This is a genomic window from Aquabacter sp. (assembly GCF_965279295.1).
Lineage (GTDB): Bacteria > Pseudomonadota > Alphaproteobacteria > Rhizobiales > Xanthobacteraceae > Aquabacter.
Map to the genome: position 1 here is coordinate 1 of NZ_CBDIHQ010000015.1, position 56,918 is coordinate 56,918.

The 56,918-nt window shown below is 64.8% G+C and carries 50 protein-coding genes (1 of these 50 running past the window's edge); 26 read left to right on the forward strand and 24 right to left on the reverse strand.

Annotated elements, in window-relative coordinates; translation table 11 throughout:
* The first annotated feature begins 172 nt into the window (after positions 1–172).
* A complete protein-coding gene (locus ADADO0_RS10500; protein WP_511305089.1) occupies positions 173–658 on the forward strand; it encodes a cytochrome c-type biogenesis protein in 486 nt (161 codons plus the stop codon).
* A gap of 24 nt (positions 659–682) precedes the next feature.
* The gene (locus tag ADADO0_RS10505; protein ID WP_511305090.1) at positions 683–1,108 is read left to right on the forward strand and encodes a hypothetical protein; all 426 of its coding nucleotides are present in this window, start codon (positions 683–685) and stop codon (positions 1,106–1,108) included.
* Positions 1,109–1,137: 29 nt separating this feature from the next.
* Here ADADO0_RS10505 and ADADO0_RS10510 read toward each other — a convergent pair whose 3' ends face one another.
* Entirely contained in the window at positions 1,138–2,181 is a 1,044-nt protein-coding gene (locus ADADO0_RS10510) for a LacI family DNA-binding transcriptional regulator (protein WP_511305467.1), read from the reverse strand.
* A gap of 163 nt (positions 2,182–2,344) precedes the next feature.
* Here ADADO0_RS10510 and ADADO0_RS10515 point away from each other — a divergent pair, with 163 nt between their 5' ends.
* The 6 genes from ADADO0_RS10515 (at position 2,345) to ADADO0_RS10540 (ending at position 11,707) form a co-directional block, all read left to right on the forward strand.
* On the forward strand, positions 2,345–3,277 hold the full coding sequence (locus ADADO0_RS10515; RefSeq protein ID WP_511305091.1) for a dihydrodipicolinate synthase family protein: 933 nt from the start codon (positions 2,345–2,347) through the stop codon (positions 3,275–3,277).
* A gap of 186 nt (positions 3,278–3,463) precedes the next feature.
* The gene (locus ADADO0_RS10520) at positions 3,464–4,447 is read left to right on the forward strand and encodes a Bug family tripartite tricarboxylate transporter substrate binding protein (protein ID WP_511305092.1); all 984 of its coding nucleotides are present in this window, start codon (positions 3,464–3,466) and stop codon (positions 4,445–4,447) included.
* Positions 4,448–4,669: 222 nt separating this feature from the next.
* Positions 4,670–6,223, forward strand: coding sequence for a Do family serine endopeptidase (locus tag ADADO0_RS10525; RefSeq protein WP_511305093.1), 1,554 nt, complete (start codon positions 4,670–4,672; stop codon positions 6,221–6,223).
* Positions 6,224–6,430: 207 nt separating this feature from the next.
* On the forward strand, positions 6,431–7,147 hold the full coding sequence (locus ADADO0_RS10530; protein ID WP_511305094.1) for a response regulator transcription factor: 717 nt from the start codon (positions 6,431–6,433) through the stop codon (positions 7,145–7,147).
* 151 nt (positions 7,148–7,298) lie between these two features.
* Positions 7,299–8,711, forward strand: a complete 1,413-nt coding sequence (locus ADADO0_RS10535; protein ID WP_511305095.1) for a sensor histidine kinase — start codon at positions 7,299–7,301, stop codon at positions 8,709–8,711.
* Positions 8,712–8,737: 26 nt separating this feature from the next.
* Positions 8,738–11,707, forward strand: coding sequence for a bifunctional [glutamine synthetase] adenylyltransferase/[glutamine synthetase]-adenylyl-L-tyrosine phosphorylase (locus tag ADADO0_RS10540; RefSeq protein WP_511305096.1), 2,970 nt, complete (start codon positions 8,738–8,740; stop codon positions 11,705–11,707).
* A gap of 7 nt (positions 11,708–11,714) precedes the next feature.
* On the opposite strand, the gene ADADO0_RS10545 is transcribed toward ADADO0_RS10540, so the two are convergent.
* Positions 11,715–13,127 carry an 8-oxoguanine deaminase gene (locus ADADO0_RS10545; protein WP_511305097.1) on the reverse strand — a complete coding sequence of 471 codons (1,413 nt, stop codon included), beginning with the start codon at positions 13,125–13,127 and terminating at the stop codon, positions 11,715–11,717.
* Between the two features lie 511 nt (positions 13,128–13,638).
* Between ADADO0_RS10545 and ADADO0_RS10550 the strand changes: the two genes are divergently transcribed.
* Positions 13,639–13,977: a hypothetical protein gene (locus ADADO0_RS10550; RefSeq protein ID WP_511305098.1), complete on the forward strand. Its 339-nt coding sequence runs from the start codon at positions 13,639–13,641 to the stop codon at positions 13,975–13,977.
* A 6-nt stretch (positions 13,978–13,983) separates the two neighbouring features.
* Here the strand turns inward: ADADO0_RS10550 and ADADO0_RS10555 are convergent, their stop codons facing one another.
* The 4 genes from ADADO0_RS10555 to pepN form a co-directional block, all read right to left on the reverse strand.
* Entirely contained in the window at positions 13,984–16,299 is a 2,316-nt protein-coding gene (locus ADADO0_RS10555; protein ID WP_511305099.1) for an ATP-binding protein, read from the reverse strand.
* 172 nt (positions 16,300–16,471) lie between these two features.
* Complete coding sequence (locus ADADO0_RS10560; protein ID WP_511305100.1) at positions 16,472–17,431, reverse strand: LysR family transcriptional regulator; 960 nt, start codon at positions 17,429–17,431, stop codon at positions 16,472–16,474.
* Between the two features lie 84 nt (positions 17,432–17,515).
* The gene (locus ADADO0_RS10565; protein ID WP_511305101.1) at positions 17,516–17,791 is read right to left on the reverse strand and encodes a hypothetical protein; all 276 of its coding nucleotides are present in this window, start codon (positions 17,789–17,791) and stop codon (positions 17,516–17,518) included.
* Positions 17,792–17,942: 151 nt separating this feature from the next.
* Positions 17,943–20,576: an aminopeptidase N gene (gene pepN / locus ADADO0_RS10570; protein ID WP_511305102.1), complete on the reverse strand. Its 2,634-nt coding sequence runs from the start codon at positions 20,574–20,576 to the stop codon at positions 17,943–17,945.
* Positions 20,577–20,760: 184 nt separating this feature from the next.
* On the opposite strand from pepN, the gene ADADO0_RS10575 reads away from it, so the two are divergent.
* Entirely contained in the window at positions 20,761–21,939 is a 1,179-nt protein-coding gene (locus ADADO0_RS10575) for an acyltransferase family protein (RefSeq protein WP_511305103.1), read from the forward strand.
* Between the two features lie 42 nt (positions 21,940–21,981).
* On the opposite strand, the gene ADADO0_RS10580 is transcribed toward ADADO0_RS10575, so the two are convergent.
* The 3 genes from ADADO0_RS10580 to ADADO0_RS10590 form a co-directional block, all read right to left on the reverse strand.
* Positions 21,982–22,956: a malate dehydrogenase gene (locus tag ADADO0_RS10580; protein WP_511305104.1), complete on the reverse strand. Its 975-nt coding sequence runs from the start codon at positions 22,954–22,956 to the stop codon at positions 21,982–21,984.
* Between the two features lie 108 nt (positions 22,957–23,064).
* Positions 23,065–24,045, reverse strand: coding sequence for an ATP phosphoribosyltransferase (hisG, locus tag ADADO0_RS10585; protein WP_511305105.1), 981 nt, complete (start codon positions 24,043–24,045; stop codon positions 23,065–23,067).
* A complete protein-coding gene (locus tag ADADO0_RS10590) occupies positions 24,042–25,193 on the reverse strand; it encodes an ATP phosphoribosyltransferase regulatory subunit (protein ID WP_511305106.1) in 1,152 nt (383 codons plus the stop codon). Before ADADO0_RS10590 ends, hisG begins: the two co-directional genes overlap by 4 nt.
* A 151-nt stretch (positions 25,194–25,344) precedes the next feature.
* Between ADADO0_RS10590 and ADADO0_RS10595 the strand changes: the two genes are divergently transcribed.
* Positions 25,345–25,644, forward strand: coding sequence for an exodeoxyribonuclease VII small subunit (locus ADADO0_RS10595; protein WP_511305107.1), 300 nt, complete (start codon positions 25,345–25,347; stop codon positions 25,642–25,644).
* A gap of 47 nt (positions 25,645–25,691) precedes the next feature.
* Here ADADO0_RS10595 and ADADO0_RS10600 read toward each other — a convergent pair whose 3' ends face one another.
* Positions 25,692–26,303: an LOG family protein gene (locus ADADO0_RS10600; RefSeq protein WP_511305108.1), complete on the reverse strand. Its 612-nt coding sequence runs from the start codon at positions 26,301–26,303 to the stop codon at positions 25,692–25,694.
* 179 nt (positions 26,304–26,482) lie between these two features.
* On the opposite strand from ADADO0_RS10600, the gene ADADO0_RS10605 reads away from it, so the two are divergent.
* From ADADO0_RS10605 to ADADO0_RS10635, 7 genes are all read left to right on the forward strand, one after another.
* Positions 26,483–26,824, forward strand: a complete 342-nt coding sequence (locus ADADO0_RS10605; RefSeq protein WP_511305109.1) for an ArsR/SmtB family transcription factor — start codon at positions 26,483–26,485, stop codon at positions 26,822–26,824.
* 6 nt (positions 26,825–26,830) lie between these two features.
* Positions 26,831–28,774, forward strand: a complete 1,944-nt coding sequence (locus ADADO0_RS10610; protein ID WP_511305110.1) for an ABCB family ABC transporter ATP-binding protein/permease — start codon at positions 26,831–26,833, stop codon at positions 28,772–28,774.
* A 41-nt stretch (positions 28,775–28,815) separates the two neighbouring features.
* Complete coding sequence (locus ADADO0_RS10615) at positions 28,816–30,555, forward strand: glucosamine inositolphosphorylceramide transferase family protein (protein ID WP_511305111.1); 1,740 nt, start codon at positions 28,816–28,818, stop codon at positions 30,553–30,555.
* 76 nt (positions 30,556–30,631) lie between these two features.
* A complete protein-coding gene (locus tag ADADO0_RS10620; RefSeq protein ID WP_511305112.1) occupies positions 30,632–31,336 on the forward strand; it encodes a phosphatidylserine decarboxylase in 705 nt (234 codons plus the stop codon).
* Between the two features lie 5 nt (positions 31,337–31,341).
* Complete coding sequence (pssA, locus tag ADADO0_RS10625) at positions 31,342–32,163, forward strand: CDP-diacylglycerol--serine O-phosphatidyltransferase (RefSeq protein ID WP_511305113.1); 822 nt, start codon at positions 31,342–31,344, stop codon at positions 32,161–32,163.
* A 60-nt stretch (positions 32,164–32,223) separates the two neighbouring features.
* Positions 32,224–33,348 carry a DNA topoisomerase IB gene (locus tag ADADO0_RS10630; RefSeq protein ID WP_511305114.1) on the forward strand — a complete coding sequence of 375 codons (1,125 nt, stop codon included), beginning with the start codon at positions 32,224–32,226 and terminating at the stop codon, positions 33,346–33,348.
* A gap of 138 nt (positions 33,349–33,486) precedes the next feature.
* Complete coding sequence (locus ADADO0_RS10635) at positions 33,487–34,257, forward strand: VOC family protein (RefSeq protein ID WP_511305468.1); 771 nt, start codon at positions 33,487–33,489, stop codon at positions 34,255–34,257.
* A gap of 48 nt (positions 34,258–34,305) precedes the next feature.
* Here ADADO0_RS10635 and ADADO0_RS10640 read toward each other — a convergent pair whose 3' ends face one another.
* The 12 genes from ADADO0_RS10640 to ADADO0_RS10695 all read right to left on the reverse strand — a co-directional run bounded on the left by ADADO0_RS10640 (position 34,306) and on the right by ADADO0_RS10695 (position 48,299).
* Positions 34,306–35,604, reverse strand: coding sequence for an NCS2 family permease (locus tag ADADO0_RS10640; RefSeq protein ID WP_511305469.1), 1,299 nt, complete (start codon positions 35,602–35,604; stop codon positions 34,306–34,308).
* A 30-nt stretch (positions 35,605–35,634) separates the two neighbouring features.
* Complete coding sequence (locus ADADO0_RS10645) at positions 35,635–38,346, reverse strand: molybdopterin-dependent oxidoreductase (RefSeq protein ID WP_511305115.1); 2,712 nt, start codon at positions 38,344–38,346, stop codon at positions 35,635–35,637.
* Entirely contained in the window at positions 38,343–39,173 is an 831-nt protein-coding gene (locus tag ADADO0_RS10650; RefSeq protein ID WP_511305116.1) for an FAD binding domain-containing protein, read from the reverse strand. The genes ADADO0_RS10645 and ADADO0_RS10650 overlap by 4 nt, the downstream gene beginning before the upstream one ends.
* A gap of 124 nt (positions 39,174–39,297) precedes the next feature.
* Positions 39,298–40,893 (reverse strand): acyl-CoA synthetase, encoded by a 1,596-nt coding sequence (locus ADADO0_RS10655; protein WP_511305117.1) that lies wholly within the window; start codon positions 40,891–40,893, stop codon positions 39,298–39,300.
* A gap of 77 nt (positions 40,894–40,970) precedes the next feature.
* Positions 40,971–41,651, reverse strand: coding sequence for a ribulose-phosphate 3-epimerase (gene rpe, locus ADADO0_RS10660; RefSeq protein ID WP_511305118.1), 681 nt, complete (start codon positions 41,649–41,651; stop codon positions 40,971–40,973).
* Between the two features lie 50 nt (positions 41,652–41,701).
* Entirely contained in the window at positions 41,702–42,685 is a 984-nt protein-coding gene (locus ADADO0_RS10665; protein WP_511305119.1) for a class 1 fructose-bisphosphatase, read from the reverse strand.
* 131 nt (positions 42,686–42,816) lie between these two features.
* Positions 42,817–43,242 carry a dihydroneopterin aldolase gene (gene folB, locus ADADO0_RS10670; RefSeq protein WP_511305120.1) on the reverse strand — a complete coding sequence of 142 codons (426 nt, stop codon included), beginning with the start codon at positions 43,240–43,242 and terminating at the stop codon, positions 42,817–42,819.
* A 125-nt stretch (positions 43,243–43,367) separates the two neighbouring features.
* On the reverse strand, positions 43,368–44,483 hold the full coding sequence (locus ADADO0_RS10675; RefSeq protein ID WP_511305121.1) for an ATP-grasp domain-containing protein: 1,116 nt from the start codon (positions 44,481–44,483) through the stop codon (positions 43,368–43,370).
* 29 nt (positions 44,484–44,512) lie between these two features.
* Complete coding sequence (locus ADADO0_RS10680; RefSeq protein ID WP_511305122.1) at positions 44,513–44,947, reverse strand: HIT family protein; 435 nt, start codon at positions 44,945–44,947, stop codon at positions 44,513–44,515.
* A 64-nt stretch (positions 44,948–45,011) separates the two neighbouring features.
* On the reverse strand, positions 45,012–45,842 hold the full coding sequence (locus tag ADADO0_RS10685) for a transglutaminase family protein (RefSeq protein ID WP_511305123.1): 831 nt from the start codon (positions 45,840–45,842) through the stop codon (positions 45,012–45,014).
* A 38-nt stretch (positions 45,843–45,880) separates the two neighbouring features.
* On the reverse strand, positions 45,881–46,831 hold the full coding sequence (locus ADADO0_RS10690) for an alpha-E domain-containing protein (RefSeq protein ID WP_511305124.1): 951 nt from the start codon (positions 46,829–46,831) through the stop codon (positions 45,881–45,883).
* A gap of 52 nt (positions 46,832–46,883) precedes the next feature.
* A complete protein-coding gene (locus ADADO0_RS10695) occupies positions 46,884–48,299 on the reverse strand; it encodes a circularly permuted type 2 ATP-grasp protein (protein ID WP_511305125.1) in 1,416 nt (471 codons plus the stop codon).
* Positions 48,300–48,459: 160 nt separating this feature from the next.
* On the opposite strand from ADADO0_RS10695, the gene ADADO0_RS10700 reads away from it, so the two are divergent.
* The 3 genes from ADADO0_RS10700 (at position 48,460) to ADADO0_RS10710 (ending at position 52,163) form a co-directional block, all read left to right on the forward strand.
* A complete protein-coding gene (locus ADADO0_RS10700; RefSeq protein ID WP_511305126.1) occupies positions 48,460–49,197 on the forward strand; it encodes a competence/damage-inducible protein A in 738 nt (245 codons plus the stop codon).
* A gap of 135 nt (positions 49,198–49,332) precedes the next feature.
* Positions 49,333–51,642 carry a xanthine dehydrogenase family protein molybdopterin-binding subunit gene (locus tag ADADO0_RS10705; protein ID WP_511305127.1) on the forward strand — a complete coding sequence of 770 codons (2,310 nt, stop codon included), beginning with the start codon at positions 49,333–49,335 and terminating at the stop codon, positions 51,640–51,642.
* Between the two features lie 92 nt (positions 51,643–51,734).
* Entirely contained in the window at positions 51,735–52,163 is a 429-nt protein-coding gene (locus tag ADADO0_RS10710) for a c-type cytochrome (RefSeq protein ID WP_511305128.1), read from the forward strand.
* 51 nt (positions 52,164–52,214) lie between these two features.
* On the opposite strand, the gene ADADO0_RS10715 is transcribed toward ADADO0_RS10710, so the two are convergent.
* Entirely contained in the window at positions 52,215–52,874 is a 660-nt protein-coding gene (locus ADADO0_RS10715; protein ID WP_511305129.1) for a cytochrome b/b6 domain-containing protein, read from the reverse strand.
* 197 nt (positions 52,875–53,071) lie between these two features.
* On the opposite strand from ADADO0_RS10715, the gene ADADO0_RS10720 reads away from it, so the two are divergent.
* The 3 genes from ADADO0_RS10720 to ADADO0_RS10730 are packed head-to-tail and all read left to right on the forward strand — an operon-like array spanning position 53,072 to position 55,067.
* Positions 53,072–53,971, forward strand: a complete 900-nt coding sequence (locus ADADO0_RS10720; RefSeq protein WP_511305130.1) for a DMT family transporter — start codon at positions 53,072–53,074, stop codon at positions 53,969–53,971.
* On the forward strand, positions 53,968–54,543 hold the full coding sequence (locus tag ADADO0_RS10725; protein WP_511305131.1) for a chromate transporter: 576 nt from the start codon (positions 53,968–53,970) through the stop codon (positions 54,541–54,543). The genes ADADO0_RS10720 and ADADO0_RS10725 overlap by 4 nt, the downstream gene beginning before the upstream one ends.
* On the forward strand, positions 54,540–55,067 hold the full coding sequence (locus tag ADADO0_RS10730; protein ID WP_511305132.1) for a chromate transporter: 528 nt from the start codon (positions 54,540–54,542) through the stop codon (positions 55,065–55,067). The genes ADADO0_RS10725 and ADADO0_RS10730 overlap by 4 nt, the downstream gene beginning before the upstream one ends.
* A gap of 6 nt (positions 55,068–55,073) precedes the next feature.
* Here ADADO0_RS10730 and ADADO0_RS10735 read toward each other — a convergent pair whose 3' ends face one another.
* The gene (locus ADADO0_RS10735) at positions 55,074–55,310 is read right to left on the reverse strand and encodes an Lrp/AsnC ligand binding domain-containing protein (RefSeq protein ID WP_511305133.1); all 237 of its coding nucleotides are present in this window, start codon (positions 55,308–55,310) and stop codon (positions 55,074–55,076) included.
* A 193-nt stretch (positions 55,311–55,503) separates the two neighbouring features.
* Here ADADO0_RS10735 and thiD point away from each other — a divergent pair, with 193 nt between their 5' ends.
* Together thiD and ADADO0_RS10745 are read left to right on the forward strand one after the other, a co-directional pair.
* Complete coding sequence (gene thiD / locus ADADO0_RS10740) at positions 55,504–56,319, forward strand: bifunctional hydroxymethylpyrimidine kinase/phosphomethylpyrimidine kinase (protein WP_511305134.1); 816 nt, start codon at positions 55,504–55,506, stop codon at positions 56,317–56,319.
* A gap of 107 nt (positions 56,320–56,426) precedes the next feature.
* On the forward strand, positions 56,427–56,918 hold the 5' portion of the coding sequence (locus tag ADADO0_RS10745; RefSeq protein WP_511305135.1) for a helix-turn-helix domain-containing protein. The gene runs 129 nt beyond the window's last position; only the first 492 of its 621 coding nucleotides appear in the window; the start codon lies at positions 56,427–56,429; its stop codon lies off the right edge, out of view.

Below are 56,918 nucleotides of genomic sequence, written 5' to 3' on the forward strand. Positions count from 1 at the left end.
CGCCGGACGGCCATGTCTCGGTGCGCGCCACCTGGAAGCCGCTGGTGACGCTGATCTGGCTCGGCGCCTTGGTGATGGCAGTCGGCGGCACGCTGTCGCTTGCCGACCGCCGCCTGCGCGTCGGCGCCCCCAAGCCCGCCCGCAAGCGCGCACCCGCAGCGGTGCCGGCGGAATGAAATCGGCACGCGCCCTTTTTCCCGCCCTTCTCGCGGCCTGTCTGCTCGTGACGGCGTTGCCCGTCTTTGCGGTGCAGCCGGACGAGGTGCTGCCTGATGTGGCGCTGGAGGCGCGGGCGCGGGTGCTGTCGCAGGAACTGCGCTGCATGGTGTGCCAGAACCAGTCGATCGACGATAGCGACGCCCCGCTGGCCCGCGATCTGCGCATCCTGGTGCGCGACCGACTGAAGGCGGGCGATAGCGACACCCAGGTGCTGGATTTCCTAGTTGCGCGCTATGGCGAGTTCGTGCTGATGCGCCCGGTGTTTTCCTGGCGCAATGCCCTGCTCTGGGGCGCGCCGGTTCTGGTGCTGATCCTGGGCGGCGTGCTCGCCTGGATGGGGGTGCGGCGGCGCAGGGACGTCGTGGCGCTCGAACCGCTGACGAAGCTGGAGGAGGCGCGGGTCGCCGCGCTCCTCTCCGGCAAGCCGCGGGAAGATTAAAACCAAGTTGGGGGGCAAGGCCTGATGAAACGGACGGTTGGAATCGGATTGTGCTGCGGCGTGGCGGGTTTTCTGGCCTCCACCGTTGCCTGGGCTCAGACCGACATGGACAAGTGCGTCGCCTGGGGCGCATCGCCGGGCACGCAAGCCTATTTCAACTGCCTCGCCGCCTTGGACGCCCAGCGCAATGGTCCCGCGCCCGCAGCCCAGGCGCCGGTCAAGCCGCCCCCGAACGTGGCGGACGGTCTCGCCAGCCAATTGTGCATCGAACGGGCCAAGGCGAGCCCCCCTTACCCCATCGAGCGGCTGGCGACGAACAACGTATCGGGCAGCGATCCGAAATCCGTCAGCCTGTCCTTCAAGATTCAGAAGCCGGGAAGCGCGCTGGCCTTCTGGAATGTCACCTGCATCTTCCGCGAGGGGCGGATGGTCGACTTCAAGGCGTCCTGACGCCCTGTATCTGCATCCGACGCGATGCCTCATCCGCGAGGGGGGCTGTGTTGGGGCGGGGCGGTCGATTTGCGCGGAATCAAGGTGGGCATGGCCATGCGGAATCGCGAATTTTCGGTGGTCGCCCCCTGCATCAGCAGGTCGAGAGCGGCGGCGGCGATCTGATCGAACGGCACCCGCACGGTGGTGAGAGCGATCGGCAGGCGGCTGACGATCGGAATGTCATTATAGCCCACCAGCGAGACGTCCGACGGCACCCGCAGTCCCATGCGCGTCAGCGCCGAAAGCGCTCCGATGGCGGTGTTGTCGTTGACCGCGAAGATGGCTGTGGGCGGCGCGGCGAGTTGCATCAGCCGTTCCGCGGCATCCGCCCCGGAATCGATGCCGAAGGTGGATTCGACCACCAGTTCCGCATCGGTGGCGCCGGTGCTTTCAGCCAGCGCCTTTCGGTAGCCCTCCAGCCGTGTCCGGCTGCTGGAGGCATAGCTGGGGCCGGCAATGATGCCGATGCGGCGATGCCCAAGATCGAGCAGATGGCGCGTGGCGAGATAGCCGCCAAGCGCGTCATCTCCCACTGAGGACAGGCTCTTTCCGTCGCTGCGCAGCGCCAGCACGAACGGCACGCCCCGATCGGTGAGTTCCTGAGCGAAATCGTCCCCGTCGCGCGCGGTGCAAAGGACCAGGCCGTCCACCCCCCTTTGCAGCAGCGTCTTGGCGGCGATGCGGTCGGCCCTTGGCTCATCGTCAGTCGTGGCAACGATGGCAAAGCGACCTGAGCAGGCACAAGCGCGGGCCAGTGCTTCATAGAGCATGGCCATCACGGTGTCGGTGAGGCGCGGGACAATGACGCCGATCGTGTTGGTCTGTCCCCGCCGCAGGCTTGCTGCCGAGACGTCGCGGACATAGCCCAGGTTGACGGCAACCTGCCGGACGCGCCGCGCGGTTTCGTTCTCGGAGCGCGGAAGGCGCTCATCAAGAATCCGCGACACGGTGGATTTGGAAACCCCTGCTGCTGCGGCAACATCGTGAATCGTAATGCGCCCTTGCCGCTCGGGTGTCTCGTCATCCTTCAACACGCTTTGCTCTCTCTAATTCCCGCCTCTCACACTTAAACGGTTGACAGAGGGAATGCACAAGGACAATTATGGGAACGTTCCCGCTAACGATCCATATCAAGGATCACTGGAGGCGGGGCCGGCCACCAACGGCCGGACCGATCCCAAGGAAGGAAGAGACATGGCCATCGACTGGAAGGGACTGAATCCCGCCCCCGTTACGCTGTTCAAGGACAACGGCGACGTTGATTTCACCGGCAATGCGCGGCTCGCCAAATGGCTTGCGGCGATCCCCGGCGTGAAGAGCCTGGTCATCCTGGGCCATGCGGGTGAGGGCACGTTCCTGACCCATGACGAGCAGCTTGAACTCATCCGCGTCTACAAGGACGCAACGCCCCTGCCGGTGGTTGCCGGCATCACGGGCGAGGGCACGCGGGTGGCCGAGATCGAAGCACGGGAGAAGATCGATGCCGGCGCGAGCGCCGCGCTGGTCTATCCGAACCACGGCTGGCTTCGCTTCGGCTATCAGAAGGGCGCCCCGCAGGATCGCTACAAGGCGGTCGCACAGTCCGGCCTCGAGTGCATCCTGTTCCAGTATCCGGCTGTGACCAAGGCGAACTACGACCTCGCCACCCAGCTCGATATCGCCGCGATCCCTGGCGTCACCGCCACCAAGAACGGCGTGCGCGACATGAAGCGCTGGTATGACGAAATTCCCGCTCTCAAGAACGCCTTCCCGAACCTCGCGATCATGTCCTGCCACGACGAGTGGCTGCTGCCCACCATGTTCGATGTGGACGGCCTGCTGGTTGGCTATGGCAACATGGCGCCCGAGCTTCTGATCGAGTTCCTCAAGGCAGGCAAGGCGCAGGACTATACGCTCGCCCGCAAGTATCATGACCAATTGCTGCCCCTGACACGCGCCGTCTATCATCGCGGCTCGCACATGGAGGGCACCGTTGCTCTCAAGCACGCCCTGCGCGCCCGTGGCCTCATCGACAACGTCAACATCCGCGAGCCGCTGAAGCCGCTTGGTGATGCCGCCGACGTGGAAATTCGCGCCGCCGTGAAGGCGTCGGGCCTTTTGGGCCTCGCCGAGTCGCTCGCGGCCTGATCGGATACCAATAATCTTTCCGTTCAGGCGGCGATGCCGTCTGAACGGATCGGTGTGGACATTTCAAATTCGCCGGCCGCTGAAACGGTCCGGCATCGGCGCGGACACACAGGTCAGCGCACAGATGATGATGCAATAACAAAATGAACCGCCATCCGGAAGAATTCGGGGCGAATGGAGGAAGCGATGTTCAAGCGGCGAGATTTGCTGATCTCTTCGGCATTGTTTATTGGCGCGGCCTTTGCCCCATCTGCGCTGTGGGCTGGCCCGAACGACTATCCCAACCGCCCCATCAAACTTGTGGTGCCGTTCGCGCCCGGTGGCGGCGTCGATGTCTTCGCCCGGCTGATTGGGCAGAAGCTGAGGGATCTCAAGGGCTATACGATCGTCGTGGACAACCGCAGCGGTGCCAATGGGACGCTCGGGGGCAATGCGGTCAAAAAGTCCGATCCGGACGGATATAGCATCCTGTTCTCGGCGGGGACGCAGGTGATGGCCGCCCGCATGATGAAGAGCGCGCCCTATGATCCCATCGCAGATTTCACGCCGATTGTCCGGGCCGGTGAAGCGCCCATGATGCTGGTGATGTCGCCGAAACGGCCGCAAACCACGATCACCGAGATCATCGCCAGTGCCCGCAAGAAGCCGGAGGACTGGAACTTCGCGGCCTCCGCGATGGGCTCTCCGGGACACCTCGCAACGCTTGAGTTCAACCGGCTCGCGAAACTCGATCTCGATGTCATTCCCTATCGCGGAACAGCGCCGGGCTTGACCGACGTGGCCGGTGGGAATGTGCAGCTCATGATCGATCCCGTGCTCGCTCTGCTTCCCTACGTTCAGTCCGGGAATGTCAAAGGCATCGCGCTCACCACACAGAAGCGCAGCAGTCTCGCGCCCGACGTGCCGACCGCCGCCGAAAGCGGAATGCCCGGCCTCGACATGTCCTCGTGGTATGGGGTCTGGGGACCACCCAACATGCCGCCTGCGTTGGTAAAGACGCTGAATGCGGACATCAACGAGGCGGTGCGGGCGCTGGCGGAAAGTGGTCAACTGGCAAAGATCGGTATCGAGCCCGTGACCGAAACTCCCGAGCAGTTCGACGCCTTTCAGCGGAGCTACCTGAGCAAGGGAAGCGAACTTCTGGAAGCGGTGAAGTTCGAGCCGACCTAAACTTCACGCGGGCAAAAGATATGTCTCAGGCGCTCCCGCCCGTCGCTGCGGGGGTGCGTTCTGAGCCATTGTTACCGTTGTTTTTACACTTCTCACGCAGGCGTGACGCGCCTTACAGATCGGTAATCTTGCAGCCAGCCGGCTGTAACAAAGTGGTCTCTAGGATCGTTTCTCAAGGCAGCCCCGCAGTGGGGCGATAAAACCAGAGAGACGAAGATCCTCATGACCGGCTTCACCTCCCCCTCGACCAATGTCCGCCGTCGCCGCGCCGCCCTGCTTGCTGGCGTGGTGGGTCTCGCCATGACCGGCATCGTCGCCGGCCAGTTCATCCCCCCCTATTCCACCTCCGCCAACGCGCAGATCACCACCAACCAGTCGGCGAGCCAGAATTCGTTCGCGGACGTGGTGGAGAAGGTGTCCCCGGCGGTGGTGTCGGTGAAGATCAAGAAGGACATGGACGCCAAGGGCATGGCGATGAACGAGGACGGCCCGCTCGGTGGTGGCGACGTCCCGCCCCAGATCGAGAAGTTCCTCAAGCGTTTCGGCTTTGAAGGCGGGCAGGGCGGCCAGATGCAGCGCCCGCAGCAGCGTGGCGGTGAGCAGGGCGGCCGCCGCGTGGTGGGCCAGGGCTCCGGCTTCATCATTTCCGCCGACGGCTATGTCGTGACCAACAACCATGTGGTCGACGGCGCCAGCGAGGTGGATGTCACCACCACCGACGGCAAGGAATACACCGCCAAGGTCATCGGCACCGACCCGCGCACCGACGTGGCGCTGCTGAAGATCGAGGGCAAGACCAATCTGCCGTGGGTCAAGCTCTCGGACGCCACGCCGCGTGTCGGCGACTGGGTGATCGCGGTCGGCAACCCGTTCGGCCTCGGCGGCACCGTGACCGCCGGCATCGTCTCGGCCCGCGGCCGCGACATCGGCGCCGGCCCCTATGACGATTTCCTCCAGATCGATGCCGCGGTGAACCGGGGCAATTCCGGCGGCCCGACCTTTGGCCTCAATGGCGAAGTCATCGGCATGAACACCGCCATCGTCTCTCCCTCGGGCGGCAACGTGGGCATCGCCTTCGCCATTCCGTCCGAGACCGTGAAGACGGTGGTCAACCAGCTCCGCGAGACCGGCAAGGTGGCGCGCGGCTACATCGGCGTGCAGATCCAGCCGGTGACCGACGATCTCGCCTCGGGCCTCGGCCTCACCGATGCCCAGGGCGCTCTGATCGCCCAGGTCCAGGCCGATACCCCGGCCTCCAAGGCTGGTCTCAAGAGCGGCGACGTGGTGTCGAAGCTCAACGGCGAGACCGTCAAGGACGCCCGCGACCTGTCGCGCCGCATCGGCATGATGAAGCCCGGCTCCAGCGTTGCCCTGGTGGTGATTCGCGACGGCAAGCCGATGAATGTCGACGTGAAGCTCGAGCAGCTTCCCACCGATCAGCAGGCGAGCCTTGAAGACAAGGCCGGTGGGCAGAAGCCCGGCACCGACGTGCCGCGCCTCGGCCTCCAGCTTGCTCCGGCCAAATCGGTGCAGGGCGCCGGTTCCGAGGGCGTGGTGGTGACCGAGGTCGATCCGAACGGCGCGGCTGCCCAGCGCGGCATCCGCTCCGGCGACGTCATCCTCGACGTGGGCGGCAAGGCGGTCTCCAATGCCAACGACGTGCGCGACGGCCTCGCCGCCGCCAAGGCTGAGAACCGCAAGGCGGTGCTGATGCGGATCAAGGGTGAGCAGGGCGTGCGCTTCGTCGCCGTCTCGCTGGCCGACAAGGCGGGCTGAGCACAGTCCCGGCCGCCCGCTCCGGCGGGATGGCTGGGGGACAGCCCGCTTCTTCCCGGCGACCTCCCCTCGGAGGCGCCGGGCTCAATAGAGCCCTGGCGATGATCGCCCAATGCAAAGCCAAGGTGTTTCCGGCGCGGAGGGCGCAAAGCCTTCCGCGCCGCGTTTCTTTTCCCAAAGGGCTGTAAAGGTTTGGGATATACAAGCATGAGCGACCTTCTCAGCACGGGTGACGAATTCGCCATGCGCCTTCTCCTGATCGAAGATGACCGGGACGCGGCCGATTATCTGCGAAAGGCCTTCCGCGAGGCCGGCCATGTAGTGGACCACGCCGCCGATGGGGAGGAGGGCCTCGCCCTCGCCCTGGACGGTCGCTACGACGTGCTGGTCGTGGACCGCATGCTGCCGCGTCGCGACGGGCTCTCCGTGGTCTCGGAATTGCGCAAGCGCGGTGAGGCGACCCCGGTGCTGATCCTCTCCGCGCTCGGCCAGGTGGACGACCGGGTGGTGGGCCTGCGGGCCGGCGGCGACGATTATCTCCCCAAGCCCTATGCCTTCACCGAGCTACTCGCGCGGGTCGAAGCCCTCTCGCGCCGTGCCGCGCCTCAGTCGGCCGACACGCTTTACAAGGTCGGCGACCTGGAACTCGACCGGCTCGCCCATCGCGTCAGCCGCGGCGGCAAGGATGTTCCGCTCCAGCCGCGCGAGTTTCGGCTGCTGGAATATCTCATGCGCCACGCCGGGCAGGTGGTGACACGCACCATGCTGCTGGAAAACGTGTGGGACTATCATTTCGACCCGCAGACCAATGTGATCGACGTCCACGTCTCCCGCCTGCGCTCGAAGATCGACAAGGGCTTCGACGTGCCTCTGCTGCACACCGTGCGCGGCGCCGGCTACATGGTGCGTGAAGGTCTGCGGTGAGGGGCACTGCGCATAATTCCCTCTCCCGCTTGCGGGGGAGGGATAGGGAGGGGGAAAGCGCGACCGCCATGGATTGCGCCGATCTCCTCTTCTGCGCCTGCCCCCTCCCCAACCCTCCCCCGCAAGCGGGAGAGGGAGCGGCAACTCTGCGATGAAACTCCTCCCCTCCAATATCTCCCGCCTGATCCGCACCACCGCGTTCAAGCTGCTTGCGGCGTATCTGCTGGTGTTTGCGTTCTTCGCGCTTTTCATGATCGGCTATGTCGCGTGGCATACGCGGCAGCTGATCGAGGTGCAGGTGGCGGAGAACGTGGCCGGGGAGGTGCGCTTTCTCTCCGACCAGTACCGCATGGGCGGCATCCAGCGGCTCGTGCTCGCCATCGACCGGCGCACGCGGCGGCCAGGATCGTCCATCTACCTCCTGGTCAATTTCGGCGGTGAGGTTCTGGCCTCGAACGTCTCGGACCTGCCGCTCGGCTTGCTGGACAGTTCGGGCACACGCCTCACGCCCTATCGCCGGTCCGACGAGCCTGGGGCTAAGGAAAATCTGGCGTTCGTGCAGGTGTTCCTGCTGCCGGGGGGATACCGGCTGCTGGTGGGGCGCGATATCGAGGAGCGCGATACGGTTCGCCAACTCGTGGTGCGCCCGGCGCAGGGCGCGCTGGTGCTGATCCTGGTGCTGGGTGTGGTCGGCGGCGTGTTCGTTACGCGGCGCGTGCTGAAGCGTATCGATTCCATGACCGCAACGTCGGAGACCATCATGGCCGGCGATCTCTCCGGCCGGCTTGCGGTGAATGGCACCGATGACGAGTTCGATCGTCTTGCCCACTCCCTCAACACCATGCTGGACCGCATCGAGGGGCTCATGGTCGGGCTGAAGGAAGTCTCCGACAACATTGCCCACGATCTCAAGACGCCGCTGACGCGGCTGCGCAACCGCGCTGAGGAAGCCTTGCGCGGGGCCTCGAGCGAGACCCAATGGCGCGCCGCGCTGGAGACCACGATCGAGGAAAGCGACGGCTTGATCCGCACCTTCGATGCGCTGCTGATGATCGCGCGGGCCGAAGCGGGCCACGCGCGCGACACCATGGTGGACCTCGACCTGAAGGACATCGCGGAGAATGTCGCGGAGCTGTACGAGCCGCTGGCCGACGAGCAGGGCCTTGACCTGACCGTGGAGGCCGAAGCGATAAGCGTGCACGGCGTGCGCGAACTGCTGGCGCAGGCACTGTCCAATCTGGTGGACAACGCCATTAAATACGGCCTGCCGCCCGATGGCGGGCGCGGCCGCATCACGGTTTCCCTGCGCCGCGAGGGCGATACGGCGGTGCTCGCGGTGGCGGACGCCGGAGCGGGAATCCCCGCCGGGGATCGCGAGCGGGTGGTGGAGCGTTTCGTGCGCCTGGATGCCAGCCGCTCCCGGCCCGGGTCCGGCCTCGGCCTGTCGCTGGTGGCCGCCGTCGCGCGGCTGCATGGCGGCAGCCTGGACATTTCGGACGCCGCGCCGGGCCTTCGGGTTTCGCTCCGGCTGCCCGCGCGCGGCCCGGAAGGGCTTGCGCAATAGTGCGGCCTTGTGCCTTTAGGGGAGCAATGCCTGTTTCAACTCCACCGGACTCATTCGCGCGTGACGGCCTCGCATCCCTGATGCGGGAAGCGCCCGTTATTGCCGATGCCGATGCGGCTGCACTGAAACTCTCTCAGGTGTTGGAACGGCTTGATCCGGCAAGCCGCGAGGCGGTCGAGGCGAGCCTTTCCGCCTTTCCTCTCGCCCGCCAGGGGTTGCTTGGGGTGGCGGAGGGGTCTCCCTTCCTGCTGGAGCTGATCCGCGTCGATCCCTCGCGCCTGTTGCGTGCGCTGTCGGATCCCCCTGCGGATCGGGTTGCCGCGCTGGTGGCGCAGGGGCGCGCCGAGGTGCGCGCCGCGCCGGATGAGGCTGCGGCCATGACGGCCTTGCGGCGCATGCGTGCTGAAGCGGCTCTGGTGATCGCGCTTGCCGATATCGGCGGCGCTTTCGATCTGACGCAGGTGACGGCGGCCCTGACCGATTTGGCCGACGCCGCGATCTCAGCCGCGCTTGATTTCCTGCTGGCAGAGGCGGCGAGGGCGGGCCGCCTGCTGACGCTGGACGCCGCCGACCCCGCAAAGGGCTGTGGCCTCGCCGTGATCGCCATGGGCAAACATGGCGCGCGGGAACTGAACTATTCCTCCGATGTGGATCTGATCCTGGTCTACGACCGCGATGTGGCGCCACTCGCCGCGGACGTTGAACCCTCCCCCTTCTTCGTGAAGATCGCGCGCGCGCTCGTGCGCATGCTCCAGGAGCGCACCGGGGACGGCTATGTGCTGCGCGTTGACCTGCGCCTGCGGCCCGATCCCGGCTCCACCCAGGTCGCGCTCTCCACCGCCGCCGCGCTCGCTTATTATGAGCGCGAGGGCGCCACCTGGGAGCGCGCCGCCTATATCAAGGCGCGCCCGGTGGCCGGCGACATGGACGTGGGCAGAGATTTCCTGGCCGACCTTCTGCCGTTCGTCTGGCGCCGGGTCATGGACTATCAGGCGATCGCCGATGTCCATGCCATGAAGCGCGAGATCCATGCCTTCCGGGGTCACGACGTGGTGGCGGTGGAAGGCCACAATGTGAAGCTCGGGCGCGGCGGCATCCGCGAGGTGGAGTTCTTCGTCCAGACCCAGCAACTCATCGCTGGGGGGCGCGACCCGAACCTGCGTTCGCCGCGCACGCTCAGCGCGCTGGACGCGCTGGTGCGCGATGGCTGGATCGCCTCGCCTGTGCGGGATGAGCTTGCGGAAGCCTATCTGTTCTTGCGCCGGGTCGAGCATCGCATCCAGATGGTGGCGGACGCGCAGACCCATACTCTGCCGGAGCCCAGGGCGGCGCTGGAGCCGTTTGCCCGTTTCATGGGCTATGCGAACCGCGATGCCTTCGCGGCCGCCCTGGTGGAGCGCCTGACGCGGGTGCAGCACCATTACGCCCAGTTGTTCGAGGATGCCCCGCGGCCCGCCGCGCTCGAATGCCAGCTGCTTTTCCCGCCCGCCAACGACGACAAGGCGACGCTCGCGGAATTGGCCCGGCTGGGCTTTCGTGAGCCGCCCGGCGCCAGCGCCATCGTGCGCGGCTGGCTCTCCGGCAATCATCGCGTGCTGCGTTTCAGCCCGGCGTGCGAAAATCTCGCGGCCCTGGTTCCATTGATCCTTGAGCAGGTGGCCCGCGGCGGCGATCCTGACGGCGCGATGATCGCCATGGACAAGTTCATGGCGGAACTGTCCGGGCCGCAGCTTCTCATCGCGCTGCATCGCCATCCCGACCTGTTGCGGCTGCTGACGACCCTGCTCACCGCAGCGCCGCGCCTGGGCGAGACGTTGGCGCGCCGCCCCTCGCTCATGGACGCACTGCTCGACCCCGCGTTCTTCGACACGCTGCCTGATCGCCCTACCCTGGAGCGCCGCCTGGAGGCGCTGCTGGATGAGGCCGCCAGCGACGAGGACCAGCTCGATGCTGCCCGCCGCTTCCGCCAAGAGCAGCATGTGCTGATCGGCGTGCGCATCGTCTCTGGCACACTGCCGGCGGAGCGTGCGGGCGAGGCCTATGCGGCGCTTGCGGAGGTCATCATCCGCGCGCTCCACCGCCGGGTGTGGGCGCGGTTCCGCGAGCAGCACGGCACGATCGCTGGTGCCGAAACGGCGGTCATCGCCATGGGCAAGCTGGGCGGCCGCGAGATGACGGCGGGCTCCGACCTCGACCTCATCGTGCTCTATGATTTCGACCCGGATGCCGACCCATCTTCTGACGGGCCTCGCCCGCTGCATGGGGCGCAATATTTCGCGCGGCTGACCCAGCGTCTCGTCACCGCGCTCACCAGCCTGACCAATGCGGGCAAGCTCTATGACGTGGACCTGCGGCTGCGTCCCTCGGGTCGTTCGGGGCCGGTGGCGACCCGCCTGACGTCGTTCGAGACATATCAGCTCAACGAGGCCTGGACCTGGGAGCACATGGCGCTCACCCGTGCCCGCGTGGTCGCGGCCGGGGAGGCGTTCGGCGCGCGCGTAGAACTGGCAATCGCTCAGGTTCTGGCCCGCCCGCGCGATCAGCGTCGCATCGCGGGCGACATCCTCGACATGCGCCATGCCATCGCCGCCGAGAAGGGCGACGACAAGCGTTGGAACCTGAAGCACGCGGCCGGCGGGCAGGTGGATGTGGAGTTCCTGGCGCAATATCTCGTGCTGGTGTGCGGCGCGCAGTATCCCGAACTGGTGGACACCTCCACCGCCCGCGTCCTGGCTGTGGCCGGCTGGCTAAACCTGCTGCCGGCGGAGGACATCGAAGTGCTGAGTGCGGCGTGCCAGCTCTATCAGGATCTCACCCAAGTCCTGCGCCTCTCGCTGGACGCTCACGCGTTATCCGGCGAGGTGAGCGCCGCGCTGAAAGCTCTGCTTGCACGGGCCGGTCAGCTTCCCGATTTTCCCACGCTGGATGCGCACCTTGCCGAGACCCAGGCCAAGGTGCGGGAAATCTTCATCCGCATTCTCGAAGGGGCGTGGTAGGGCCGCTTCAGCCTCCCGCCAGCGCCATCCGCGCCGCGTGGAGATTATGCTCGGCGATCACCGGCCGCATGTCCAAGGTGACGATCTGCCCGTCGCGCACGATCACGCGGCCGTTCACCACCGTGACACGCGATGACTGGGGCGCGCAGAACAGGGCGGCGGCGACCGGATCGCTCAACCCACCGGCAAAGCCCAGTGCGTTGAGGTCCAGGGCGAAGAAATCGCACATTTTTCCCACCGCCAGAGACCCGATGTCGTCGCGCCCCAGCAGAGACGCGCTGCCGAGCGTCGCCAGTTCCAGCGCCTGCCGGGCGGTCATCCATTCCGCGTCGCGGGATGGGTCGGAGGTGGAGAGATCGGTGTCGGGCCCCTCAGGCGGGCGCAGCCCCATTTTAAGACGCGCCAGCAGCATGGCCTGGCGCACTTCGCCCAGCATGTGGTTGCCGTCGTTGGAGGCGGACCCGTCCACGCCGATGCCGACTTTCACCCCGGCCTTGCGATATTTCATGACCGGAGCGATGCCCGAGGCGAGGCGCATGTTGGAGCAGGGGCAATGGCAGGCGCCGGCACCGGCGCGGGCAAAGGCGGATATCTCAGCATCGTTCACATGGATGGCGTGGGCATACCAGACATCGTCCGCCAGCCAGTCGAGGCTCGCCATGTAGTCCACCGGCCGCTTGCCGAAGCACTCCAGAGTGAAGCGTTCCTCGTCCAGCGTTTCGCAGAGGTGGGTGTGGAGGCGCACCTTGCGCCTGCGGGCCAGCGCCGCGCTCTCGCGCATCAGCTCCGCCGTCACCGAAAAGGGCGAGCAGGGCGCAAGCACGATCTGCGTCATCGAGCCGGGCCTGGCGTCGTGATAGCGCGAGATGACGCGCTCGCAATCCGCGAGGATGGCATCCTCGTCCTCGACGCAATCGTCCGGTGGCAGTCCGCCCTTGGACTGGCCGAGCGACATGGACCCGCGCGAGACTGCAAAGCGCACGCCGATCTCGGCGGCGGCTGCGATCTGGTCGTCCACCCGGCATCCGTTCTGGAAGACATAGGCGTGGTCGAACACGGTGGTGCAGCCGGAAAGCGCAAGCTCGGCGCAGCCCACCAAGGTCGATGTGCGGCTCGCCTCCGGCGTGCGCGCCGCCCAGATTCTGTAATGCGCCGTCAGCCAGCGGAACAGATTTGTGTTCTGCGCGGCGGGCAGGTTGCGGGTGAGGGTCTGGTCAAGGTGATGGTGCCCGTTGATGAGGCCGGGCAGGACGATGTGATCCTTAAGGTCCAGCACCGTATCGGCGGTGGCGGGCAGCGTATCGCTCGGCCCCACCGCCCGGATCACGCCATCGACGGCATAAAGCCCGGCGTCCTCCAGCTCCCGCCGCTCGGGGTCCATGGTGACGACGAGCGCATTCTTCAGCAGGAGGGTCGGCATGGGATCGGTTTTCCGTGGCCGGAGCAGGTAGATATTGATTTAGGAAAAAAATCCTATATCTTGGTGTTCGTGAATTTGGAGGTGCCGATGTCATTCAGCCGGTCAGAACGGACCATGTTCTTGCGGATGGCAAGCAATTTGGCCGCGTGGCAGTTTGAGATCAAGCTGCTGAAGTACATTCACAATCTTAAATATAGCCGGGATCAGCCGAGGGCTCCTGCCGGAACAAGCGGGGGCGGGCAATGGGTTGGCGTAGGCGGCTCGGAAACCAGGGTGCCGGGCGTGGGGCCTAGTACGAGAGAAGCGGAACCACAGCACTGGATTTCGCAATTGGATATTGGGAGACTCGTGTCTGAAATTGGTAGTAACGGAAACAGGAGGTGCGTTTATAGATTTAGGTTTGGATTAGTTATTGTCCCAGGCCCAAACAAAGCGCGCTGCCAGAACGTCGTATTTCCTTCGGGTGTTTCTCACGGGCAATTGTTGAACGACAACTAAATCGGAGACGATGATGTCGGATGATATCCTTCCAATTAATTTTAGATTTTCCAATGAAGCCAAACGCGGGATCAGCATTCTGCGAGATATATGGATTGCGAATGTCAACGATCCGCCGGGCGTGCTTTCGGTCGCCTGGGCTCAATATGTCCCTGATTCCGGCCGGCCCTTCGAGCAGCTTATGCTTGGTTTCTATGGAGAATCCGAGCTTCCAGAAATTGCCTGGGCGCAGCAGTATGTGGACGGCATACCGCTGATTTACTTTGTCACCGAGCGGGACCACGGAAAATTTGACGGTAAAGTGGTCGACTATACCGATGAGGGCGGTTTTTTTCTGCGGGATCCGAACTGACGCCCCTCACACCACCGCCGTCAGCGTGAACTGCTCATTGGCGTTCGCCTCGCCCGCGTCCAGCGGAAGGCGGATGACGACGCTGGTGCCTTCGCCCTCGGTGGAGCGGATGCGCATGGCGCCGCCGTGCAGTTCGGTGAGGGATTTCGCGATCGCAAGGCCCAGGCCCGAGCCCTTGTAGGTCTTGGTGAACTGGCTCTCTACCTGCTCGAACGGCCGGCCGATCTTGGCCAGCGCGTGCCGGGGAATGCCGATGCCGGTGTCTTCGATGGCGATGATCGCCGCCCCGCCATTGACGCGCGCCCGCACCGAGATGCGACCGTCATCTGGCGTGAATTTTACGGCGTTTGAGAGCAGGTTCAGGAGGATCTGCTTCAGCGCGCGCCTGTCGCCGCGCAGCGCCAGCCCTTCGCTGACCTCCGCGGTCATGTCGAGCTTCTTCTCCGCGCCCTTCAGCGCCATGACGCGCATGGCATCCGCTACGATCTCGTCCAGCCGCAGGTTTTCCAGCTCAAGCTGCATGCGCCCCGCCTCGATCTTCGACATGTCGAGGATGTCGTTGATGACGTCGAGCAGGTAGGTGCCAGAGCCTTTGATGTCGTTGCAATATTCGGCGTATTTCTCTGAACCGAGCGGGCCGAACATGCCGCTCTCCATGATCTCCGAGAAGCCGATGATGGCGTTGAGCGGCGTGCGCAACTCGTGGCTCATGTTGGCGAGGAATTCGCTCTTGGCGCGGTTGGCGTCCTCGGCGCGGTTCTTCTCTTCCGAATATTTTTCCGCCAGTTCGGCAAGCTGCTGGGCCTGATGCTCCAGGGTCTGCTGGGATTTGCGCAGGTCGGCAACCAGCGCCATCAGGCGCTTCTCATTGTCCATGAGGCGTTCCTCATGGCGCTTGAGCGGGGTGATGTCGGTGCCCACCGAGACGTAACCGCCGTCCTTGGTGCGGCGCTCGGCGATCTTCAGCCAGCGGCCGTTGGACAGCTGCGCCTCAAATGCGCGCGAGCCCTCCTCGGGCTTGTCCTCGGGTTTCAGCGGGGTGCGGGTCACGGGGTGTCGGCCGACCGCCGCGATGGTGTCGAACGGCGTGCCTGAGGTGATGGCATCGTCGGGGAGTTCGTGGAGGGTCTGGAATTTGGAGTTGCACAGCACGAGGCGGTTCTGGCTGTCCCACAGCACGAACGCCTCCGAGATGCTCTCGATGGCATCGCGCAGGCGGGTGTCGGCGGTGACGGTGCGTTCCGCCAGATGCTGGGCCTCGGTCACGTCCATGGCGATGCCGATCAGGTGCGGGCCGTCTTCGCCCGCCTGCTGAACCACTTCGGCGCGCATGCGCAGCCACACGAAATCGCCGCGCGCCGTGCGCATGCGGAAAACCCGGTCCACAGAGGCACCGGGACGCTCGGCCAGTTCTTGGGCCAGCTCGTATAGGTTTCCATCGTCCGGATGAACCAGATTGGCGATCTCGCCGAACGAGAGCAGTTCGTCGCGTCGTTCCAACCCGAGGATCTCGAACATGGTGTCGGACCAGTACATGCGGCCGCGCGCCATGTCCCAATCCCACATGCCGCAGCGGCCGCGATTGAGCGCGGTGTCGATGCGCATGCGCACCGTGTCGTAGATGTGGTCCGCCTCGCGCGCCCGGCTTGCCTGCCAGTGGAACGAGAAGCCGAGGATCAGGAGCACCGCGCCGGTGGTCGTGAATAGCGTGACGGTGAGCGTGGTGGTGTCGGACCAGGACGCCAGCGCGCGCGACACCGGCTGCACATAGATGATTTGACCGAGCGGCGCGTTGAGGTTGCGCACTGTGGCGAGAGAGGGTTCGTCCGCCACCGGCACTTCCAGCACGCCGGCCCGTTCTGCGAAGACCGAGAGCGGCTGCGAGGGATCCAGTATGTCGGCAAGGCTCGCCACCGGCTTGCGCCCTTCGGGCACCGTCGCCAGAACGCGCCCGTTCGGGTCGGTCACATAAATCCGCCGTCCGCCGAGCGTGGCGCGTGGGGGTAAAGCCTCATTGAGCGCCGCTTGAACGCGGGCAGCGTTTCCGCCGAGCCGCTGGGACAGTCCCTCGGCGGTGGCGAGGGCGAGGAGCGAGAGGTCGTCCTTGGCATTGTCCAGAACGGATTGCCGGTGGCCGTGGACCTGCACCATGGCGCCGATGCCGATGACCACGAGAAAGGTGACGATGAGCGCGGGGACGATACGGCGCAGAAAAGGCTCGGCTTCAACGAGCCGCTGGTAGGCAGGGCGTGCAACCGATCTTGCCAATCCACCTATGGCTTGACCGCGCACGCCAGCGCTCGCAGCGTTGGCGCGTGCCATCGCCGGTATCCTCCAGTGCCCCGGTCGGTGAAGCAGCCCCGCTTCACCTAACCTGTCGTCGCTCGACTTGGAGGGACGTGCCGCATCTCCCCGAATCAAGGTCGATTGGAATCGAATCGGGGGGGTGCTGTCTAGAGTCGACGGGAGTCAAGACGTAAAAAAATAGGCAAAATCAGCGTTCAAAAGCCCTCTCGAGCTGCGCCTGCTGGCCGAGCGGTACCACGGCCTTGTCGTCGGGCCGGGACCACCTGTTGTAGATCTCAACCATGAAGTCCACGAACACCCTGACCTTAAGGTCAAGGGTTGCGCGGGCGGGAAAGAGGGCGAAGGTATCCAGCGGCTCGGCGCGATGCCAGTCCGGCAGAACGTCCTCCAGTTCCCCCGCCTGGATGCGCCGGCGCGCGAGGCATTTCGACAGCATCAGGATGCCCGCACCGGCAAGCGCCTGACGCAGCGCGAGGATCGGGTCATTCGTCACCAGCCGGGGCGTTATCTTGAGAGAGTGGGTTTCCCCCAGGCCTTCCAGCTCCCAACTCAGCGGTCCCGGCCCGTGGCGCACCGCGATCAATTCATGATGTTCGAGGTCGCGCGGATGGGTTGGGCGGCCCGCGCCGTCCAGATAGGAGGGGCTCGCCATCAAGGTGAGCATGTGCCCCCCCAGGCGGCGGATATGGTAGCTGGAATCCCGCATGGGACTGGACCGCACACCGACATCGAAGCCATGCTCGATCAGGTCGAGCGGGTGGCTGTCCAGGGTGAGGTGTAGCTGCACCTTGGGGTAGCGTCTGCGGAATTCGGCAAGTTCAGGTTCGAGGATCAGGATGGCGGGCGCATAGGTGATGAGCACCTTCAGTGGCCCTTCCGGCTCTTGTGTCAGGGCGCGGACAGAGGCATCGGCGCGCTCCAAGGCTGCGATCGCCTCGACGCATTGCTGATAATACGTGTGGCCCGCCTCGCTGGGCCAGACGCGGCGGGTGGTGCGGTGCAGGAGTTGGACGCCGAGACGATCCTCAAGCGCCTTCACCTTGCGGCTGACGGTCGTCGAGGGAAGTCCGAGTTGCTCGGCCGCCCCGTTGAAGCTGCCGCGTTCCACCACGCGCAGAAATACTTCCACATCGTCAAAGCGTGCCATGGCTGCTCGGCCCTATGATACGACGGCGCGGCCGCCTCGGTCTTTCGCCCGGGCGGCCGCGTCGGTCTAGGCTTTCATATGGGCTCAGTTGTTGCCGATGCCACGGTCGCCGAGGTGCAGCTCAAGCCGATCCGCATTGCTCACGTTTGAAGCCGGGAAGATCGCGTTCACCTGGGCCGCGTGGGACGATGCGGGAGCGGCATAACCGAGGGGGGCGCTTGCACGTTCCTGAGCGGCGGAGATGGCGGAGACGGCGTAGCTGTCCTTGTTCAGGGCAGTGGTATACTCGTCTGCCATCGCGAACGAGGAGAAGCTCATCGCAGCGGCGATAGCGAGCGGGGCGATTGCAATGTAACGCATGGTCTTGGTCCTTTGTGCATCGGGCCGGCGGGACCGGCTCGTTTGATGCACTGCAACCTAAGCTCACGCACCCGTCCGGATAATATACCAAAACCGCATCTCATTATCCCGTTTTTGCGGGTAGTGGTGCCCAGAACCCGCCAAAATGCCCTCAAGCAAGCGATCTAAGTGCGATATCCGCGACGTCATCCGACAGCCCGGGCGCATCGGCGACTTTCCGCAACGCACGCTCCGCAAGGCCCCCACGAACTGGCTCCAACTGACGCCATGTCCTGAAGGCGGAGAGCATGCGCGACGCGAGCTGCGGATTCTTTCCATCCAGGCTCAGCACGACTTCCGCCAGGAAGTCGTAGCCTTTTCCGTCCGTCCGGTGGAATTGCGTCGGGTTGCCGGTGGCGAAGGCGCCTATGAGAGCCCGCACGCGATTTGGATTGGACATCGAAAAAACCGGCAGAAGGGTCAGGTTCTGGACGCGTTCGAGCGTCGCGGCTTCGGGGATCTGCGCCTGCACGCTCAACCACTTGTCGATGACCAGCGGATCGCTTTCAAACCGGCGGTAGAAGTCCGCGAATGCCTGCGTGCGTTGGGGCGCATCGTGCTGGGCAAGGACGGCGAGCGCGGCGAAGCGGTCGGTCATGTTGTCGGCGGTGCTGAACTGCCCGTGAGCACGCTCCAGTGCCTCCCGGGTCGCCGGCAGGGTCAGATAGTCCAATGACAGGTTGCGGAGCGCGCGCCGCCCGGCGGATGCGGCGTCAGGGGAATATCGGCCCTGGTCGGCAAAGCTTGCATAGGTTTGTGAGAAACCCTCCGCCAGCGCCGTGGCGAGCGCGCGGCGCAACGCTTTGCGGGTTGCGAAGATGGCGTCCGGGTCGACGTTCGTGCCGATCTCGCGCGCAACTTCGTTTTCCCCCGGCAGGGCCAGCGCTTGAGCTTTGAAGGCGGGGTCGAGGGCAGGGTCTTCCAACACCCTTCGAGCCGCATCGATCAGCGCATCCACGGGCGGAAGCCCGTCTCCGGCCGCGCCCCGCTTCATGAGATCCAGCGCCAGCGCCTGGATCGCGTCGAAGCGGTTGAACGGGTCGCTGTCGTGCGCTGCGAGGAACACCAGATCCTCGCTGGACAGATTGCTGGAGAGATTGATGGGCGCCGAGAAGCCCCGGTTCAGCGAAGCTACGGGGCGGGCCCCGAGGCCGGTGAAGACGAAGCTCTGTGTCGTATCCGTCACCTCCACCACGCCATGGTCCACCTTGCTCCCATCTTCCAGGACCAGGGGCATGTCGTGCCCGTTTGGGCCGACCAGGCCGAGCGCGAGGGGGATCACCAGCGGCCGCTTTTCGCTTTGGCCGGGCGTGGGCGGGGTGGATTGCGTGACATCCAGCCGGAACGTACCGTTCTCAGCGTCATAGCTGCCGGTCGCCTCGAGCCGGGGCGTGCCGGATTGCGAGTACCACAGGGCAAAATGGGAGAGATCCTGCCCTGTGGCATCGCTGAAGCAGGCGAGGAAATCCTCGATGGTTGCGGCGTCCCCGTCGTGACGGGTGAAGTAGAGGTCCATGCCGGCCCGGAAGCCCTCGCCCCCGAGCAGGGTTTTCAGCATGCGCACCACCTCGGCGCCCTTCTCATACACGGTCGCTGTGTAGAAGTTATTGATCTCGCGATATATTTCCGGGCGGACGGGGTGCGCGAGCGGGCCGGAATCCTCGGTGAACTGCTGCGCCTTGAGCAGGCGCACGTCAGAAATGCGCTTCACCGGACGGGAGCGTTGGTCGGAGGAGAATTCCTGGTCGCGGAAGACCGTCAGCCCCTCCTTCAGGCAGAGCTGAAACCAGTCGCGGCAGGTGATGCGGTTGCCGGTCCAGTTGTGGAAGTATTCGTGCGCAATGATGGCTTCGATGTTGGCATAGTCGGCGTCCGTGGCGGTCTCGGGCGTCGCCAGGACGTATTTGTCGTTGAAGACGTTGAGCCCCTTGTTCTCCATCGCCCCCATATTGAAATCCGACACGGCGACGATGTTGAACACGTCGAGATCATATTCGCGGCCGAACGCGGTCTCGTCCCAGCGCATGGAGCGTTTCAGCGCGTCCATGGCGTATCCCGCGCGGTCCTGCTTGCCGATCTCAACATAGATGCCGAGTTCCACCGGCCGCCCGGACGCGGTGACGAAATGGCCGGGCACCTTGGCGAGTTGCCCGCCCACCAAGGCGAACAGATAGCTCGGCTTCGGCCAGGGGTCGTGCCAGACCGCATAATGGCGGCTTGAGCCTTCGACAGGGCCGTTCCGCACCAGATTGCCGTTGCCGAGAAGGATGGGCGCCTCCCCCCGGTCGGCTTCGATCCGCGTGGTGTAGACTGACAGGACATCAGACCGATCGGGGAAATAGGTGATGCGGCGGAAACCCTCCGGCTCGCACTGGGTGCAATAGGTGCCACTGGTCCGGTAGAGCCCCATCAATTGCGTGTTCGCGGTAGGGTCCACCAGCGTCTCCACTTCCAACTGAAAGCTGTCGGAAGGGGGATGGGGGATGAGCAGGTGGTCGGGGGTCGCCTCATAGGCCCCGCCGGCCATCGGCGTGCCCGCGATGGCCAATCGCAACAGGGTCAGTCCGTCACCGTCAAGCTTCACAGGGGCATCAGGCGTGCCGGCCGGATTGCGGCGCAGGGCTAGGCGCGAGACGACGCGGGTTGCGGTCGGATGAAGCGAAATGTCGAGGTGGACAGTGTCCACCAGCCAATCGGGCGCGCGGTAATCCGCCAGTCGCACGGGCGTAGGCTCGGCATCACGCATCACACAACTCCGGACAAGATTCGGACCCGCCAGCCCGATGCCCGCAGATTAAGGGGGCGGCTCGGGCATTGAAAGAGCGGTCGAACGAACTCTCAGATCCATCTGGCGCATTCTCCAAAGCAAGATCGCCTGACAAAGGAACCAGAGACGCAACCTCCGCATTCCCCAGTTGGAGGTGCCGCATATGAAGCGTTTTCAAGCCTTGGATGCCTGGCGGGGAATCTGTGCGATCCTCGTGGTGCTGTTTCATTTTTGTTTTCTGTTTCAAACGCCGTTCATGGATGATCGGCTGATCGCGAATGCTTATCTCTTTGTCGATTTCTTCTTTGTTTTGAGCGGGTTTGTGGTGGCCCACGCCTATGGGCCCAGGCTTGTCTCCGGCGCGGCGTGGGCGGCATTCGTGGTGCGACGGTTCGGCCGGCTGTGGCCCTTGCACGCTGCCATGCTCGGGGCGTTCATCGTCTTCATCGGCCTGATCAACCTGGTGCCACACCCGCAGCGGTTCGATTTGTCCGGCATTCCCGGCGAGTTTTCGCTGATGGCGATCCCGATCCACCTGTTCCTGCTGAATGCGGTGAACCTTCACGGCATGGCATGGAATGCGCCGAGCTGGAGCATCGGCGCCGAATTCTACACCTATCTCCTGTTCGGCGCGGTGTGCGTGCTGACCGCCCGCCGCCTTCCCCTTGCTGCGCTCGCCCTGGCTTTGGTGGGTATTTCCGTGCTTGCGGCGGTGTCTCCCACCTATATGAATTCGACTGCGGACTTCGGGCTTTTTCGCTGTGTCGCGGGGTTCTTCCTCGGGGTCGCCGCACACGATCTCCATAGCCGAATGGGCGATATCTCGCTGCCGGCGGCAACGCTGTGGGAGATCGGGGCGGTGGCGCTCGTGGTCGCCTTTGTGACCCATGCGGGATCGGGACCGGACAATGTCGCCGTGCTGAGTCTAGCCGCCCCGCTGGTGTTCGCCGCAGCGGTTCTGGTGTTTGCCCGTGAGCAGGGGACGGTGTCCCGCCTGCTTCGGGCGCGCCCGCTCGCGGCGCTGGGGAAGTGGTCCTATTCCATCTACATGACGCACCAATTGGTGCTGGTGGCGACCATCATTGCGGTCTGGAGCATGGGCGCCGTGGAAAAGCGCCTGAGCGTAGAGGGGCATGAAAAGACCCTCTATGACCTGGGAGGCACGGTGCCGAATCTGATGCTGCTGGCAGCCGTGCTCTGCACGGTCCTGGCAATTTCGGCTTTCACATATTCCAGGATCGAGGAGCCGGCGCGCCGCGCCTTTAATCATCTTGCCGCTCGAATGGAGCGCGGCCAGGCTGTGCGGCGGGTGTTCGCCACCGCGCGGGCGCGGCAGGCGTAGGAAAAGGAAGCGTCTGCGGCGGGAGCCGCAGACGCTGTCTTGTCAGCCGATGATGGCGTCGATCTCTTCCTGAAGCTCGGCGACCGTGCGAGCGATCATCGAGCGGGTGTAATCGTCGATCGGCAGGCCGGTGACACGCTCATAGCTGCCGTTGGCGCAGATCGTGGGCACGCCGGAATGGAGCCCCTCGGGAATGCCGTAGCTGCCGTCGGAGGGAAGGCCCATGGAGACCCAGCCGCCATTCGTGCCGAGCAGCCAGTCGTGCATGTGGTCGATGGCCGCATTCGCCGCCGAGGCGGCGGAGGAGGCGCCGCGCGCGTCGATGATCGCCGTGCCGCGCTTCGCGACGGTGGGGATGTAGGTCTCGCGGTACCAGGTCTCATCATTGACCATGTCCGGCAGGCTCTTGCCGTTGGAGGTGGCAAAGCGCCAGTCGGCGAACATGGTGGGCGAGTGATTGCCCCATACCACCATCTTCTCGATGCTGGAGACCTCGACGCCGGCCTTGGCCGCGAGCTGCGAGAGCGCCCGGTTATGGTCGAGGCGCAGCATGGCGGTGATGTTTTCGCGCGGGAAGTTCGGCGCAAAGCGCGAGAGAATGGCTGCGTTGGTGTTGGCGGGGTTGCCCACCACGAGCACCTTCGCGTCGGGATTGGCGACCTCGTTCAAGGCCGCGCCCTGCACTTTGAAAATCTCGGCATTGGCGGTCAGGAGGTCGCGGCGCTCCATGCCCTTCGAGCGCGGGCGGGCGCCGACGAAGATCGCCGCGTCGACGTCTTTCAGCGCGACCTTCGGGTCGTCGGTGATGACGGTGCCGGCGAGCAGGGGGAAGGCGCAGTCGTCCAACTCCATCACCACGCCGCCAACCGCATTCTGCGCCTGGGGCAGGTCGAGAAGCTGAAGGACGACGGGCTGATCGTGGCCGAAAACGTCGCCGTTGGCGATGCGGAACAGCAAAGCGTAGGAAATTTGGCCGGCCGCGCCGGTAATGGCGATGCGCTTGGCGGGACGTGTCATGGAACGCTCCAGAGGCGGGACCGACGCGAGGCGCGTCGCCCTAAACCTATAAGACGCTATGGCGATGCTTGCATCAGGTACCGGCGAAATTTCGCCGGCCAGAGCGTCTCAGCGTCCCGAAAGCCGCGCCTCAAGAGCCTCGTAGAGAGGATTGTCGGAGGCGAAGACATATTCGATCGGCGCGACAGTCACCATGCTCGCCCCCTGGCTGCGCAGGAAGGTTGCAAGCGCGTGCAACGTGTCCGGCGGGCAGTGCAAGGTGAGCATGCCCGAGGAGGTCGGCCCACCAAACGGCGCCACGCAGCGAAATTCGCGCACTGCCCGCTCAACAAGGTCCGCATCCGCCCGTGTGAAGCGGGTCCGCACCTCGCGCATCGTCCTGGCACGTCGCTCGGCCGCCATCCGGTCGAACATCGCGCGCGCCGCCGAACGGGCCGCAATGGTCCATGGCGCGGTCAGCGAAGCGACGAGATTGGCCTCGGAGCGCAGGATCACGCCATCGTCCACTACCTTGAGGGCGTTTGCCGCAAGGGTGGAGCCGGTGGTGGTGATGTCGACGATCAGCTCTGCGCTGCCGGCGGCGGGCGTGCCCTCCGTCGCGCCGGCGCTCTCGACGATGCGATAGTCGACGATGCCGTGGCTGGCGAAGAAAGCCCGCGTCAGGTTCACATATTTCGTGGCGACGCGGATGCGGCGGCCGGTGCGGCCGTGGAAGTGCCCGGCGACATCGTCGAGATCGTCCATGGTCCGCACGTCGATCCACGCCTGCGGCACGGCGACCACCACATTGGCATGCCCGAAGCCCAGCTTTTCCAGCAGGGCAACCCTGCTGTCGGCATGGGGAATGTTCTCGCGGACCAGGTCCTCGCCGGTCACGCCCACATGCACCGCGCCGGAGGCGAGGGCGGCGGCGATTTCGGAGGCGGAGAGATAGGCAACCTCGACACCTTCGACGCCGCCGAGGGCGCCGCGATAGTCGCGCGCCCCACGGGCCTGAACCAGTGGCATGCCGGCGCGGCCGAAAAAGGCGCTCACGTTTTCCTGGAGGCGTCCCTTCGAGGGGACGGCGAGGATCAAGGTCTCGCTCACGATGCACTCTCCACCACAGCGAGCCGTTCCAGCCACGCGGCAAGGCCGACGGCCGGGATCGGCTGCGGCGCGCCGAGGCGGGCCATCAGAGGGTCATAACGCCCGCCCGCCACCAATGGGCCACTGACCCGGCCTTCAGGGTCGTGAAGTTCAAAGACCATGCCGCTGTAATAATCCAGGGGCCGCCCGAAGGCGGTGGAGAAGATAACATCGTTCAAGCCGATGCCCTGGGTCGTTAAAAAGCCGGTGCGGCGATCGAACAGGTCGAGCGCGGCGCCAAGGTCGATACCGGCATCCCGCGCCAAGGCGCGCAGCCGTGATGAGCAGGTGTCGGGATCGCCCGAAATCGCGAGATAGCGCGATAGCAGCAGGCTGGTTTCCGCTGGGAGATTGTTGCCCGCTTCAAGCGCCGTCTGCTCGAGGAAGCGCGCGGCGATCTCCGAGACGCTGCGACCGCCCACGGTCGAGATGCCGGCGATGGACAGGAGGTCGGCCACCAGTGCCCGCGCGCCTTCGGGGTCGCTGCCCGCGAGCGCGTTCAGCACGCCGGCGTGGCTAGCCCCGTTGCCGGGCCGGCGGGTGTTCAGACGGTTGAGGTCGGCGTCGAGCCGGCTCTGGCCGAAATCCTTCAGCAGCCGGCGACGCCAGGCCGGCGCCAGGGGCAGGGCTTCCAGCAGCGCACCGAACAAGCCGACATCGCCGAGCCGGATTTCCGGGTTCGGCAAATTGTAGATGGCGCAGGTCTCAAGGCCGAGCGCGAGAATATCCGCATCCGCCGCCTCGGTGTCCGCACGCCCGAAGGATTCGACACCCGCCTGCCGGAATTCGCCCAGCCCCTCGCCGCGATAGCGAAACACCGGGCCGAGATAGCTGACGGATGCGGGGAGCGGCATGCGACTGGAGAGCAGTGCGCGGGCCACCGGAATGGTCAATTCCGGGCGCAGGCACAATTCCTGTCCCTCGGCATCGGTGGTCAGGTAGAGGCGCCGGCGGATCGATTCGCCTGAGACCTCGAGGAATACGTCCGCCGGCTGGAGGATCGGCGGATCGATGCGGGCGAACCCCGCATTCTCGAACCGCCCCAGGAGGGCATCGTCCAGGGCGCGCGTATCGCGCTGGGGGAGAGGGCTCTGTGCCGCCGGGGGCATTATTGCGTCCGCAGGATCTGGGTGGGTGATGGCCTAGGCGCGGCTTCTAGCAAAGCTGGCGTCCCACGACCACCCCGCCGGGTTCGCAATGGCGCCGAGTGCGCTATCGTGCGCGGGAATCGGCACTGCCGCACGAACGAAGGAGGCCACCATGGCCGAGCCCGCCAAAACTGAACAACTCAAAGCCAAGGATGCAGCCAAGCCCGTGCAGGGCCCGGCGGTTGCGACTTTGAGCTTCGAGGCGGCGCTGGCGGAATTGGAGGCCATCGTGCAGCGTCTTGAGCGGGGCGATGTACCGCTGGAGGAGTCGATCGCGATCTATGAGCGGGGAGAGGCACTCAAGGGCCGTTGCGAGGCGCTGCTGAAGGACGCCGTAGCGCGCGTTGACCTCATCACGCGCGATGCCGACGGGCGGCCGACGGGGACGGCGCCGCTCGATCCGACAAGCTGAGTAAGGCGTTCAGGCGGGATGTGGAGCATCCCGTCCAGAGGTGCCGTTCACATCTTTTCGACGGCCACGCGCGCCGCATTGCCGCGAATTTGTGTGTCATCGATACCGGACACGGCGGCTTGCAGCATGGGCAGCACATCTTCGATGTGTTGCGCTACCAGAACGTCCACCGGCGTGGTCTCGCGAATGAAGTCGCTATCGCGCATGTGGTCGATCAGAGCCAGGAGCGGGTCCCAGAAACCGGCGATATTGGCGACCAGGATCGGCTTGCGATGCCGGCCGAGCTGCGCCCAGGTCAGTTGCTCCACCAATTCTTCCAGGGTGCCGACACCGCCGGGAAGCGCGACGAAGGCATCGGCACGCTCGAACATCAGTTTTTTGCGCTCGTGCATGTCCTGCGTGATGATCATTTCGGCGGCGTAGCCGAACGCGCGTTCGCGGGAGAGCAGGAATTCAGGAATGATTCCCGTCACCTCCCCGCCGTTCGTCGCCACCGCTTCGGCGACCTCGCCCATGAGGCCGATGCCGCCGCCGCCATAAATCAGGCGAACACCGTTACGGGCCAGGATTTCTCCCAGTCGCCGCGCTTGAGCCGCGAACCTGGGGTCCGCTCCACGCGAGGATCCACAATAGACACAGACGCTTTTGATACGAGCCATGGAGGTGAGTTTACCACTTTTGTGCATTGCGTCACGAGGCGCCGGGCGTTCCCCACAGGGGAGGCGCCGCTTGGCGACCCTTACCCATTTGGCCACGCGGCGGACAACGGAAGAATGACATCAGCGTAAGACGGGACGACCTTGCACAGGCCGACGTGATCGTATATCGGCGATGGCCGATGATCCCAGAAGCTACCATTCCTTTCAATCCCGATACCTTGTCCGCACGCCTCAAGGCGTTGGCCCACCCGGCCCGGCTCAAGGTGCTGGAGACCCTGGCGCACAGCGAGGGCTGCCAATGCGGTGAGATCGTCGCCGGCTTGCCACTGGCGCAATCCACCGTGTCTCAACATATAAGGGTTCTGCTTGAAGCCGGGTTCGTTAGGGGCGAAGCCAATGGCGCCCGCTCTTGCTATTGCATTGATCATGATGCGTTGCGCGCCCTGCGCAGCGATCTCGATGCGTTATTTTCGGCCCTGGCCGCGAGCCCTTCTGGCGTCGCGAACGCGCCGCAAAAGTAGGTTCTGATGTCGAAATCGCCTCAGAAGTCGTTCAAGGCCGTCTCGGATGCGCGCGGGGCGTTGTTCGGCACGATTGCCGGTCTCTGGCCTTATCTCTGGCCGCAGGATCGGGTGGATCTGCGCAAGCGCGTGGTGGCGACCCTGGCGCTGCTGTTTCTCGCCAAATTCGCCACCATGTCGGTGCCCTTCTTCTTCAAATGGGCGACCGATGCGCTCGCCCATATGCCAGACGGGCAGGGGGATGCGGATTTCGCGTGGCTGCTCGCCGCGCCTGTGATGCTGACCGTTGCCTATGGGGGCTCGCGCATGGTGATGGCGGCGATCACCCAGCTGCGCGACGGCATGTTCGCGAAAGTGGCGCTTCACGCCGTCCGCAAGCTCGCCCGCGAAACCTTCGATCACATGCACGCGCTGTCACTGCGCTTTCACCTGGAGCGCAAGACCGGCGGGCTGACCCGCGTTCTGGAGCGGGCACGCGAAGGCATAGAGACCATCGTGCGCATGCTCGTGCTCCAGTTGGCGCCCACCATTGTGGAGCTTGTGCTTGTACTGGTGGTGCTGGCCTTTGCTTTCGGCTGGCGTTACGTCGCCGCCGTCTCGGCGACTGTCGTGCTCTACACATGGTTTACGTATGTCGCGAGCGAGTGGCGCATCTCGATCCGCCGAGACATGAACGAGAGCGACACCGAGGCGAATACCAAGGCGGTCGACAGCCTGCTCAATTACGAGACGGTGAAATATTTCGGCGCCGACCACTGGGAAAGCGCGCGCTATGACCGTTCCGTCGCACGCTACGAGGCGGCGACGGTGCGCACCTTCACCTCGCTCGCATGGCTCAACGCCGGGCAGGCGGTGATTTTTACCTTGGGCCTGACCGCCACCATGGTGCTGGCGGCGTTCGACGTGCGGGCCGGGCGGCAGAGCGTCGGCTCATTCGTCATGGTCAACGCCATGATGATCCAGCTTTACCAGCCGCTGAACTTCCTCGGCATGATCTACCGTGAGATCAAGCAGGCCATCGTCGATATCGAAGCGATGTTCGCTGTGTTGTCGCGCGATCCGGAGATTGAGGACAAGCCGGGTGCTCCCGCGCTCGCGGTGCGTGGCGGCACGGTGCGTTTCGAGGATGTGCGTTTTTCCTATGATCCAGGGCGCGAAATTCTAAAAGGTGTTTCCTTCGAAGTGCCTGCCGGGCGCACGGTCGCCATCGTTGGTCCCTCCGGCGCGGGCAAGAGCACGATTTCCCGGCTGATGTTCCGCTTTTACGATGTCTCCTCCGGCCGAATTACCATCGACGGGCAGGACATTCGCGACGTTACGCAGGAGAGTCTGCGTGCCGCCATCGGCATGGTTCCGCAGGACACGGTGCTGTTCAACGACACGATCGAATACAACATCCACTACGGTCGCCAGGAAGCCAGCGAGGAAGAGGTGGTCGCGGCCGCCCGCCATGCCCAGATCGATGCCTTCATCCGTGCGACACCGCTCGGCTACAAGACCGAGGTTGGTGAGCGTGGCCTGAAGCTGTCCGGCGGCGAGAAGCAGCGCGTGGCGATCGCCCGCACCATCCTGAAATCGCCACCCATCCTATTGCTGGACGAGGCCACATCCGCGCTCGACAGCCACACGGAAAAGGAAATCCAGGACGCGCTTGATGCGGTTTCGCAGGGACGCACCACGCTGGTCATTGCTCACCGTCTTTCCACAGTCGTCTCGGCCGACGAAATCCTTGTGATCTCCAAGGGTGAAATCGCGGAGCGCGGCACCCATGCCGAGCTTCTGGCAAAGGGGGAGCTTTACGCTGCCCTCTGGCATCGCCAGCGCGAGGCGGACGACGCGCGCGAAAAGCTGCGTGCCGCTGGGGAACGTGATGAGGTTTCGGAAAATTCCTCCGGGCCAACAGCCGCAGGGATCAAGTCTTCCCTGCCGGAGCACTCGGAGGCATGGTAACGCTGACGTGAAAGCGGCCCTGTTCCGAAGGCATTACGCGCGTGATCGGCGATCTTTTTCTTACATCCGCTTCGGATGCGCCGAAGCTCCGTATTGGGCTCCTTGTTGACGACCTGAAGCTGCAAGCGGTTTTCGCGGCTGTGATCGACCAGATCCAGGCCTCGTCGTTCGCCGAAATCGTCCTGGTGGTCCGCAACGGCGAGGCCACGGAGGCACCGGCGAAGGTCTCTATCCTCAAGCGTGCGTTGAAGTTTCTGAAGCGGACGGACCTGCGCCACGTCATCGCTTATGCGCTTTACATGAAGCTGGATGCGCGGCGTCCGCACGATGCGCGGCTCGATCCGATCGCGCCGGTCGACTGCGCGGCGCGCCTCGCCAGTGTGGACCAGATGGTCGTCAACCCCACCCGCAAGGGCTATGTCCACCGCCTCGTCGATGCCGACATCGCGTTGATCAAGACGCATGACATCGACGTACTGATGCGTTTCGGTTTCAACATCCTGAAAGGCGACATCCTCACCGTCGCGCGCTACGGCATCTGGTCTTTCCACCACGGCGACAATGATCTCTATCGTGGCTCGCCGCCCGGCCTGTGGGAGATGATGGAGGGGACGCCCCAGTCCGGTGTGATCCTGCAGATTCTCAGCGAGGAATTGGACAATGGCGTGGTGCTGGCGCGTGGCCAGTTCGCCACCGTCGATAATCTGTCGCTGTTCGACAACCGCCTCGGTCCCTATTGGGGCTCCGTCCATTTCGTCGTCTGGAAGCTGAAGCAACTCTACGAGCAGGGATATGATGCGCTCGTCGCCAGCGGCGTGCCTCCCGCGCCATACCGGGGGCAGCGGCGTCTTTATACCAAGCCGCACAATCGCGAGGTTCTTCGCTGGCTGCTCCCCGCAGTTGGCCACAAAATCCGCGAAAAGCTGCATCGCCGGGTGGAGCATTGGCAGACGGCTTTGAGGCTCCGGCAAGACGACCATTGCGTGTTGCCGGCGGCCGGGTCGGCGGACCTGTCCGATTTCAAATTCCTGAAGGCGCCGAAGGGGCATTTCTACGCCGACCCCTTCCTGTTCGAGCAGGATGGCCGCACCTATCTGTTCGTCGAGGATTATTCCTACGCAACAAAGCGCGGCGTGATCGCCGTCATGGACATTACGGACGGCGTTCCTGATGCCGCCGAGACCTGCCTGGAGACGCAAACGCATCTCTCCTATCCCTTCGTCTTCGCCCACGCTGGCGAAACCTACATGATCCCGGAGAGCATGGACGCGGGGCATGTGGCGCTCTATCGGGCCGAGGCGTTCCCGCGCCGGTGGGTGCTTGAGAGGGTGCTGTTCACGGCGCCGGTCGTCGACACGACGCTCTGGATCGAGGACGGCGTTTTCTATTTCTTCGCCACCCTGATGGAGCCGGGCACGACGGCGATGTCGCTCAACCTGTTCACGGCCGACAGCCTGACGGGCAAATGGCAGATGCATCCCGCCAACCCGATCTCCAGCGATGTGCGCGATGCCCGCGCGGCCGGGCACCTATTCCGCCAGGATGGCGTGCTGTATCGCGTGGCGCAGGACTGCTCCGGCACCTACGGCCGCGCGCTGCGGTTCTTCCGCGTCGATGCGCTGACCCCGGTTTCCTATGCCGAAACCTTCGTTCTGGAGGTCGGGCCGGATGCGGTGTCGCCGTTCGATGGCTGTGCCGCCACGGGGATCCATACCTACAATCGCGCCGGGGGCTTCGAGGTGATCGACGCCAAGTTCAAGCTGCCGGCAAAAATGATTTGATGGGGTATCGGCACGGGATTTGACGCCCCGCCGGGGTGGCTCTACCTATGCCGCTCCCTGTGGTGCGGAGTTGTGCGTGTCGGTCATCACCTCGATCCGAAAGAGCCTCGTTCCCATCCATCGGGAGGGGTATCCGTTCATCGCCATCGCGGCGGCGATCACGGTCGGCCTTCTCCTGGTCTCGACCTTCTTGGGCATGATCGCTCTTGGTCTGACCATCTGGACGGTGCTTTTCTTCCGCGATCCGCCGCGCGTGACGCCGCTGCGCGAGGGTTTGGTGGTGTCGCCGGCAGACGGGATGATATCCCAGATCACCATGGCGTTGCCGCCGCCCGAACTCGGCCTGTCCGAGGTGCCGCTATTGCGGGTCTCGATTTTCATGAATGTGTTCAACGTCCATGTGAACCGTGCGCCGGTCTCGGGACGCATCACGCGCATCGCCTACAAGCCGGGCATCTTCCTCAATGCGGATCTCGACAAGGCGAGCGAGGACAATGAGCGCAACGGCCTCATATTCCGCACCCCCTTCGGGCCCATCGGCTGCGTGCAGATCGCCGGCCTGATCGCAAGGCGCATCGTCTCCTTCGTTCGCGAGGGCGAGGATCTCAGCGCCGGCGAGCGGTTCGGGCTGATCCGCTTCGGCTCGCGGGTGGACGTTTATCTCCCCGTCGGCACCCGCGTGCAGGTGGCCGAGGGCCAGATCGCCACCGCCGGTGAGACGGTGATCGCCGATCTCGCTGTCGCGTCGAGCGGGCGGGACACCGTCTATCGGCTGGGTTGAGCGCCATGGACACCGAGCTGCCGCCCTTCGATCCCAATCGCGCGCCGGAGCGCTTCAGCCGCTTTCGTCGCATCCCGATGCGCTTGCTGCTTCCCAATCTGGTGACGCTGCTTGCCCTGTGCTCCGGTCTCACCGCCGTGCGGATGGCGGTGGAGGGGCGCTTCGAGCTGGCGTTGGCGGCAATCGTGTTCGCGGCCATGCTTGACGGCATCGACGGTCGCCTCGCGCGCGCGCTCAAGGGCACCTCGAAGTTCGGCGCCGAACTGGACAGCCTTGCCGATTTTGTGAATTTCGGCTGTGCGCCCGCCCTCATCCTCTATCTCTGGGGGCTCGATCAGGCCGGCTCCATCGGCTGGATCGCTGCGCTCATCTTCGCCATCTGTGCGGCGCTGCGGCTGGCGCGCTTCAATGTGATGCTGGACGACCCGAACCCGCCGCCGTTCGCGGGTGACTTCTTCACCGGCGTTCCGGCACCCGCAGGCGCCATAACCGTGCTTCTGCCGGTCTATCTGGAACTTCTCGGGGTGCCGCACGGCGCGGCGAACGCGCCGCTGGCGCTGATCTATTGCCTGGTCATCGGCTTCCTCATGATCTCGAAGGTGCCGGCGTGGTCGGGCAAGACCCTGGGCAAGCGCGTGCGGCGGGACATGGTGCTGCCCTTGTTCGTGCTGGTCGCCTTGTTCGCCGGCCTGCTCGCCAGCTATCCCTGGCTGGTTCTGACGGTGTGCAGCGTTGTCTATCTGGCGGTACTGCCGGTTTCGACCCTGCGCTACCGCCGCCTGATGCGGGCGTATCTTGCGGATCGGCCGGAGGCTGCCGCGCAATAGGCGGCGCTCGCGCGCGCGGAACTTAGCGGCGGTCTCGGGCATTGAGAGCCGAGGTCCCGCATGATCCAGAAGCCCCCCAAATCCGCTCCCAAAAAATCCGCCACCAAGACGCCTGTTGCCAAGACGCCTATCGCGAGGATGCCCGGCCCTGCCGCACTGGCCCGCAAGGCAGGGCTTCGCGCGGTCTCGCCTGAGGCGTTGATACTTACCCGGCGCAAGGCCGGGAAAGGGTTTTCCTATCGCGACGGCAAGGGCGAACCCATTCGCGATTCGGTGCTTCTGGAGCGGTTGGCCGCGCTTGCGGTGCCTCCGGCGTACGAGGATGTGCGCTACGCCGAAGATCCGCGCGCCCATCTCCAGGCGGTCGGTCGGGATGCCGCCGGGCGGCTGCAATATCGCTACCATCCCGATTGGGAAAAGGTGCGCGAATGGGTGAAGGCAAAGCGCCTCGCCCGGTTTGCGCAGGCGCTGCCGAAGGTTCGGCGCCGTGTGGCCCGCGATCTTGCCGCGCCTGAGCCGACCCGCGCGTTCACGCTGGCTGCGGTGGTGGAACTGGTCGCACTGACCTCAATCCGGGCGGGTGGGGAAACCTATGCCCGCGAGCGCGGCACACGGGGTGCTACGACGCTTACGAAAGGCAACATCAAGATCGAAGGCGAAAAGGTCTCGCTGCGCTTCAAGGCCAAGGGCGGCCAGATGCAGGAACGCGATGTCTGCATGAAGCGGTTCGCCGATGTGATGGCGCGGCTCAAGGCATTGCCCGGCCGGCGGCTGTTCCAATATCGCGGCGATGACGGCGCGTTGCGCGCGGTTCGTGCCGCCGACGTGAATGCCTATCTCAAAGAGATTTCGGGCGCTCCGATCTCGCTTAAGGACTTCCGCACCCTGGTCGCCTCGGCTGGCGTGTTGGAGACGCTAGCCGCGACCGTTCCCGCAGAAAGCGCTCGGCAGCGTCGGGCGCAGGTTCTTGCCGCCGTCCGCCAGGCCGCGGAGGAACTGGCGAACACACCCACGGTGTGCCGCAAGAGCTACGTGCACAGCGCCGTCGTGACGGCATTCGAGGATGGCGCGCTTGAGCGGTTTTCCAAGGTGCTGCGCGGCTGCCGCTCGGAATTCAAGCGCGCCCAGGTGCTTGCTGACATTGTCGCCCAGACCCGCCTCACCCCCACCGAGCCCGCCGCCTGACGTGCATCTGGTATTTTCTGCAAGTTGCGGCGAGACTGACGGCGCGATCGCGGTGGCCTCGTGGCATTCACCGCACCGTCAATGTTTCGGAGGATGATCTCCCCGGAGCAAGGCAAGGGAGAGCGCCTGATGACATCCATGCACGGCACGTTCGTGTGGTACGAACTGATGACCACCGACATGGCGGGAGCCGAACTTTTCTATAAGAGCGTGATCGGCTGGGATGCGCGGGATTCCGGCATGTCCGACATGCCCTACACGCTGTTTTCCACGGGCGGCACCGACATCGCTGGCATGATGGAACTGCCGGACCAGGCCCGGCAGATGGGCGCTCCGTCATCCTGGATTGGATATGTCGCGGTGGACGATGTCGACACCGCCACAGCGTCCATCGCTGCCGGCGGGGGACGCATCTATCGCAACCCCTCGGATATACCGGGCATCGGCCGCTTCTCCATCGTGGCCGACCCGCAGGGGGCCATTATCTCCCTGTTCAAGGGCGACGGCGACATGGGCGCCGTGCCCGACCCCATGACCACCTCCGGCGTGGTGGGCTGGCATGAGCTTCTCACGCAGGAGCGCGAGAGCGCCTTCACCTTCTATTCCGGCCAGTTTGCCTGGGAGAAGGATCAGGGCATCGACATGGGCCCAATGGGCATCTACCAGCTCTGGAAATACGCCGGGAGCGCGAAAGCGGCGGGCGGGATGATGACGCGACCGCCCGGCGTGCCGGTGTCATTCTGGCTGTATTACTTCACCTGCGACGACATCGACGCTGCCCAGAGCCGGGTGACGGCCGGCGGTGGACAGATCCTCAACGGCCCCCTGGAAGTGCCGGGCGGCGCCTGGGTGTTCCAGGCCATGGACCCGCAGGGCGCCATGTTCGCCATGGTCGGCCCCCGCAAATGATCCCCGAGCCTTACGCCCGGGTTCGACCCGGGCGTAAGGCGCCCCCGGCTAGCCGCCGGAGCCCTCATAGACGAACTTGAACAGGAAGACGGCCGCGATGATCCAGGTGACGGTGGTCACTTGCTTGTATCGGCCTGTGATGAGTTTCAGACCGGCGTAGGAGATGAAGCCGAAGGCGATCCCGTTGGCGATCGAATAGGTGAAGGGCATTAGCAGGGCCGTGACGCACCCGGGAATAACGTCCGTGATGTCGTCCCAATGCAGATCCACCAGTTCTCGCAGCATCAGGCACGCGACGTAGAACAGGGCCGGTGCCGTGGCATAGGCCGGCACCGAGCCGGCCAGCGGCGAGATGAACAGGCAGGCGAGGAACAGCACACCGACCACCACGGCGGTCAGGCCCGTACGCCCGCCCTCCTGCACGCCGGACAGGCTTTCCAGATAGGCGGTTGTGGACGACGTGCCGAGCAGCGAGCCGATGAAGATGGACGAGGAATCCGCCATCAGCGCTCGGTTGAACTGCTGCATCTTCTCCGGATTGAACAGCTTGGCTTTGCGGGCCACGCCCATCAGTGTCCCGGTGGCGTCGAAAAGCTCCACGAGGAAGAACACCAGCACCACGTTCAGCAAGCCATGGGACAAGGCGCTGGTGATGTCGAGTTGAAGAAACGTCGGCTCCAGGGACGGCGGCATGGACACGACGCCGTGGAAGCTGTTGCCCGCGAAGAAGAAGCTCAGCACGGTGACGACGAGGATGGAGATGAGCATCGCGCCCTTCACCTGCAGCACCGACAGCCCGACCACCATGAAGAAGCCGAGCACCGCCAGGATGACCTTCGGGTCATGGACATTGCCGATGGTGACATAGGTGGCGGGATTCGCGACCACGATGCCGGCGTTCTTCAGGGAGATGATCGCCAGAAACAGGCCGATACCCACGGGTATGGCGATCTTCAGCGTTTCCGGGATGCCGCGCACGATGAGGTCGCGGATGCCGAAGATGGTGACGAGAAGGAAGCAGCAGCCGGAGATGAACACCGCGCCCAGCGCCGTCTGCCATGTGTATCCCATCTGCAGGACGACGACGTAAGCGAAGTAGGCGTTCAGCCCCATGCCCGGCGCGAGGGCGATGGGGTAGTTGGCATAGAAGCCCATGATGAAGGTGCCGATGGCAGCCACCAGGCAGGTGGCAACGAACACCGCGCCCTTGGGCATTCCGGCATCGCCGAGAATACTGGGATTGATGAAGATGATGTAGGCCATCGTCACGAAAGTCGTGATGCCCGCCACCACTTCGGTGCGGACGGTCGTGCCATTGGCATTCAGAGAGAAATACTTCTCCAACATCTTCATGGCCTTTCGGGCGGCGGGTGAGGGTTACGCGTCGAGGGGACTCCTGTGCCGTCGTCCGGCCTTGCGAAGGGCGGCGTGAATGGTGTCTGGCGAGAACGGGGGCGTGGTGAGCCGCAGCCCGATGGCATCGCGAATGGCGTTGGCGAGCGCGGGCGTGACCGGGTTGTACGGGCTTTCGCTCATGGATTTCGCGCCGAACGGCCCGAGCGCGTCGGACGTTTGGGCGAACAGCACCTCGGTCCGGGGGACGTCGGCGAAGCGGGGCATGAGATAGGTGCGGAACGTCGGGTTGATGACTTCGCCTTGCGCGCCGATGCGCAGATGCTCGGACATGGCCGCGCCGAGCGCCTGGGCAACCCCGCCCTCCACCTGCCCACGGCACTGGTGTGGGTTCATCACGGTCCCCGCATCCGCTGCTTGGATGCTTTTCAGGATGCGCAACTCTCCCGTGACGGGGTGCACCGCCACCTTGAAGCCATGGACATTGAAGGCGACCGAGCGCGGGGTGCCTTCCGCCCGCCCTTCCGCCGAAAGCTCGGTATCTCCAGCGAGTTCGGCGAGTGGGATGCGCGTCGCGCCGACGACCACGCATTCGGCTTCGAGATGCGCTGGGTCTGCTCCCGCCGCATGCGCGAGAATGCGCGCTGCAAGCGCCTTGGCCGCCCGTTCGGTGGCGCGGCAGGCAACCACGGTTCCGGTGCTGCCGTAAGCCCCGGTATCGTGGGTCACATGGTCGGTGTCAGATTGGTGCAGGCGGATGCGGGAGGGCAGGGTCCCGAGCGCGGTGGCGGCGACTTGGAGATGCACCGTACTCGTGCCGTTGCCGAACTCGGCGGTGCCGACGTGCAGATCATAAAGCCCGTCGGCCGCCAGCGTGATGCGCGCGTCGGCGAAATGGCCGCGCGGCGGGATGGTGTCGATCATGCACGTCGCCATCCCCCGCCCGGTGAGCCAATCCTCGCCCGGGGGCGGCAGGGTTTCGGCGACGTCGAGGGCGGCTTCCACCATGTCCAGGCATTGGTCGAGGCCGTAGCTGCCGAACTGCACGTCGTGGGGATGGGTGTCGTAGGACACCATGTCGTCGCCGGGCCGGATCATGTTGAGCCGGCGGAAGTCGAACGGGTCCATACCCAGCGCCCGGCACAGTTCGTCCATGGCGGATTCCACCGCGAAAACCGTCTGGCTGAGGCCGTAGCCGCGAAACGCGCCGGAGGGCATCACATTGGTGTAGACCGAGTATCCATCCACCTTCTTGTTGGCGCAGCGATAGAAGATCAGCGCCTCGTTGCAGCCGTGGAACAGCACGCCGCCGCCGTGATTGCCGTAGGCACCGGTATTGGCGAGTGCGTGGATCTGAATGGCTGTCAGCGTCCCGTCACGCCGCGCGCCAACCTTCACCCTGATGGAAAACGGGTGGCGGCAGGTGGTGGCGGAGAATTGCTCGTCCCGCGTCATCTCGAATTTCACCGGTCGCCCGGTCTTCAGAACCGCCAGGGCGACGATGTCCTCGGTGATCATCTCCTGCTTGCCGCCGAAGCCGCCGCCGACCCGCTCGCAGAACACCCGGACCTGTTTGGGGTCGAGATCGAACAGAGCCGCCAGGGCATCGCGGGTCAGGAACGGCGTCTGCGATGAGGTGCGTATGGTGAGGCGCCCGTCCGCATCCTGCCAGCCGATGCAGCCGTGGGTTTCCAGATGGCCGTGCTGGACCCGCTGGGAGGAATAGGTGCCTTCGTGGACCACCGCAGCCTCGGCGAAACCGGCTTCCACATCACCGATGTCGCCATGAAGCTCGGCGAGGATGTTGCGCGCGGGGGCACGGATTCGGCTGGCGGCGGCATCTTTTTCATGCAGCACCGGCGCGCCAGGCTGCATCGCCGCCTCCGGGTCGAAGACCGCCGGCAGTGGGTCGTAGGTTACGACCACCAGCCGGCATCCCTCCTCAGCCGCAGCCTCGCTTTCCGCGATCACCGCCGCCACCCGCTGGCCGACGAAGCGCACCACATCGTCAAGCACGCGGGTGTCGTCCACGTCGTCGGTGACGATCTGGTGCCGTGCGGTGGAAAACAGCGCCGGGGGCGCATCCGCGTGGGTCAGCACGGCGATGACGCCGGGCACACACAAGGCGGCTGAGGTATCGATGGAGACGATGCGGGCATGGGGATGCGGCGAGCGCAGCAGCTTCAGGTGCGCGAGGTTCTCCGGCGCCACATCCATGGTGTAGCGCGCGGTGCCGGTGACGATGGCGGGGCCGGCCGGGGAGGGGAGGCTTCGCCCACAAGCCGCGCCAGGCTCTGCCGTCTCGATGTGCGTTTCACCGTAGATGGCATCTTCGATGGAGCGATAGCCGCTGCACCGGCAGATATTGCCCTTCAGCGCGGCGGGCAGATCGGTGCGTTGGGCCTGGTTGAGGCTGGCCGCCGTCATGATCATGCCAGCGGTGCAAAAGCCGCACTGGAAGCCCTGGGCGGAGAGAAAGCCCTGCTGCACCGGGTGAAGCGCGCCGTCCCGCGCCAGCCCCTCGATGGTGGTGATCTCGCAATCCTCGGCGCGGAAGGCCGGGTAGAGACAGCTATGCACCGGCTCTCCGTCCACATGGACGGTGCAGGCGCCGCAATCCCCGGTATCGCACCCCTTCTTCACGCCGAAATTGCCCAGCTCGCGCAGCAGCGTGCGCAGACACTGGCCGGGGCGGGGCTCTGCGTGGAGGGATGCGCCGTTGACTTGAAACCTCATGGGGCGCTCGCCCCACTCAGTTCCCGCCGAACCTCTTCAGCAAGATGCAGCGTGACGTCGCGACGCCATTCGGGCGCCCCGTGGATGTCGTCGAAATAGCCTTCGGGTGGAATGACGGTGTCGATCGCTGTTTCGAGATCGTGCGCGCTCAAGTGTGCGGAAAGCTCCAAGCGCACCGGTCGGGGCGTCGAAGCGCTGATGGTCAGGCTCATCGCGTCGCCAGCCTGCGGGCGCGTGCCGATAATGAGGGCGGCGGATCGGCCCAGGCTGGTCAGGGATATCTTGCGGAATGCCGCCCGACGCGTCAGGGCCTCGGCGGGCAGGTGGATGCTGCGCAGGATGTCTCCGGGGGTGAGACTTGTTTCGCCCGCCCCCTGGATCAGATCAAACACGCTGATCCGCCGGTGCGTGCCGTCGGGATGCCAGATGAGGCAGACCCCATCCAACGCCGCCGTCAGCGAGATCATGGCGCCGGCGGGCAGGGCGGCGCACAGGTTGCCACCCACGGTCGCCATGTTCCAAACCTTGAAGGATGCCATCAGGGCGCGGCAGCATTGGGCGATGAGCGGATTGGCTGCCCATGGCGCAGGCAGAGTTGCGGAATTGAGCCGGGCGATGGTGCAGGTGGCCGCGATCTTCAGCCCGCTTTCGCTAACGATCAGTGGCTCCCATCCAAGCGCCGAGAGATCCACGAGCCGGCGAAGATGCGGCTGGGCCTGGGCATAGAGAACCGTGCCACCGCTCAGCCAGGCATCCCCCTCGCTCCACGTAGGCAGTTCGGTCCGGCTACGCGGACGGCAGATCGCGGTGATGGTGTTGAGATCCATAGCCTTCCGATCCCGCGCCGTGCCCCTCAGGTCAAGGCGCCCCGCTATCGGCCAAGCAAGAACCGTTCCGAAACTATGCCGTACCCTGGTATTCTGCTTTTCGCTCCGCCGCGTTCAAATCCGCTCAGCCCCGCGCCCGAAGCTCCCGGCGCAGAATTTTGCCCGTGGCCGTCATGGGCAGCGCATCGGTGAAGGCGACATGGCGCGGGTATTCATGGGCCGACAGGCGGTCCCGCACATGCCGCTGGATCGTTGCCGCGAGGTCGTCGGACGCCGCGTGGCCGGCTTTCAGCACGATCCATGCCTTGACCGCTTCCGTCCGCAGCGGATCCGGTATGCCCACCACCGCCACCAAAGCGACGGCCGGGTGGCGCAGGATGCAGTCTTCGATCTCCCCCGGGCCGATGCGGTAGCCGGCGGACGTGATGACATCATCCGACCGGCTGACGTACCAGAGATAGCCATCCTCATCCTGCCGGCCCAAATCGCCCGTCAGCAGGAAATCGCCGGCATATTTGTCGGCCGTGGCCCTGGGGTTGCGCCAATATTCCAGCATCATCACCGGGTCGCCGCGGCGGATGCCGACATTGCCTTCGGTGCCCGGCGGCAATTCTTCACCCTCGTCATCGACGATGCGCACATCATGGCCGGGGATCGGCTTGCCCATGGCGCCTGGACGGATGGGGAAGAAGCTGGAGTTGGAGCCGACCACGAGATTGCATTCGGTCTGGCCGTAGATTTCTCGCGCCTCCACACCCAGCCGCTCGCGCACGAAGGCGCCGAGTTCCGCCCCCAGAGATTCACCGCCGGTGAGCAGGGAACGCAGCTTGAGGCCGCCATGGCGCACGTCTGCCTGCCGTAGAAGCTTCAACGCGGTGGGCGGCAGAAAGACGTTACGAACGCCCTGGTCCGCCATCAGCGCCATAGCCGCATCTGGATCGAACTTCTTCGCGCGATAGGCCAGCACGGGCACGCCGAGATAGAGGCTCGGGAACAGGACGTCGAACAGTCCGCCGATCCACGCCCAATCCGCCGGTGTCCAGTGCAGGTCGCCGGGCTGCGGCATGCCTTCATGGATGAAAGTAATGCAGGGAAGATGCCCTAGCAGAATGCGATGGCCGTGCAGCGCGCCCTTGGGATTGCCCGTGGTGCCCGAGGTAAAGATGATGATGGCCGGGTCATCCGGCCCGGTATCAACGGCCGTGAAATGATCGGACGCGCGGGACAGCGCCACGTCGAAAGAGGTTTCCGCGCCACCATCAGGGCCGATGATGAACACATGGGTCAGGTCCGGCAGGCGGTGCCGGACGCCGGAGAGTTTGGCGAGGCCGGAAAGGTCCGTCACCAACACCTTCGCACCCGAAGCCGAGAGGCGATATTCCAGCGCCTCGTCACCGAACAAGGTGAACAGCGGCACCGAGACCATGCCGGCCTTGAACGCCGCGATATGGGCGATGGCGGTTTCCGGCGCCTGCGGCAGGAACACCCCGACGCGATCGCCCCGCTCAAGCCCAGCGGCGACCAGCACATTGGCGAAGCGATTGGTCAGGCGGGCGAGATCCTCGAAGGAATAGCGCGCCACCGCGCCGTCTTCCTCCACGAAGATCAGCGCCGGCTTTCCCGCTCCCGTTGCATGGGCATCGGCGCACGCCACGCCCATGTTGAAGCGCGCGGGAATCCGCCAGCGGAACTCGCGGACCAGATCCTCGTAAGACGGCATCCCGTTTCCTCCCGTGGCCGTCTAGCGGGCCTTAAGGAAACAATCGAACGTTCTTTTTCTTTTTCGTCAAGCGCCGCTCAGGCGACCATCCCCAGAGCGGACGCCGCCTCGTTACGGATCGCGGAGATATTCGCGCGATAGCCCTCGATGCCGCCCTTGAAGACGGCGGAGCCGGCAACCAAAACGTCCGCGCCCGCCTTCACGCACAGCGCGCCAGTCTTGGGATTGATGCCGCCGTCCATCTCGATGCGGATGTCGCGCCCGCGCAACATGTCGCGGATGCGCTCGATCTTCGGGATGACCTCCGGAATGAACGCCTGCCCGCCGAAGCCGGGATTGACGCTCATCACGCAGACCAGATCGACCTTGTCGAGCACGTATTGGATCGCGCTCTCAGGCGTTGCCGGGTTCAGCGCGACGCCGGCCTTTTTGCCGAGGCCCCGGATCACCTGGAGGCAGCGGTCGAGATGGTCGGTTGCTTCCGCCTGCACCGTGATGATGTCCGCGCCCGCCGCCGCAAAGGCTTCGAGATAGTGCTCGACCGGCGAGATCATCAGGTGAACGTCGAACACCTTGTCGGTATAGCGCCGCAGCGATCGGATGATGTCCGGCCCGAAGGTGATGTTGGGCACGAAATGGCCGTCCATCACATCAAGATGGATGTAGTCCGCCCCCGCCGCGGCCACATCCCGCACCTCTTCGCCAAGGCGCGAGAAGTCGGACGCGAGGATGGACGGGGCGATCAGCGGCAGTGTCATTGACGTCAACTCCGGGAGGCCAGCCTTATGTGGGGAGGCGGCGTCCAGTCTCAATAATAGGAGGCGATCTTCGCCACTTCCTCACGCGAGCCGAACACCAGCGGAATGCGCTGGTGCAGCTTCTGCGGCTCGATATCGAGGATGCGGGTCTTGCCGTCGGTGGCGGCGCCCTTGGCTTGCTCGGTGATGAAGGCGACGGGGTTCGCCTCATAGATCAGCCGCAGCCGGCCCTCCGCATAGCCCTTGCGCTTGTCGCCGGTATAGAGATAGACGCCGCCGCGCGTGAAGATGCGGAAGGCGTCGGCGACCATAGAGCCGACCCAGCGCATGTTGAAATCCTTGCCGCGCGGCCCGTCCTTGCCGGCGAGGCAATCGTCGATATAGCCGCGCATCGGGGTGTCCCAGTGGCGCATATTGGACTGGTTGACGCCGTATTCCTTGGTCTCGGCCGGGATTTCCACCGCAGCGTTGGCCAGCAGAAACTCACCGCTCGCACGGTCCAGCGCGAACACCTGCGTGCCGGCGCCGAGGGTGGAGACCAGCACAGTCGAGGGGCCATAGACCAGGAAGCCGGCGGCGACCTGGGCGGAGCCCTTCTGCTTCAGGGCTTCGACCGGATCGGGAAAGGCGGCGGCGGAATAGGGCAGGATGGAATAGATGGTGCCGACAGAGACGTTGGTGTCGATGTTGGACGAGCCGTCCAGCGGGTCCACCGCGACCACCAGGGAGCCCTGGGCATTGAGCGGGATCGGGGTCTCGCTCTCTTCTGAACCAAGAAAGGCCACCGGCGCAGTCTTCAGCGCGGCGATGATCGCCTCCTCGGCGATGACGTCGAGTTCCTTCTGGGTATCGCCGCCGGCATTCGCCTCATCTCCCCGCACCTTGGCGAAATACGCGGCGAGTGGGCCCTGGGCGATGAGGTCCGCGATGGTGACACCGGCCTCGGCGATGCGCTCCACAGCGGCGGCAACCGCCTGCTTTTCGGATACGTCGCCGGCCCAGTCGCGAAGATACGCCTGCAGGGTCACGCTCACCGGATCTCTCCGCACTTGTGTTGGGTTCGCCGGAGGGGCTCACCGCTCGGCACTGAGCGAAGGCCCCTCCAGTCTGGATTGGCGCCGTTATGGCCCATGCGGAGCGGCCCGTCGAGGGAGGGGAGGGTGTGTCACCGCCCCCGGAAAATCTCCACGCCCACGTCCCCGAAGACGCCGGTAATCGGCGCGCCGGGCTTGTGGACCACCACCCGCACCTGTTCGATCTGGCTGAAATGGTCCAGCAGGCGCATGGCGATGCGTTCCGCGAGCGTCTCGATCAGGCGGACCGTATCATCCTCCACCACCGCGCGCACCTGATCGTAGACATCCTGGTAGGAGACCGTGAGGCTCACGTCGTCCGCCCATGCGGCGGGGCGCGTGTCCTGCCACCAGTCCACGTCCACAACGAAACGCTGGCCCAGGGTCTGCTCGGCGGATTTGGCCCCGTGGCGCGCGAAGAACGGCAACGCGCGCAGGAACAGGCGGTCGCTGCGATGTGGACCTGCGGCCGCGACCGCTTTTGGCTCGGCGAGGTCGTCTGGTTCGGTCGAGTCCATCATTAGGTCACGTCGAGTTGGAGTTTAAAAAGGAGGCCGGATGGCATGCCGACCCTGGCACTGCATCCTGTCTCAGAAAGGGTTGCTGGCCTAATCCGTTTGCCGGCTTGCTCACAGGCAGGGGGCTATATCGGCAGGCCGAGGCGTTGCCGCACCTCGACAAGGCGCTCCGCGACCATGGACCGGACGGCCTCCAGCGTGGCTGCCTCCGCCTTCACCGTGCACACCGGCAACCCCTCGGCGATGATCGTCCCCGGCGCGGTGCGGTCGCGCACGTCGGCGGGCCAGGCATCCTCCGGGATCATGATCTGGTGGTCAGCGTAGAGAATCGCCGCCGCTGTCACCCCGGCAGGGGCGGGCAGGGCATCCGGAAGCTTACCGCCGCACGCCGCGAGGTGCAGCGCCAGCAAAGGCGGCATGGGCTCCGTGTCGAAGATTTCGAGGCTGACGCCGGGCCTTGGATTGACCTCAAGCAGCCACCAGCCTCGGGGGGAAATCATCAGGTCAAAGGAGATGATGCCGACCAGCCCGCAGACCCCGGCGATGCGCGTCGCGGCGGCGAGGATTTCGCCTCCGAACCCGTGGGGGAGCGCGACCGGTCCGGCGGCGCCGCCATAGCGAAACGGGCGGCGTTGGGTCGGGTCGGCCCATTGCTGCGTCGCGCCGATGACCCGCACATCCTGGCCATTGGACAGGAGGATGAGGGAATAGGAGTCTCCCTCCACATCCCGCTGGAGATAATAATCCGGTGCCGGCGGCCCATCCTCGCCCGGCGGGCGCACGCTGATATGCAGGCCCCCGGTCCCGCCAATGCGCTTTTCTAATAGCGGCACACCCAGAAAATCATCCTGCGGTGCTTCGAGGGTGATGGCGGGAAACGGAATGCCCAGGTGGCCACAGAGCGCCGACAGGGCGAGGGGGTCTTTCACCACCCGCACGGTCTCGGCCATGTTGCCGAGGACGGGATTGCGCTCGCCGATCCGCGACATCAGCGCGGTGTCGTGCTCGAAGCCGCCGCCCAGCACCACGGGAAGCCCCGGAGGGGAAAGCTCGGCGAGGGCTTTCAGCAGGTCATCGCCGTCGAACGCCAGTCCATTTCGCTTGTGGACCCTGACGCAGCGGGCCGCATGGGCGCAGGTGTCGAGCCCGGCGAACAGGTCGAGCGCCAATGCTGCGAGCCCGGCACGAGCGGCGCTGGCCGCAAGCGGCCGGGCGGACAGGGCAATAACCGCAATATCCATGTCTGCTTCGTCCGCCGGTTCGGGATGGATCAGCCGGCGAGTGCGGCCTTCAGCAAATCAGCATGCTGGGCCAATACGGCCATGTCTTCCTTGATGCTCGCCGCCGGCTTCATGGGAACGCCCTCATGGCGCGGGATCACATGGACGTGCAGGTGAAACACCACCTGTCCGCCGGCCGCCTCGTTGAATTGCTGAACGGTGACGCCATCGGCGTTGAAGACGGCCTTGCCGGCCTTCGCCACCTTCTGGGCGACCTGAGCGACATAGGCGAGGTCGGCGGGCTCGATGTCGAGAATGTTGCGCGCAGGTGCCTTGGGGATCACCAAGGTGTGGCCGGGAGAGCGCGGCATGATATCGAGGAAGGCAAGCGCCCGATCGTCCTCGTACACCTTGAAAACGGGCAGTTCGCCCCGCAGGATCTTTGCGAAGATGTTCTGGGGATCGTAGGCGGGCGCTTCGCTCATGGTGGCCTCCAGGTGCCTTTCCGTTCGCATCGCAGGCGCGGAGCGAAGGGTCAAGTCCCGGTGGCTACTTCTGAAGCTGACTCTGCGACTGGCGACCCCGCTGCCGGTCGGGCTCCTTGCCGGTCGTGACCGCTTCGCTGACGTTGCGGCCAAGCCCCCTGAGCGTGGCAACGCCGAGCGAATCGAGACCCACCGCACGGCGCACATACGCGTCCGTCGCGCACAGCGCGCGGCCGCAATCGAAGGCGATCCAGCCGATCTTCGGCACATGAGCCTCCGCCCATTCCCGACTTTCCATCTCGCCGTCTTCGCCCACGACATAGCCGCAGACGTGGCGGGCCGGGATGCCAAGATGGTGCGAGGCGGCGGTGAACACATGGGTCAGGCCGCCCGAACAGCCGGCTTTTTTCGCCAGAATACCTGCAGCCGAACCCGCTGCTGCATCGACCGCACGCGGCACTTCCTCGAATGTCTCGTTGATCTCGCCCATCAGCGCATGAAGCTGACCGAGCACATCACCGGCCTCGCCGCGAATTGTGTCCGCGAACGCCCGTATCGCAGGGGTGGGCTCGGTCTGCTCGGTCGAGCGTAGGAACAGCGAGGGCGGGAAACGCTCCACTGTGCCCCTTACGATGCCAGTGTAGTCCTGTGTATCGACCTCGCCGGTGGCAACCACGACGATTTCTTCGGCAGGGCCTTCAAGTGTGAAGGTGTGCGTGAGATTGCCGAACGAATCCTCGTGTGGATACAGCCGGCAGTCCGTCTGCACATCCAGCGACCAGCGCTGAATATACTGGCCGTCGTGATCCCGTGGCGTCATCAGAAGACGGACAATGGCGGTGCGCGTTCCCGGCTCCAGCCGATGAATCACTTCATGCCGAACTCGTACGCGCATCGCATCCTCGTCTGGTGGGCGGCGCGGAGCGCCGCGCCTTAGATAAGGTATTGCTCGGCGATTTCAGCGCCCAGCTTGTTGTTGTCCGACACGAACTCCTCGATGAATTCGTGCAGTCCGGTGTTAAACACGTCATCAATGGATTGGTTGCTTAGCCGCGCGCGCGTACTGCGGGCCAGCCGCTGGGCCGGACCCTGGCGGCCATAGGCATCGGCGATATCGTCCAGCGAGCGGGTCAGATTCTCGTAGCAGCTTGCCAGCGAGCGTGGCATAGCGCGGTTGAGAATGAGAAGGTCCGCAACCAGCCAGGGCTTGACGCTGTCCCGGTAGACCCAGTGGAACGCGGTGAGCGCGGACACGGAGCGCAGGATCGATGCCCACTGGAAATAATCCAGCGGTCCGCCCACATGCTCCTTCTCGGGCAGAAGCACATGGTACTTCACGTCGAGAATGCGCGCGGTGTTGTCGGAACGCTCCACATAGGTGCCGGTGCGGGCGAACCAATAGGCGTCGTTCCGAAGCATCGTGCGGTGCATTGCGCCGTCGAACCGCAGCGATGTCTCCTTCACGAAGGCAAGGAAGCGGGTCAGTTCATCCCGGCTGAGCGCACGGTCGGGAAAGGCCCGCAGTTCGATCCAGGCGCCGTTGATGGCGTCCCACATCTCGGAGGTCAGCGCGGTGCGCACCGAACGGGCGTTGGTGCGCGCCATCTCGAAGCAGTTGCGGATCGAGGTGGGATTTTCGGGATCGAGCGCGAGGAAGGAGACAACGTTCTCCTCCGTCGCCTTTTCGATGGACCCGTGCTTTTCCACGAACTGATCGGCGCAGCCGGCGGTGAGAACCACGGAACTCCACTCGTTGGTGGAGCCGCCGTAGGTCACCGGCATGTAGGAAAGGCGCTGGGCCACGTCGAGAATGCGCGCAAGACAGTCGGCGCGCTCTACGTATCGGGTGAGCCAGTAGATGTTGTCTGCGGTACGGGAGAGCATGATTGGCCCATCTGGCAAAAATGGCTGGGTGGCGACGCCGGGCGGCGTCGATTCAGGTGTCGAGGACCCAGGTATCCTTGGTGCCGCCGCCCTGGCTGGAATTCACCACCAGAGAGCCTTCCGTCATGGCGACGCGGGTGAGGCCGCCGGGGACGATCCGCACCTTGTCGCTGCCGGAGAGAATGAACGGCCGCAGATCAACGTGACGCGGCGCGACGCCTTCCGCCACCAGCGTCGGGCAAGTGGACAGGGCAAGGGTCGGCTGGGCGATGAAGTTTGCGGGATCGTGCTTCAGCTTGGCGCGGAACACCTCGATCTGCGCCTTGTCGGCCTTCGGACCGACGAGCATGCCGTAACCGCCCGAACCGTGCACTTCCTTCACCACCAGTTCCGGCAGGTGTTCGAGCACATACTTCAGATGGTCCGGTTCGCGGCACCGATAGGTCGGCACGTTCGGCAGGATCGGCTCCTCACCAAGGAAGAACTTGATGACTTCCGGCATGTAGGAATAGACCGCCTTGTCATCCGCGACGCCGGTGCCCACCGCATTGGTGAGGGTGACGTTGCCGGCGAGATAGGCGCTCATGAGCCCCGGCACGCCGAGGATGCTGTCCGGCCGGAAGGCGAGGGGATCGAGGTAGTCGTCGTCGAGGCGGCGGTAGATCACGTCGACCCGCTTCGGCCCCTCAGTGGTGCGCATGAACACCACATTGTCCTTCACGAACAGGTCGCGTCCTTCCACGAGGTCCACGCCCAGCTTGTCGGCCAGGAAGGAGTGCTCGTAATAAGCCGAATTGTAGATGCCTGGGGTGAGGATCGCCACGTTTGGCTCGTCGCCGCTGCGCGGGGAGAGCGAGCGCAGCGTCGCCAGCAGATCGTCGGCATATTTGTCGACCGGCGCCACCTTGTGCAGCGAGAACAGCTCCGGGAACAGGCGCAGCATGATCTCGCGATTCTCGAGCATGTAGGACACGCCGGAGGGGGTGCGGGCATTGTCTTCGAGCACGTAGAACGTGTCGGGGTCGGTGCGCACGATGTCGATGCCGGCGATGTGCACGTAGAGGTCGTGCGGCACGCGCTGGCCGTTCATCTCGGGGCGGAAAGCCGGATTCTGTAAGATCAGCTCTTCCGGGATGATGCCGGCCTTCAGCAGCTCACGCTTGCCGTAAACGTCATTGATATAGAGGTTCAGCGCCTTCACGCGCTGTTCCAGCCCCTTGGCGAGGCCGGACCATTCTTTATTCGTGATGATGCGCGGAACGATATCGAATGGGATCAGGCGTTCTTGTGAATTCTGCTCCCCATAGACGGCGAACGTAATTCCGATACGCCGGAAAATGAATTCGGCTTCCTTACGGCGCTGCTCAAGCTGGTCATGGGGGACCTTGCTGAGCCAGCCCTGAAGTGCCTCATAGGCTTGACGGACTTTGCCATCTTCACCTGACATCTCGTCGAAAATACGCCGCATCTGGACTGCCACTCCGCTTCACCGCAGCCTATGTACAAACATCGTGCCAAGGAAGAGGAAAGCTTGGCAAGCGGGTGCGAAGGTTAAGCTGACCTTGGAACTGCTAAAATGATGGGCACGATAGGCGGTGGTGCCTTCGTACCGAGCACGGAGACGCGATATGGACGGGGCACAGGGCGCACAAACGGTCACGGCCGCCATACTGGTTATTGGGGATGAGATCCTCTCCGGCCGGACAAAGGATAAAAACATCGGCCATATCGCCGAACGGCTCACCGAAATCGGCGTGGATGTGCGCGAAGTGCGCGTGGTGCCCGATGTCGAGGAAGAGATCGTTGCAGCCCTTAATGCGCTGCGCACGCGCTACGTCTATGTCTTCACAACAGGGGGAATTGGTCCCACCCACGACGACATAACCGCGGATGCGGTGGCCAAGGCGTTCGGTGTTTCCATTGATGTCGATCCCCGCGCCCGCGCCATGCTGCTGGAATACATCGCGGAGAAGGATCTCAATGAAGCGCGCCTGCGCATGGCGCGCATTCCCGATGGCGCCGAACTTGTGGTGAACACCGTGTCGAAGGCGCCTGGGTTCAACATCGGTAATGTTTATGTGATGGCCGGTGTGCCGCGCATCATGCACGCCATGCTGGAAGCCATTATCCCCACGCTCAAGACCGGCGTGCCCATGCTTTCGGAAACGATCCGCGCCAATGCGAAGGAGGGGGACATTGCGGCGCCGCTCGGCGAAATCGCCCGGCAGTTCCCTGATGTCGCCATCGGCTCCTACCCCTTCATCGACGATATCGGCCCCAACACGAATATCGTGGTGCGCTCCCGCTCGCGTGAGCGGGTGGAAGAGGTGCGCGACGCGGTGGCCGCGATGGTGGCACGCCGCTGAGGCATAAAAGCCACGCTGACGTTGGGTGATGCATCGTCGGCATTGCCCAGCTGTTGCGCGGGTTCGGATTGCCTACCAAATGCGCTGGATGCTTTTCCGCGCCCGCGCCGCGCGTCCCTCTGCCGGAGCATTGCCATGAACACCATGAAGTTCGGCCACGGCCAGCCATTCACGCGGCTGGAAGATCCGGTCTTGCTCACCGGCGGCGGTCGCTATGTCGGGGACGCTGCGGCGGCTGTCGGGGCCAAGGTCGCCTATGTGGTGCGCTCGCCGTATGCCCATGCGCGCTTCTCCATCGCAAATGCGGACACCATTTCGTCCATGCCGGGCGTGCGCCTCGTGCTCACCGCGCCAGACATCGCGGATCTCGGCTCCATGCCCATCGGCGCGGTGATTCCCGTGGTCGGCGAGGACCATCTTTGGCAACCCCATCGGCCGGTTCTCGCCAAGGACATCGCGCGGCATGTGGGAGATGCCATCGCTTTCATCGTCGCCGACACGCTGGATTTGGCGCGTGACGCCGCCGAGGCGATGGCGGTGGATTGGGAGCCGCTCGATGTGGTGTCCGACATGGAGGCGGCGCTGGAAGATGGCGCGCCCTTGGTGTGGGAGGATCGCGGGAGCAACACCGCCTTCACCAGCGAACTTGGCGCCGCGCCTCCGGTAGAGGCCGCCTTCGCATGCGCGGCCAAGATCGTGCGCATCAAGCTCGTCAACAATCGTGTCGTGACCAATTATCTGGAACCGCGCGGCGTGCTGGCCGAGGTGGAGGAAACCGGCCGCGTTCGGCTCACCCTCGGCAGCCAGGGCAGCCACCGTCTGCGCGACGCCATCGCCGACAAGGTTCTCCATTGGCCGCAAGCGGACCTGCGGGTCATCACCCCGGATGTCGGCGGTGGCTTCGGCACGAAGATGTTTCCATTCGTCGAATATCCCCTCGCCGCGCTGGCGGCGCGCCGGCTCGGGACACCGCTGGCGTGGATCAGCGACCGGAACGAGCATTTCCAGGCGGACAGCCACGGGCGCGACAACATCACCACGGCCGAGCTGGCGCTGGATGCGGACGGCAGGTTCCTGGCTTTGAAGGTGGATACGCTCGCCAACATGGGGGCGTATCTGAATTTTTATGGCCCGTTCGTGCCGGTCGGCGGGGGGCGCATGCTGCCGGGCGTCTATGACATTCCGGCTTTTCATGCGCGCATCAGGGGCATCTACACCCATACCGTTCCGGTGGACGCCTATCGCGGCGCCGGTCGCCCAGAAGCGGCTTATGTCATCGAGCGGCTGGTGGACGCCGCCGCCCGCGAACTGGGAATTGCACCGGACGAACTGCGCCGCCGCAACTTCATCACGCCCGCGCAGATGCCCTACCAGACCGGGTCCGGGCGCGTGTACGACAGCGGCGAATTCGACGGGCACATGACCCGCGCGTTGTTGGTGGCCGATCAGGCGGGCTTCGCCGCACGGGCGGAAGAGGCGTCTTCGCGAGGCAAGCTGCGCGGCTTCGGGTTTGCGACCTATATCGAGGCGTGCGGTGGCGGCTTGCCTGAGCCGGCGTTCCTGCGGCTTGAGAAGGATGGGCGCATCCGCATCAAGATCGGCTCGCAATCCACCGGGCAAGGCCACAGGACCGCCTATGCCCATCTCGCGGCAGCGCATCTCAAGGTGCCATTGGAGCAGGTGGACGTGCTCCAGGGCGACACCGACGATCTCGCCGAGGGCCACGGAACCGGAGGGTCGCGTTCGATCCCCGTGGGCGGCGCCGCGGTGGCGGGGGCCGCGCGCATTCTCGCGGAAAAGCTGCGCTCTCTGGGTGCCGACGCACTCGAGGCGGATGCGGGCGATATTGAATTGGTGGGTGGAAGCGTCGAGGTCGCGGGCACCGACCGGCGCATGACATTCGCGGAACTTGCGGCACTGCCGGAAGCAACCGAGGACCGCATTGCCGCTCAGGATGCCTTCGCTCCCAAGGAGGCGACATATCCGAACGGCACGCACGTCTGCGAGGTCGAAATCGACCCCCTGACCGGCGCGGTTGAGATCGCGACCTATGTGGTGGTCGATGATTTCGGAGCAGTGGTGACGCCGGCCATGCTCGAAGGCCAGGTTCACGGCGGCATCGCCCAGGGCATCGGCCAGGCGTTGCTGGAGCGCACGGTCTATGACGAGCAGGGCCAACTCCTGACCGCGAGCTTCATGGACTATGCGCTGCCCCGCGCCGACGACATTCCGTGGATCCACTTCGAGACCCGCAACGTGCCCTGCACCACCAACCCGCTGGGGGTGAAAGGCGCGGGGGAGGCGGGAGCCATCGGCTCGTGCCCCGCCGTGATGAATGCGGTGATCGATGCGCTGTGGCGCGGCTATGGCGTCTCCCACATCGACATGCCCGCCACCGCCGCCGCGATCTTTTCAGCGATTGAGGGTGCGCGCGGTGCAAAGTGACACAGCCCTTCTCGCGAGAGCGTGACAGCCGGGCTCTGGCTTCCCATTCGTAAGCGCGCTTAAGTTAGAGCGATTCCATCACGGAGCTGCTTATGCGCGTGTTTCTCGTTGCCGGCCTTCTCATTCCCCTGGTGGCGGGTGCCGCCATTGCGCAGTCCGACCCGATCGCGGCGCGCAAGGCGCTGATGAAGCAGATCGGCGATCAGACCGGGATCGGCGCTTCCATGCTCAAGGGCGAGACGCCGTTCGACGCCGCCAAGGCAGCGACGATCTTTAAGACCTTCGCGGAAGACGGCGCCAAGTTCGGCACGTTGTTTCCGGCCGGCTCGGAGACGGGGGACACCAAGGCCGCGCCGGCCATCTGGTCCGATCGCGCGGGTTTTGACGCCGAGCTGGCGAAATTCAACGCGGCGGTGGCGCAGAATGTCTCCGGCATCGGCACCGCGGATGGCTTCAAGGTGGCCTTCACCGCCGTCGCCAACACCTGCCGCAGCTGTCACAGCACCTTTCGCCTGCGCTGATCGGCGATTTACCGACATGCCCGAGTTCGGCTCGGGCATGTCGGCTCATTTTCAAGCGTAGTTCGCGAGCGCCCACACCGCCCCTGCCGCCACGGCGAAGATCGCCAGTGCGAGAATGAGCGAGGCCATGTGGGGCGGCGCGATACTCACAGGCAGGCGCTTCTTGCCGGTCACCATCGGCCGCACCAGATCATGCCGCTTCACCACCGCGTAGCCGATGATCGCCAGCACATGCATGACGATGACGGCCAGGATCAGGTTGAAGTTGAAGACGTGCCAGTCGGTGATGCGGTCGCTGAGGCCGTTGGCATATTTGGCCAGCGGGCCTTCGGTGAACAGGCCATCATTGGCGAACAGGCCCGAACCCACCTGAAAGCACAGCAGCGCCAGCATCACCACGACCATGAGGCCGCCGGCGGCATTGTGGCCGATCTCGGTATCCGGCTCGCGGCGTGTGAAGTGGCCGAGATGGCGGAGCGCCGCGAACGGCGATTTCAGGAAGCGGGCGAACCGCGCCGTGTCGCTCCCCAGGATACCCCACATGATCCGGAACAGCAGCAGGGTGAGGATCGAGTAGCCGCAGCGGAAATGCCAGTCGATCCAGCCGTTCTTCGCGGTCACATAGGCGCCGGCCACGAGCGCGACGAGTGCCCAGTGAAACAGGCGAGTCGGGGCATCCCACACTTTGGTCCAGCGCGTCTGTTCATGCATTTTTCAGCCCCCAAGTTTAAACCCATTCAAATCACCCGCTTCCGCGAAAGCAACGGCCATCGAAGGTTTTATACCGTGCGGACCTTCGCCTAGGGGGAGGCTCGCCCGCGCGGCATGTTGACGATGCATGCCTCAAATCAACCCGGCTGCGCTATACGGCAGCGACCGGCGCGTTCCCGGATGCCGGAAAGAAGCGAATGAACATTCCCGCCGGAATCCTCTTTCAGCTCTGTGCGACCCTCTGCTTTGCTGCGATGCAGGCGTGCGTCCGCGCGGTCGCCGACGATGTGCCGAGCGGGCAGACGGTGTTTGCTCGCAGCTTCATCGGGCTCGTCCCCTTGCTCATCTGGTTGGCTTGGCGCGGCGAACTGCGCAGCGTGGTTGCAACCCGCAATGTGCCGGGTCATGTGCTTCGTGGGCTGGTCGGGGTCGCGTCCATGTGGCTCGGCTTTGCGGCGCTGGCCTATATCCCGCTCGCCGAATCCATTGCCTTTACCTATGTCACGCCGCTCATAACCGTGATTCTCGCCGCCGTGCTTCTGCGGGAGAACGTGCCGAAATATCGCTGGGCGGCGGTGGGCGTCGGGCTTGTCGGCATCGTCACCATGCTCTCACCCTTGCTGTCGGAACACGGGCTGGTGGCCAAGGACGCCTATATCGGCGTCGGATTGGCCTTGGGCGCTGCCGTCCTGTCCGCCTTCGCGCTCACCCAGGTGCGGCGCCTGACGCTGACTGAGACCACCGGGTCAATCGTCTTCTACTTCAGCTCGGTCGCATCCCTCACCGGCCTTATGACCGCGCCGTGGTGGACCATGCCGTCGTTGAAGGAATCCCTTATCCTGCTCGGCATGGGGCTTACGGGCGGGATCGGCCAAATCTTCCTCACCACCGCCAACCGCGTCGCGCCGGCGTCGGTGGTGGCGCCGTTCAACTACGCCACCCTGCTCTGGGCGGTGCTGTTCGGCGCGATGTTCTTCCGGGAATGGCCGCATTATCTGGTGTTCTGCGGTGCCGCGCTGGTGGTGGCCGCCGGTGTCGGCGTCGCGCTGCGTGAACAGAGGGCGGGACGCCGCGCCCGATCACGGACCCTGCCATGAGCCTCGGCGAACCGACCTCCGCCTCCGCCTCGAAGGCGTTGACGCCGCCGACGGTTCCCGAGCTTTTCTTCGCCTTTCTGCGGATCGCCCTCTCCGGCTTCGGCGGCGCGCTTCCCTTCGCACGGCGCGAACTGGTGGAGCAGAGACAATGGCTCGACCCGCGCGAGTTCAACGATCTGCTGTCGATCTGCCAACTCATGCCCGGCCCGAACATCGTCAATATTTCGTTTTGTATCGGCTGGCGGTTTCGTGGCTTTTTCGGTTCGGCGGCAGCGTTCACCGGGCTCGTGCTGGCGCCCTGCATCATCGGCGTCACCCTCACCACCATCTACCTGCGATACGGGCAATTGCCGGTGGTCTCGGGCATGCTGCGGGGGATTTCGGCCGCCGCGATCGGCCTGTTCGTCGCGCTGGGCGTGAAGATGGCGGTCGCCGAGCGGCGTAGCCCCCATATCCTGTTTTTTGCGCTTCTGGCCTTTCTGGGTGCGGGCCCGCTGGGCTTTCCGCTGATCGCGGTGATCTTGTTTCTCGCGCCCTTTTCCATCGCGGCGGCGTGGCGGTGGTCGACATGAGCCCGCGCGATCCGCTCGTCGATTTCATGCTGCATGTCTTCTACCTGTCGTTCCTTGCCATCGGCGGCGCGAACGCGGTCATCCCCGAACTGCACCGCATGTCGGTCGACAGCCTTTGGATGAGCGATAGTACGTTCGCTGATCTGTTCGCCATCGCCCAGGTGACGCCGGGCCCCAACGTCATCCTTGTCACCCTCATCGGCTGGTATGTGGCGGGCCTGCCGGGTGCCGTTGCCGGCACCCTGCTGATGTGCGTGCCCATGGGCGCCGCCGCCTGTTACGTCTCGACGATCTCCTCGCGCTTCCAGCATGCGCGCCCGCGCATCGCCATCCAGCGCGGCCTCGCGGCCCTCGCGGTGGGGATCGTCACGGCGAGCGCCTATATTCTCATGCAGGTCACGGACAATCATTGGACGGCGTATCTGCTCACCGCCCTCGCGGCCGTGGGCATGCTGGCGACGCGCGCCAACCCGCTTTATTTCTTGGCAGTGGGCGCCGTGTGCGGCGTGTTCGGTCTGGTCTGAGCGCGGTCAGAAGGCCTTGAAGGTAATGATGGTGCGGGTGTCGAAGATGCCCGGCACCACCTGCACCTTTTCATTTACGAAATGGCCGATGTCGGTGCCTTCGGGGACGTAGAATTTCACGAGCAGGTCGAAGTCGCCGGCGGTGGAATAGATTTCGGAGGCGATCTCCGAATCCGCCAGGGCATTCGCCACCTCGTAGGATCGGCCAAGAAGGCACTTGATCTGGACGAAGAAGGGGATCACCGGCGTCTCCAAAGCTTCCCGGTTGCGGGCCGGCGCAAGGTGGACAAAAGCGCCCCCGCTGGCAAGCCCGCCAGTGTCAGCTATTTCCAGCGTCTTCTCCGCAGCATCGGATAAACAAGGTCTGCTATATCAAGCGGCGCGTGGCCCTATGCCGCTCGTAACTCTCGTCGCCACGCCCTGCCGGAGGTCGATCTTGCCTGACGCCGCCATCATCCCCATCGCTGTGACCATCGCGGGCTCGGATTCCAGCGGCGGTGCGGGCATCCAGGCGGATCTGAAGACCTTCTCCGCCCTTGGCGTCTATGGTGCGAGTATCATCACCGCGCTTACCGCACAAAATACCCTCGGGGTCACGGCCATCCATGATGCGCCGCCGGACTTCATCACGGCGCAGATCGACGCCGTGTTCGAGGACCTGAAGGTCAAGGCGGTGAAGATCGGCATGCTCTCGCGTCCGTCCGCCATCCAGGCGGTCGCGGAAGGGCTGGCGCGCTGGTCTGCCCGGCCCGTGGTGCTGGACCCGGTAATGGTTGCAGCCTCCGGCGCGCGCCTTTTGGAGGACGCGGCTATCGCGACGCTGAAAGAGCTTCTGCTGCCGCGCGCGGACCTCATCACGCCCAATCTGCCAGAGGCAGCCGCCCTCCTGGGAACGGCCATCGCCGAGGACGAGGCCGCCATGGCGGCCCAGGGCGAGCAATTGCTGGCGCTTGGCGCCCGTGCCGTTCTGGTCAAGGGCGGGCATGGGACTGGCCCGGAAAGTGTGGACCTGCTGGTGACGCCGGAGGGCATCCTGCGTTTCCCCGCTGTCCGTCATGCCACGCGCAACACCCATGGCACCGGCTGCACGCTTTCTTCCGCCATCACCGCGGGCCTCGCCAAGGGGGAGGGCCTCGAAGCAGCGGTCGCCAATGCCAAACGCTATATCAGCGGTGCGATCTCCGCAGCCGATCATCTTGACGTCGGCCAGGGGCATGGACCGGTGCATCATTTCTATGAACTGTGGCGCTGAGCCCCGGCGAATTTCCCACAAAGCGTGAGCGTGTCGCTCCGAGGCATGACGGGGGGAGGAAGACCCGCTATCGTCCGTTTCGGCGAACGGTTGTTCGGAAGTAAGGAATGAACATGGCGCGTGAGCGGACCGGGGAACGCAATCTGGAGACGGGCGCGCAGGTCATAACCGGGCAACTCGGCAAAACCATCCAGCGTCTGCGCAAAGCCTATAATCTTTCACTTTCGGATCTGTCGGAGCAATCCGGCGTCGCCAAGTCGATCATCAGCCAGATCGAGCGTAACGAAACCAATCCCACCCTCGCCACCGTCTGGCGCCTGTCACAGGCGCTGGATATGTCGGTCGAGCGGGTGCTGGCCTCGTCTGAGGAGGCGCCCTTTGTCGAAAAGCTCACGCGGGCCGATACGCCCATGCTGCTGTCGGAGGATGGCCTCTGCCGGCTCACGATCATCGGCTGGATCAAGACCGTTGAGTGGTTGCAATATTACGACTTCCACGCCGCTCCCGGCGGTGAACTGGAATCTGATGGCCACCAGCGCGGCGCCATCGAATGCCTGAGCGTGCTTTCCGGCGCGCTTCAGGTGGATGTCGCGGGTGCC

What these genes read in the sequence shown, in the direction of transcription:
- ADADO0_RS10700 (WP_511305126.1), top strand. Translation starts at nt 48,460, where the DNA reads ATGGACGGGGCACAGGGCGCACAAACGGTCACGGCCGCCATACTGGTT.
- ADADO0_RS10555 (WP_511305099.1), bottom strand. Translation starts at nt 16,299, where the DNA reads ATGGCACGCGCCAACGCTGCGAGCGCTGGCGTGCGCGGTCAAGCCATA.
- ADADO0_RS10645 (WP_511305115.1), bottom strand. Translation starts at nt 38,346, where the DNA reads ATGAGGTTTCAAGTCAACGGCGCATCCCTCCACGCAGAGCCCCGCCCC.
- ADADO0_RS10580 (WP_511305104.1), bottom strand. Translation starts at nt 22,956, where the DNA reads ATGACACGTCCCGCCAAGCGCATCGCCATTACCGGCGCGGCCGGCCAA.
- ADADO0_RS10500 (WP_511305089.1), top strand. Translation starts at nt 173, where the DNA reads ATGAAATCGGCACGCGCCCTTTTTCCCGCCCTTCTCGCGGCCTGTCTG.
- ADADO0_RS10550 (WP_511305098.1), top strand. Translation starts at nt 13,639, where the DNA reads ATGTCGGATGATATCCTTCCAATTAATTTTAGATTTTCCAATGAAGCC.
- rpe (WP_511305118.1), bottom strand. Translation starts at nt 41,651, where the DNA reads ATGACACTGCCGCTGATCGCCCCGTCCATCCTCGCGTCCGACTTCTCG.
- ADADO0_RS10540 (WP_511305096.1), top strand. Translation starts at nt 8,738, where the DNA reads ATGCCTGTTTCAACTCCACCGGACTCATTCGCGCGTGACGGCCTCGCA.
- ADADO0_RS10675 (WP_511305121.1), bottom strand. Translation starts at nt 44,483, where the DNA reads ATGGATATTGCGGTTATTGCCCTGTCCGCCCGGCCGCTTGCGGCCAGC.
- ADADO0_RS10720 (WP_511305130.1), top strand. Translation starts at nt 53,072, where the DNA reads ATGAACATTCCCGCCGGAATCCTCTTTCAGCTCTGTGCGACCCTCTGC.
- ADADO0_RS10635 (WP_511305468.1), top strand. Translation starts at nt 33,487, where the DNA reads ATGCACGGCACGTTCGTGTGGTACGAACTGATGACCACCGACATGGCG.
- ADADO0_RS10630 (WP_511305114.1), top strand. Translation starts at nt 32,224, where the DNA reads ATGATCCAGAAGCCCCCCAAATCCGCTCCCAAAAAATCCGCCACCAAG.
- ADADO0_RS10655 (WP_511305117.1), bottom strand. Translation starts at nt 40,893, where the DNA reads ATGCCGTCTTACGAGGATCTGGTCCGCGAGTTCCGCTGGCGGATTCCC.
- ADADO0_RS10725 (WP_511305131.1), top strand. Translation starts at nt 53,968, where the DNA reads ATGAGCCTCGGCGAACCGACCTCCGCCTCCGCCTCGAAGGCGTTGACG.
- ADADO0_RS10575 (WP_511305103.1), top strand. Translation starts at nt 20,761, where the DNA reads ATGAAGCGTTTTCAAGCCTTGGATGCCTGGCGGGGAATCTGTGCGATC.
- ADADO0_RS10525 (WP_511305093.1), top strand. Translation starts at nt 4,670, where the DNA reads ATGACCGGCTTCACCTCCCCCTCGACCAATGTCCGCCGTCGCCGCGCC.
- ADADO0_RS10565 (WP_511305101.1), bottom strand. Translation starts at nt 17,791, where the DNA reads ATGCGTTACATTGCAATCGCCCCGCTCGCTATCGCCGCTGCGATGAGC.
- ADADO0_RS10520 (WP_511305092.1), top strand. Translation starts at nt 3,464, where the DNA reads ATGTTCAAGCGGCGAGATTTGCTGATCTCTTCGGCATTGTTTATTGGC.
- ADADO0_RS10595 (WP_511305107.1), top strand. Translation starts at nt 25,345, where the DNA reads ATGGCCGAGCCCGCCAAAACTGAACAACTCAAAGCCAAGGATGCAGCC.
- folB (WP_511305120.1), bottom strand. Translation starts at nt 43,242, where the DNA reads ATGGACTCGACCGAACCAGACGACCTCGCCGAGCCAAAAGCGGTCGCG.
- ADADO0_RS10560 (WP_511305100.1), bottom strand. Translation starts at nt 17,431, where the DNA reads ATGGCACGCTTTGACGATGTGGAAGTATTTCTGCGCGTGGTGGAACGC.
- ADADO0_RS10505 (WP_511305090.1), top strand. Translation starts at nt 683, where the DNA reads ATGAAACGGACGGTTGGAATCGGATTGTGCTGCGGCGTGGCGGGTTTT.
- pssA (WP_511305113.1), top strand. Translation starts at nt 31,342, where the DNA reads ATGGACACCGAGCTGCCGCCCTTCGATCCCAATCGCGCGCCGGAGCGC.
- ADADO0_RS10695 (WP_511305125.1), bottom strand. Translation starts at nt 48,299, where the DNA reads ATGCGGCGTATTTTCGACGAGATGTCAGGTGAAGATGGCAAAGTCCGT.
- ADADO0_RS10705 (WP_511305127.1), top strand. Translation starts at nt 49,333, where the DNA reads ATGAACACCATGAAGTTCGGCCACGGCCAGCCATTCACGCGGCTGGAA.
- ADADO0_RS10605 (WP_511305109.1), top strand. Translation starts at nt 26,483, where the DNA reads ATGATCCCAGAAGCTACCATTCCTTTCAATCCCGATACCTTGTCCGCA.
- ADADO0_RS10515 (WP_511305091.1), top strand. Translation starts at nt 2,345, where the DNA reads ATGGCCATCGACTGGAAGGGACTGAATCCCGCCCCCGTTACGCTGTTC.
- ADADO0_RS10640 (WP_511305469.1), bottom strand. Translation starts at nt 35,604, where the DNA reads ATGTTGGAGAAGTATTTCTCTCTGAATGCCAATGGCACGACCGTCCGC.
- ADADO0_RS10730 (WP_511305132.1), top strand. Translation starts at nt 54,540, where the DNA reads ATGAGCCCGCGCGATCCGCTCGTCGATTTCATGCTGCATGTCTTCTAC.
- ADADO0_RS10680 (WP_511305122.1), bottom strand. Translation starts at nt 44,947, where the DNA reads ATGAGCGAAGCGCCCGCCTACGATCCCCAGAACATCTTCGCAAAGATC.
- ADADO0_RS10715 (WP_511305129.1), bottom strand. Translation starts at nt 52,874, where the DNA reads ATGCATGAACAGACGCGCTGGACCAAAGTGTGGGATGCCCCGACTCGC.
- ADADO0_RS10610 (WP_511305110.1), top strand. Translation starts at nt 26,831, where the DNA reads ATGTCGAAATCGCCTCAGAAGTCGTTCAAGGCCGTCTCGGATGCGCGC.
- ADADO0_RS10650 (WP_511305116.1), bottom strand. Translation starts at nt 39,173, where the DNA reads ATGGATCTCAACACCATCACCGCGATCTGCCGTCCGCGTAGCCGGACC.
- pepN (WP_511305102.1), bottom strand. Translation starts at nt 20,576, where the DNA reads ATGCGTGATGCCGAGCCTACGCCCGTGCGACTGGCGGATTACCGCGCG.
- ADADO0_RS10530 (WP_511305094.1), top strand. Translation starts at nt 6,431, where the DNA reads ATGAGCGACCTTCTCAGCACGGGTGACGAATTCGCCATGCGCCTTCTC.
- ADADO0_RS10710 (WP_511305128.1), top strand. Translation starts at nt 51,735, where the DNA reads ATGCGCGTGTTTCTCGTTGCCGGCCTTCTCATTCCCCTGGTGGCGGGT.
- ADADO0_RS10590 (WP_511305106.1), bottom strand. Translation starts at nt 25,193, where the DNA reads ATGCCCCCGGCGGCACAGAGCCCTCTCCCCCAGCGCGATACGCGCGCC.
- ADADO0_RS10685 (WP_511305123.1), bottom strand. Translation starts at nt 45,842, where the DNA reads ATGCGCGTACGAGTTCGGCATGAAGTGATTCATCGGCTGGAGCCGGGA.
- ADADO0_RS10545 (WP_511305097.1), bottom strand. Translation starts at nt 13,127, where the DNA reads ATGCCGACCCTCCTGCTGAAGAATGCGCTCGTCGTCACCATGGACCCC.
- ADADO0_RS10535 (WP_511305095.1), top strand. Translation starts at nt 7,299, where the DNA reads ATGAAACTCCTCCCCTCCAATATCTCCCGCCTGATCCGCACCACCGCG.
- ADADO0_RS10600 (WP_511305108.1), bottom strand. Translation starts at nt 26,303, where the DNA reads ATGGCTCGTATCAAAAGCGTCTGTGTCTATTGTGGATCCTCGCGTGGA.
- ADADO0_RS10690 (WP_511305124.1), bottom strand. Translation starts at nt 46,831, where the DNA reads ATGCTCTCCCGTACCGCAGACAACATCTACTGGCTCACCCGATACGTA.